Source organism: Paracoccus aminovorans (genome assembly GCF_001546115.1).
Taxonomy (GTDB): domain Bacteria; phylum Pseudomonadota; class Alphaproteobacteria; order Rhodobacterales; family Rhodobacteraceae; genus Paracoccus; species Paracoccus aminovorans_B.
The window spans coordinates 1987116-2041726 of record NZ_KQ955208.1; the positions used below are offsets into that span (position 1 = coordinate 1987116).

At 69.6% G+C, this 54611-nt stretch carries 58 protein-coding genes (2 of these 58 cut by a window edge); 26 read left to right on the plus strand and 32 right to left on the minus strand.

The window, feature by feature from the left end:
* Positions 1-1004, minus strand: partial view of a PP2C family protein-serine/threonine phosphatase gene (locus ASV56_RS10180; protein WP_062561863.1) — the 5' portion only. The gene continues 277 nt to the left of window position 1, outside the view; only the first 1004 of its 1281 coding nucleotides appear in the window; its start codon is at positions 1002-1004; its stop codon lies off the left edge, out of view.
* A gap of 117 nt (positions 1005-1121) precedes the next feature.
* Between ASV56_RS10180 and ASV56_RS10185 the strand changes: the two genes are divergently transcribed.
* The gene (locus tag ASV56_RS10185; protein WP_062561864.1) at positions 1122-1475 is read left to right on the plus strand and encodes a histidine kinase; all 354 of its coding nucleotides are present in this window, start codon (positions 1122-1124) and stop codon (positions 1473-1475) included.
* 21 nt (positions 1476-1496) lie between these two features.
* On the opposite strand, the gene ilvA is transcribed toward ASV56_RS10185, so the two are convergent.
* Together ilvA and ASV56_RS10195 are read right to left on the minus strand one after the other, a co-directional pair.
* Positions 1497-2738, minus strand: coding sequence for a threonine ammonia-lyase IlvA (gene ilvA / locus ASV56_RS10190; protein ID WP_062561865.1), 1242 nt, complete (start codon positions 2736-2738; stop codon positions 1497-1499).
* A 44-nt stretch (positions 2739-2782) separates the two neighbouring features.
* Positions 2783-3547 (minus strand): hypothetical protein, encoded by a 765-nt coding sequence (locus ASV56_RS10195; RefSeq protein WP_062561866.1) that lies wholly within the window; start codon positions 3545-3547, stop codon positions 2783-2785.
* 103 nt (positions 3548-3650) lie between these two features.
* Between ASV56_RS10195 and ASV56_RS10200 the strand changes: the two genes are divergently transcribed.
* The 3 genes from ASV56_RS10200 to mog all read left to right on the plus strand — a co-directional run bounded on the left by ASV56_RS10200 (position 3651) and on the right by mog (position 6033).
* Positions 3651-4877 (plus strand): argininosuccinate synthase, encoded by a 1227-nt coding sequence (locus ASV56_RS10200; protein WP_062561867.1) that lies wholly within the window; start codon positions 3651-3653, stop codon positions 4875-4877.
* Between the two features lie 95 nt (positions 4878-4972).
* Positions 4973-5452, plus strand: coding sequence for a VOC family protein (locus ASV56_RS10205; protein ID WP_062561868.1), 480 nt, complete (start codon positions 4973-4975; stop codon positions 5450-5452).
* Between the two features lie 41 nt (positions 5453-5493).
* On the plus strand, positions 5494-6033 hold the full coding sequence (mog, locus tag ASV56_RS10210; RefSeq protein ID WP_062561869.1) for a molybdopterin adenylyltransferase: 540 nt from the start codon (positions 5494-5496) through the stop codon (positions 6031-6033).
* Here the strand turns inward: mog and ASV56_RS10215 are convergent.
* The 4 genes from ASV56_RS10215 to ASV56_RS10230 all read right to left on the minus strand — a co-directional run bounded on the left by ASV56_RS10215 (position 6030) and on the right by ASV56_RS10230 (position 9647).
* Complete coding sequence (locus ASV56_RS10215) at positions 6030-6620, minus strand: AAA family ATPase (RefSeq protein ID WP_062561870.1); 591 nt, start codon at positions 6618-6620, stop codon at positions 6030-6032. The two genes, mog and ASV56_RS10215, sit on opposite strands and share 4 nt — an antisense overlap.
* Before the next feature lie 60 nt (positions 6621-6680).
* On the minus strand, positions 6681-7463 hold the full coding sequence (locus tag ASV56_RS10220; RefSeq protein ID WP_062561871.1) for an ATP-binding cassette domain-containing protein: 783 nt from the start codon (positions 7461-7463) through the stop codon (positions 6681-6683).
* Complete coding sequence (locus tag ASV56_RS10225; RefSeq protein ID WP_062561872.1) at positions 7460-8533, minus strand: ABC transporter permease; 1074 nt, start codon at positions 8531-8533, stop codon at positions 7460-7462. Before ASV56_RS10225 ends, ASV56_RS10220 begins: the two co-directional genes overlap by 4 nt.
* A 94-nt stretch (positions 8534-8627) precedes the next feature.
* Positions 8628-9647, minus strand: a complete 1020-nt coding sequence (locus ASV56_RS10230) for a sugar ABC transporter substrate-binding protein (RefSeq protein ID WP_062561873.1) — start codon at positions 9645-9647, stop codon at positions 8628-8630.
* A 120-nt stretch (positions 9648-9767) separates the two neighbouring features.
* Between ASV56_RS10230 and ASV56_RS10235 the strand changes: the two genes are divergently transcribed.
* The 3 genes from ASV56_RS10235 to ASV56_RS10245 are packed head-to-tail and all read left to right on the plus strand — an operon-like array spanning position 9768 to position 12235.
* Positions 9768-10961: an ROK family transcriptional regulator gene (locus ASV56_RS10235; protein ID WP_062561874.1), complete on the plus strand. Its 1194-nt coding sequence runs from the start codon at positions 9768-9770 to the stop codon at positions 10959-10961.
* 18 nt (positions 10962-10979) lie between these two features.
* Positions 10980-11888 (plus strand): DnaJ C-terminal domain-containing protein, encoded by a 909-nt coding sequence (locus ASV56_RS10240; RefSeq protein ID WP_062561875.1) that lies wholly within the window; start codon positions 10980-10982, stop codon positions 11886-11888.
* Positions 11885-12235 carry a hypothetical protein gene (locus ASV56_RS10245; protein WP_062561876.1) on the plus strand — a complete coding sequence of 117 codons (351 nt, stop codon included), beginning with the start codon at positions 11885-11887 and terminating at the stop codon, positions 12233-12235. Before ASV56_RS10240 ends, ASV56_RS10245 begins: the two co-directional genes overlap by 4 nt.
* Before the next feature lie 291 nt (positions 12236-12526).
* On the opposite strand, the gene ASV56_RS10250 is transcribed toward ASV56_RS10245, so the two are convergent.
* Genes ASV56_RS10250 through ccmI form a run of 3 tightly spaced genes read right to left on the minus strand, consistent with a single transcriptional unit; the run spans position 12527 to position 14399 of the window.
* Entirely contained in the window at positions 12527-12721 is a 195-nt protein-coding gene (locus tag ASV56_RS10250; RefSeq protein ID WP_062561877.1) for a DUF1289 domain-containing protein, read from the minus strand.
* Positions 12718-13185 (minus strand): Holliday junction resolvase RuvX, encoded by a 468-nt coding sequence (ruvX, locus tag ASV56_RS10255; protein ID WP_062561878.1) that lies wholly within the window; start codon positions 13183-13185, stop codon positions 12718-12720. The genes ASV56_RS10250 and ruvX overlap by 4 nt, the downstream gene beginning before the upstream one ends.
* Entirely contained in the window at positions 13182-14399 is a 1218-nt protein-coding gene (ccmI, locus tag ASV56_RS10260; protein ID WP_062561879.1) for a c-type cytochrome biogenesis protein CcmI, read from the minus strand. Before ccmI ends, ruvX begins: the two co-directional genes overlap by 4 nt.
* A 202-nt stretch (positions 14400-14601) precedes the next feature.
* Here ccmI and ASV56_RS10265 point away from each other — a divergent pair, with 202 nt between their 5' ends.
* From ASV56_RS10265 to der, 11 genes are all read left to right on the plus strand, one after another.
* A complete protein-coding gene (locus tag ASV56_RS10265; RefSeq protein WP_062561880.1) occupies positions 14602-15873 on the plus strand; it encodes a sarcosine oxidase subunit beta family protein in 1272 nt (423 codons plus the stop codon).
* A gap of 154 nt (positions 15874-16027) precedes the next feature.
* Positions 16028-16294: a hypothetical protein gene (locus ASV56_RS10270; RefSeq protein WP_062561881.1), complete on the plus strand. Its 267-nt coding sequence runs from the start codon at positions 16028-16030 to the stop codon at positions 16292-16294.
* Between the two features lie 300 nt (positions 16295-16594).
* Complete coding sequence (locus tag ASV56_RS10275) at positions 16595-16960, plus strand: sarcosine oxidase subunit delta (protein ID WP_062561882.1); 366 nt, start codon at positions 16595-16597, stop codon at positions 16958-16960.
* Complete coding sequence (locus tag ASV56_RS10280; RefSeq protein ID WP_062561883.1) at positions 16957-19887, plus strand: sarcosine oxidase subunit alpha family protein; 2931 nt, start codon at positions 16957-16959, stop codon at positions 19885-19887. Before ASV56_RS10275 ends, ASV56_RS10280 begins: the two co-directional genes overlap by 4 nt.
* Positions 19880-20398 (plus strand): sarcosine oxidase subunit gamma, encoded by a 519-nt coding sequence (locus ASV56_RS10285; RefSeq protein ID WP_062561884.1) that lies wholly within the window; start codon positions 19880-19882, stop codon positions 20396-20398. Before ASV56_RS10280 ends, ASV56_RS10285 begins: the two co-directional genes overlap by 8 nt.
* A 61-nt stretch (positions 20399-20459) precedes the next feature.
* The gene (locus ASV56_RS10290; protein WP_062561885.1) at positions 20460-20897 is read left to right on the plus strand and encodes a hypothetical protein; all 438 of its coding nucleotides are present in this window, start codon (positions 20460-20462) and stop codon (positions 20895-20897) included.
* A 108-nt stretch (positions 20898-21005) separates the two neighbouring features.
* Positions 21006-21605 carry a superoxide dismutase gene (locus ASV56_RS10295; RefSeq protein ID WP_062561886.1) on the plus strand — a complete coding sequence of 200 codons (600 nt, stop codon included), beginning with the start codon at positions 21006-21008 and terminating at the stop codon, positions 21603-21605.
* A 192-nt stretch (positions 21606-21797) separates the two neighbouring features.
* The gene (gene rarD, locus ASV56_RS10300) at positions 21798-22709 is read left to right on the plus strand and encodes an EamA family transporter RarD (RefSeq protein ID WP_062562317.1); all 912 of its coding nucleotides are present in this window, start codon (positions 21798-21800) and stop codon (positions 22707-22709) included.
* 41 nt (positions 22710-22750) lie between these two features.
* Positions 22751-23446: a tetratricopeptide repeat protein gene (locus ASV56_RS10305; protein ID WP_062561887.1), complete on the plus strand. Its 696-nt coding sequence runs from the start codon at positions 22751-22753 to the stop codon at positions 23444-23446.
* An 85-nt stretch (positions 23447-23531) separates the two neighbouring features.
* Positions 23532-24854: a PQQ-binding-like beta-propeller repeat protein gene (locus tag ASV56_RS10310; protein ID WP_062561888.1), complete on the plus strand. Its 1323-nt coding sequence runs from the start codon at positions 23532-23534 to the stop codon at positions 24852-24854.
* The gene (gene der / locus ASV56_RS10315) at positions 24851-26326 is read left to right on the plus strand and encodes a ribosome biogenesis GTPase Der (protein WP_062561889.1); all 1476 of its coding nucleotides are present in this window, start codon (positions 24851-24853) and stop codon (positions 26324-26326) included. Before ASV56_RS10310 ends, der begins: the two co-directional genes overlap by 4 nt.
* Before the next feature lie 13 nt (positions 26327-26339).
* Here der and ASV56_RS23545 read toward each other — a convergent pair.
* From ASV56_RS23545 to ASV56_RS10340, 4 genes are all read right to left on the minus strand, one after another.
* Positions 26340-27097, minus strand: a protein-coding gene (locus ASV56_RS23545) for an IS5 family transposase (protein ID WP_156429122.1) whose coding sequence is annotated in 2 segments (ribosomal slippage) — positions 26340-26773 and positions 26773-27097 — 759 coding nt in all. Because the reading frame shifts where the segments join, the coding sequence is not laid out codon by codon here.
* A 94-nt stretch (positions 27098-27191) separates the two neighbouring features.
* Entirely contained in the window at positions 27192-28037 is an 846-nt protein-coding gene (locus tag ASV56_RS10330; RefSeq protein WP_253879950.1) for a hypothetical protein, read from the minus strand.
* Positions 28038-28047: 10 nt separating this feature from the next.
* Positions 28048-29340, minus strand: coding sequence for a serine--tRNA ligase (gene serS, locus ASV56_RS10335; RefSeq protein ID WP_062561891.1), 1293 nt, complete (start codon positions 29338-29340; stop codon positions 28048-28050).
* A 69-nt stretch (positions 29341-29409) separates the two neighbouring features.
* The gene (locus ASV56_RS10340; protein ID WP_062561892.1) at positions 29410-29772 is read right to left on the minus strand and encodes a thioredoxin domain-containing protein; all 363 of its coding nucleotides are present in this window, start codon (positions 29770-29772) and stop codon (positions 29410-29412) included.
* Positions 29773-29896: 124 nt separating this feature from the next.
* On the opposite strand from ASV56_RS10340, the gene meaB reads away from it, so the two are divergent.
* The 3 genes from meaB (at position 29897) to rpmB (ending at position 31872) form a co-directional block, all read left to right on the plus strand.
* Entirely contained in the window at positions 29897-30886 is a 990-nt protein-coding gene (gene meaB, locus ASV56_RS10345; RefSeq protein ID WP_062561893.1) for a methylmalonyl Co-A mutase-associated GTPase MeaB, read from the plus strand.
* Positions 30870-31484, plus strand: a complete 615-nt coding sequence (locus ASV56_RS10350; RefSeq protein ID WP_062561894.1) for a methylated-DNA--[protein]-cysteine S-methyltransferase — start codon at positions 30870-30872, stop codon at positions 31482-31484. The genes meaB and ASV56_RS10350 overlap by 17 nt, the downstream gene beginning before the upstream one ends.
* A gap of 109 nt (positions 31485-31593) precedes the next feature.
* A complete protein-coding gene (rpmB, locus tag ASV56_RS10355; RefSeq protein WP_017999458.1) occupies positions 31594-31872 on the plus strand; it encodes a 50S ribosomal protein L28 in 279 nt (92 codons plus the stop codon).
* A 95-nt stretch (positions 31873-31967) separates the two neighbouring features.
* Here the strand turns inward: rpmB and ASV56_RS10360 are convergent, their stop codons facing one another.
* From ASV56_RS10360 to ASV56_RS10370, 3 genes are read right to left on the minus strand one after another with little or no spacing between them, the layout of a single operon-like run.
* Positions 31968-32624, minus strand: a complete 657-nt coding sequence (locus tag ASV56_RS10360) for an arylesterase (RefSeq protein WP_062561895.1) — start codon at positions 32622-32624, stop codon at positions 31968-31970.
* Complete coding sequence (locus tag ASV56_RS10365; protein ID WP_062561896.1) at positions 32621-35056, minus strand: heavy metal translocating P-type ATPase; 2436 nt, start codon at positions 35054-35056, stop codon at positions 32621-32623. Before ASV56_RS10365 ends, ASV56_RS10360 begins: the two co-directional genes overlap by 4 nt.
* 36 nt (positions 35057-35092) lie before the next feature.
* Entirely contained in the window at positions 35093-35335 is a 243-nt protein-coding gene (locus tag ASV56_RS10370; protein ID WP_062561897.1) for a hypothetical protein, read from the minus strand.
* A 134-nt stretch (positions 35336-35469) separates the two neighbouring features.
* Between ASV56_RS10370 and ASV56_RS10375 the strand changes: the two genes are divergently transcribed.
* Both ASV56_RS10375 and mnmH read left to right on the plus strand, forming a co-directional pair.
* The gene (locus tag ASV56_RS10375; RefSeq protein ID WP_017999462.1) at positions 35470-36054 is read left to right on the plus strand and encodes a L,D-transpeptidase; all 585 of its coding nucleotides are present in this window, start codon (positions 35470-35472) and stop codon (positions 36052-36054) included.
* Positions 36055-37104 (plus strand): tRNA 2-selenouridine(34) synthase MnmH, encoded by a 1050-nt coding sequence (gene mnmH, locus ASV56_RS10380; RefSeq protein ID WP_062561898.1) that lies wholly within the window; start codon positions 36055-36057, stop codon positions 37102-37104.
* A 61-nt stretch (positions 37105-37165) separates the two neighbouring features.
* On the opposite strand, the gene ASV56_RS10385 is transcribed toward mnmH, so the two are convergent.
* The 10 genes from ASV56_RS10385 to ASV56_RS10430 all read right to left on the minus strand — a co-directional run bounded on the left by ASV56_RS10385 (position 37166) and on the right by ASV56_RS10430 (position 45365).
* Entirely contained in the window at positions 37166-37963 is a 798-nt protein-coding gene (locus tag ASV56_RS10385) for a purine-nucleoside phosphorylase (RefSeq protein WP_062561899.1), read from the minus strand.
* The gene (locus tag ASV56_RS10390) at positions 37947-38912 is read right to left on the minus strand and encodes an ABC transporter permease (RefSeq protein WP_062561900.1); all 966 of its coding nucleotides are present in this window, start codon (positions 38910-38912) and stop codon (positions 37947-37949) included. The genes ASV56_RS10385 and ASV56_RS10390 overlap by 17 nt, the downstream gene beginning before the upstream one ends.
* Positions 38912-40003, minus strand: coding sequence for an ABC transporter permease (locus tag ASV56_RS10395; RefSeq protein ID WP_062561901.1), 1092 nt, complete (start codon positions 40001-40003; stop codon positions 38912-38914). The genes ASV56_RS10390 and ASV56_RS10395 overlap by 1 nt, the downstream gene beginning before the upstream one ends.
* A gap of 67 nt (positions 40004-40070) precedes the next feature.
* Positions 40071-41621: an ABC transporter ATP-binding protein gene (locus ASV56_RS10400; protein WP_062561902.1), complete on the minus strand. Its 1551-nt coding sequence runs from the start codon at positions 41619-41621 to the stop codon at positions 40071-40073.
* Entirely contained in the window at positions 41621-42607 is a 987-nt protein-coding gene (locus ASV56_RS10405; RefSeq protein ID WP_062561903.1) for a BMP family lipoprotein, read from the minus strand. Before ASV56_RS10405 ends, ASV56_RS10400 begins: the two co-directional genes overlap by 1 nt.
* A 79-nt stretch (positions 42608-42686) precedes the next feature.
* Complete coding sequence (locus tag ASV56_RS10410; protein WP_082724816.1) at positions 42687-43100, minus strand: GNAT family N-acetyltransferase; 414 nt, start codon at positions 43098-43100, stop codon at positions 42687-42689.
* 17 nt (positions 43101-43117) lie between these two features.
* Positions 43118-43711 (minus strand): tRNA (adenosine(37)-N6)-threonylcarbamoyltransferase complex dimerization subunit type 1 TsaB, encoded by a 594-nt coding sequence (tsaB, locus tag ASV56_RS10415; protein ID WP_062561905.1) that lies wholly within the window; start codon positions 43709-43711, stop codon positions 43118-43120.
* On the minus strand, positions 43704-44258 hold the full coding sequence (locus ASV56_RS10420) for a NifU family protein (RefSeq protein WP_062561906.1): 555 nt from the start codon (positions 44256-44258) through the stop codon (positions 43704-43706). Before ASV56_RS10420 ends, tsaB begins: the two co-directional genes overlap by 8 nt.
* 52 nt (positions 44259-44310) lie before the next feature.
* Complete coding sequence (locus ASV56_RS10425; protein ID WP_062561907.1) at positions 44311-44910, minus strand: CPBP family glutamic-type intramembrane protease; 600 nt, start codon at positions 44908-44910, stop codon at positions 44311-44313.
* Positions 44907-45365 (minus strand): universal stress protein, encoded by a 459-nt coding sequence (locus ASV56_RS10430; RefSeq protein WP_062561908.1) that lies wholly within the window; start codon positions 45363-45365, stop codon positions 44907-44909. The genes ASV56_RS10425 and ASV56_RS10430 overlap by 4 nt, the downstream gene beginning before the upstream one ends.
* A gap of 155 nt (positions 45366-45520) precedes the next feature.
* On the opposite strand from ASV56_RS10430, the gene ASV56_RS10435 reads away from it, so the two are divergent.
* On the plus strand, positions 45521-46270 hold the full coding sequence (locus ASV56_RS10435) for a sugar transferase (RefSeq protein ID WP_082724784.1): 750 nt from the start codon (positions 45521-45523) through the stop codon (positions 46268-46270).
* A 112-nt stretch (positions 46271-46382) separates the two neighbouring features.
* A complete protein-coding gene (locus ASV56_RS10440; protein ID WP_253879951.1) occupies positions 46383-47309 on the plus strand; it encodes an NAD-dependent epimerase/dehydratase family protein in 927 nt (308 codons plus the stop codon).
* Here the strand turns inward: ASV56_RS10440 and truA are convergent.
* The 5 genes from truA to ASV56_RS10465 all read right to left on the minus strand — a co-directional run bounded on the left by truA (position 47282) and on the right by ASV56_RS10465 (position 53075).
* Positions 47282-48061: a tRNA pseudouridine(38-40) synthase TruA gene (gene truA, locus ASV56_RS10445; RefSeq protein ID WP_062561910.1), complete on the minus strand. Its 780-nt coding sequence runs from the start codon at positions 48059-48061 to the stop codon at positions 47282-47284. The genes ASV56_RS10440 and truA overlap by 28 nt on opposite strands.
* Positions 48061-49020, minus strand: a complete 960-nt coding sequence (locus tag ASV56_RS10450; protein WP_062561911.1) for a 5-bromo-4-chloroindolyl phosphate hydrolysis family protein — start codon at positions 49018-49020, stop codon at positions 48061-48063. Before ASV56_RS10450 ends, truA begins: the two co-directional genes overlap by 1 nt.
* Before the next feature lie 308 nt (positions 49021-49328).
* Positions 49329-51647, minus strand: a complete 2319-nt coding sequence (glyS, locus tag ASV56_RS10455; RefSeq protein WP_062561912.1) for a glycine--tRNA ligase subunit beta — start codon at positions 51645-51647, stop codon at positions 49329-49331.
* The gene (locus ASV56_RS10460) at positions 51647-52108 is read right to left on the minus strand and encodes a DUF6446 family protein (RefSeq protein WP_062561913.1); all 462 of its coding nucleotides are present in this window, start codon (positions 52106-52108) and stop codon (positions 51647-51649) included. The genes glyS and ASV56_RS10460 overlap by 1 nt, the downstream gene beginning before the upstream one ends.
* A gap of 4 nt (positions 52109-52112) precedes the next feature.
* Complete coding sequence (locus tag ASV56_RS10465) at positions 52113-53075, minus strand: glycine--tRNA ligase subunit alpha (protein WP_062561914.1); 963 nt, start codon at positions 53073-53075, stop codon at positions 52113-52115.
* A gap of 86 nt (positions 53076-53161) precedes the next feature.
* On the opposite strand from ASV56_RS10465, the gene ASV56_RS10470 reads away from it, so the two are divergent.
* Positions 53162-54611, plus strand: partial view of a peptidoglycan-binding domain-containing protein gene (locus ASV56_RS10470; protein WP_062561915.1) — the 5' portion only. Its footprint extends 29 nt past the window's final position; 1450 of the gene's 1479 nt are visible here — the first part of the coding sequence; the start codon lies at positions 53162-53164; its stop codon lies off the right edge, out of view.

Consider the following 54611-nt stretch of genomic DNA (forward strand, 5'->3'; position numbering starts at 1 on the left):
TCGGCATGGTCGAAGACGCCGACCGGCAGCCCGCCGCCGCCGATCCGCTCCATGCTGCCATCGGCGCGTTGCAGGACCGGATGGGGATGGCCGGCCTGCACCAGCCGCAGCCGACCGCTGAGGAAATCCAGGTCGGCATAGACCATGGTGAAATAGGAATCGGTGCGCAATTCCTGGATCATCAGCGTGTTGAGCAGGCGCAGGATCTCGGCCGGGGGATGGGCGTCATAGAGGCCGAGCTCGGTGATGCGCAGCGCGACATTGTGGTCGGTGGCGCCCGAAAGCAGCGCCGCCAGCCGGGCACTGAGCAGCGCCGCCGCCACGCCATGGCCGGCCACGTCCAGCGCGAACATGCCGACGCGCCGGGCATTGATCGGGAAGAAGCCGACCAGGTCGCCGCCGATCTGGCCGGCCGGGCGCATCAGCAGCGACAGTTCGAAATCGCCGAAATGGCCGTGCCTTTCGCGCACCAGCCCCTGCTGCAGGCGCCGCGCCTCGCGCAGGTCGCGGTCGATGGCGGCCTGGGTCTCGCGCAGCTGGTCCAGCGTGTCGCGCAACTGGGCATTGGTGCTGCGCAGGCTCTCCTCCATGCGCAGGATGCGCTCGCTGGCGGAAAGCCGGGCCAGCAGTTCCGCGCCCGATACCGGCTTGGTCATGAATTCGTCGGCCCCGGCGCGCAGCCCTTCGGCAATGTCCTTCTTGTCGTTGCGCGAGGTCAGCAGGATGAAATAGCCGTAGCGGTCGGATTGCATGTCCCTGAACTGGCGGCAGAATTCCAGCCCGGTCTGCCCCGGCATCATCCAGTCCGAGATCACGATGTCCGGCCGGCGGTCCAGGCAGATCCGCATCGCCTCTTCGCCGCTGGCGGCCTCGACCACGTGATAGCCGGCGCGGATCAGCTGCACCGCCAGCGTGCGCCGTTGCGCCCGGCTGTCGTCGACAAGCAGGACCAGCCGCGAATTATGCGGAATCGACTTCACGGCCTGGCTGTCGAGGATCATCATGCCCCCGGTCTAACCCGCCGAGCTGAAGACTCCGTTAATCCTGACAATTTTCGCGATTAACACGCCAGAGATGAAATTGCTGCTAAGCTGGCGGCATGATTCTTGCAAAGGTTGTCCATGCTGGATTGGGACCGCATCAACGAACTGCGCGCCGAGGTCGGGGACGACGAGTTCCAGCTGATCCTCGAGCTGTTTCTCGACGAGGTCGAGGGCGTGCTCATGCGCCTGTCGCGGCGCAATGCCCTGCGGCTGGAGACCAACCTGCATTTCCTGAAGGGTTGTGCCTGGAACCTGGGCTTTTCCGACTTCGGCAATCTCTGCGACCAGGGTGAACGCATCGCGGCGGGTGGGCGGCCGATGCAGGTCGACACCCCCGGCCTGCTGCAAAGCTATTCCGAATCGAAGCGGGCGCTGATGCGCGGGCTGGAGGCCGATGCCTGCCCCGTCCGGACCAGCATGCGCCGCGCCTGAAGGGGGAGGGTCGGGCCAAGATCAGATCAGGAATTCCGCCAGCACAGGGTCGCGGGTGATGTCGCGATAGCCGATGCCCGCCGCCTCCAGCCGGGCGCGCAGGCTGTCCAGGTTCTCGGGCCGGGTGGTCTCGATGCCGATCAGGATCGAGCCGAAGTTGCGCGCCGATTTCTTCAGGTATTCGAACCGGGCGATGTCATCCTCGGGGCCGAGCAATTGCAGGAAATCACGCAGCGCGCCGGGGCGTTGCGGCATGCGCAGGATGAAATAACGCTTCAGCCCCGAGAAACGCTGCGCGCGTTCCTTGACCTCGGGCAGGCGCTCGAAGTCGAAATTGCCGCCCGAGCAGAGGCAGACCACGCGCTTGCCGGCGAGGTCGGGCATGTCGCGCAGCACGTCCACCGCCAGCGCGCCGGCGGGTTCCAGCACGATGCCCTCGATATTGAGCATGTCGAGCATGGTGGCGCAGATGCGATCCTCGGGCGCGGGATGGACCTGCGCGGCCGAGAAGCGTTTCAGCGCCGCGAAGGGCAGGTCGCCGATCCGCGCCACGGCGGCGCCGTCGACGAAATTGTCCACCGCCGGCAGGGTGACCTGGGCGCCGGTCAGCAGCGCCTCGCGCAGGCTGGCGCCGCCCTCGGGTTCGGCAAAGGCGATTTCGGTGCGGGGGGCGAGCTCGGCCAGAAGGCTGGTCACGCCGGCCGCCAAACCGCCGCCGCCGACCGGCAGCACGACCAGGTCGGGCGCCCGGCCCAGCTGGTCCAGCAGCTCCAGCCCGACGGTCGCCTGGCCCTCGATGATGTCGGCGTCATCGAAGGGCGACAGGAAGGTGGCCCTGTCCCGGCGCGCGAATTCCTGCGCGGCGGTGAGGGTCTGGTCGAAATAATCGCCGGTCAGCACGATCTCGACGGCGGCGCCGCCAAAGATCCGGGTCTTGGCGATCTTCTGCTGCGGCGTGGTCACCGGCATGAAGATGGTGCCGCGCGCACCGAAATGCCGGCAGGCGAAGGCCATGCCCTGGGCGTGGTTTCCAGCGCTGGCGCAGACGAAATGGCTGGCCCCGCCCCGCGCCACGATCTTGCGCATGGCGTTGAAGGCGCCGCGCAGCTTGTAGCTGCGCACCGGCGTCAAGTCTTCGCGTTTCAGCCAGATCTCGGCGCCATAGCGGGCCGAGAGGTGGTCGTTCTTCTGAAGCGGGGTCGGCTCGAAGAGGTCGCGCAGCGCGATCCCTGCCTGGCGGACAGAGGCGGCAAAGTTTTCCATGCGCGGGCAATGGCGCGAAAGTCGTGTCTTGACAAGAGGGAAGGTCAGATCGCCGGGCGGTCGCGATGGCTGGCGTAGATCGCCGTCAGCAGGCTGATGCCAAGGATCGCCGCGAATCCTCGGACCAGCAGCAAGAGCGCCAGCAGGGCCGAACTGCCCAGGGTCAGGTCGATACCGGCAAGAAAGGACAGCAGGCCGGGTTCCAGCAGCACCCAGATCAGATGCGCCAGTTCGGACAGCGCCACGATCAGCAGCGCCAGGGCGATCATCAGCGGCTGCGTGCCCTGTTGCTGGCCGAACCCCTCGCCGTAGCTGCGGCCGATGGCCAGGCCGGGCAGCGGGCCGGCCAGCCGCAGCGCCATCGCATAGACCACGGCGGCGGGCAGGACCCGGGCCAGGAACAGGACGCGCCCGGGGTGGGTCGACTGGCCCGCCAGCTGCACGAGGACCAGCATGAACGGGATCAGGATCGCCAGGCAGAGCAGGACGATCAGCAGCAATCCCAACGCGTAGCGCGCCGTTTCGCGCAGGTGCAGCCGCGGCAGGACGCCGAAGCGTTCGCCCAGCAGGACGTGGCGGTGGAAGTTGACGGCCGCCCAGCTCGCCAGCAGAAGCTGCTGCAACCCCGTCAGCCCCAGCAGGACGGCGATCACCATAGGGCTGGAAAGACCCGCCTGCGCCGTCAGGACCATGGACAGGACCAGCGACAGGATGCCGATCAGCGTCGGCAGGCCCAGTATGCGCAGGGTCTGGCCGGGACGGCGCAGCACCTGCTGCAGGGTCGCTGCGGGAATGCGCAGGATCTTCATCGAATTTCCTTGTCCAATGCGGGGATGATTAGGTGGGCCTTCCCCTTGTGACAAGGCGGGAAACGTCCTATTCCCCTCCGAAATTCCACGAAGGGTTAACCGCATGTCCGACGCGCCGAAGAAAGTCGTCCTTGCCTATTCGGGCGGGCTCGACACCTCGATCATCCTGAAATGGCTGCAGACCGAATATGGCTGCGAGGTCATCACCTTCACTGCCGACCTCGGCCAGGGCGAAGAGCTGGACCCGGCGCGCAAGAAGGCCGAGCTTCTGGGCATCCGCCCCGAAAACATCCACATCGAGGACCTGCGCGAGGAATTCGTGCGCGACTTCGTCTTCCCGATGTTCCGCGCCAATGCGGTCTATGAGGGGCTCTATCTGCTCGGCACCTCGATCGCGCGGCCGCTGATCTCGAAGCGGCTGGTCGAACTCGCGCATCAGCATGGCGCCGATGCCGTGGCCCATGGCGCCACCGGCAAGGGCAACGACCAGGTGCGCTTCGAACTCAGCGCCTATGCGCTGGACCCGGCGATCAAGGTAATCGCGCCCTGGCGGATCTGGGACCTGACCTCGCGCACCAAGCTGATCGAATTCGCCGAGGCGAACCAGATCCCGATCGCCAAGGACAAGCGCGGCGAGGCGCCCTTCAGCGTCGACGCGAACCTGCTGCACACCTCGTCCGAGGGCAAGGCGCTGGAAAACCCGGCCGAGGAAGCCCCCGACTATGTCTATCAGCGCACCGTCAACCCCGAGGATGCGCCGGACACGCCGGAATATATCGAGATCACCTTCGAGCAGGGCGATGCGGTCGCGATCAACGGCCAGGCGCTGTCGCCGGCGACGATCCTGACCGACCTGAACGAATACGGCCGCAAGCACGGCATCGGCCGGCTCGACTTCGTGGAAAACCGCTTCGTCGGCATGAAGTCGCGCGGCATCTACGAAACCCCCGGCGGCACCATCCTGCTGGAGGCGCATCGCGGCATCGAGCAGATCACCCTGGACAGCGGCGCGGGCCATCTCAAGGACTCGATCATGCCGCGCTATGCCGAGCTGATCTACAACGGCTTCTGGTTCAGCCCCGAGCGCGAGATGCTGCAGGCCCTGATCGACAAGTCGCAAGAGCATGTCAGCGGCACGGTGCGGCTGAAGCTCTACAAGGGCTCGGTCGCCTGCGTCGGCCGCTGGTCGGATCATTCGCTCTACAGCGAAAAGCACGTGACCTTCGAGGAGGACGCCGGCGCCTATGACCAGAAGGACGCGGCGGGCTTCATCAAGCTGAACGCGCTGCGGCTGAAGCTGGTGGCGAACCGCAACGCCCGCTTCAAGTAGGCGACGATCAGGCCGTGGCCCCGTGCCGCGGCCTTTTTCCTGCCGGAACGCGCGGCCGTCCCGCTGCGTTGCCCCCGCAAACGGAGGGCAAAGCCATGACAATTCCGAAAAACACCATCTGCCTGTGGTATGACAAGGATGCCGAGGCGGCGGCGCGGTTCTATGCCGAGACCTTTCCCGACAGCGCGGTGACGGCGGTGCGCCATGCGCCGGGCGACTATCCCTCGGGCAAGGCGGGCGACGTGCTGACCGTCGAATTCACCGTGCTGGGCATCCCCTGCGTCGGGCTGAACGGCGGCCCGGTCTTCAAGCACAACGAGGCGTTTTCATTCCAGGTCGCGACCGCGGACCAGGAAGAGACCGACCGCTACTGGAACGCCATCGTCGGCAATGGCGGACGGGAAAGCGACTGCGGCTGGTGCAAGGACCGCTGGGGCATCTCGTGGCAGATCACGCCGCGCACGCTGCTCGAGGCGATGGCAGCGGGCGGCGACGAGGCGAAGCGCGCCTTCGACGCGATGATGACGATGCAAAAGATCGACGTGGCGACCATCGACGCGGCCCGGCGCGGCTGAAGGCGCTTTTCTTTGCGGGCCGGCCGCGTCAGGATGCGGCCATGACCCAGACGCCCCGCCCCGCCCGCATCGCCATCGTCACCGTCTCGGACCGCGCGAGCCGCTGCGAATATCAGGACAAGGGCGGCCCGGGCGCCGAGGACTGGCTGCGCGCCACCGTGACCACGCCGATGCAGATCAGCCGGACCATCATCCCCGACGGCCGCGAGAGCGTGGCCGCCACCCTGCGTATGCTGTGCGACCAGGGCACCGACCTGATCCTGATCACCGGCGGCACCGGGCCGGCGCCGCGCGACCAGACGCCCGAGGCCATGGCCGATGTCATGGAAAAGGAACTGCCCGGCTTTGGCGAGGAGATGCGCCGCGCCAGCCTGCGCGAGGTGCCGACCGCGATCCTGTCGCGCCAGACCGCCGGCATCCGCGGCGCCACGCTGATGATCACCATCCCCGGCAAGCCCTCGGCCATCGCCACCTGCCTCGACGCGGTCTTTGCCGCGGTGCCCTATTGCCTTGACCTGATCGGCGCCGGCTTCATCGACACCGACCCGGCCCGGATCAAGGCCTTTCGCCCCAAGGCCTAGGCATTCGCCAGACGCAGATCGGCGGGCAGCGAGTGATCCGCCACCGTCTCGGCATTGGCCAGGTCGTTCTCCAGATGCGCCAGCACCTCGGCCGGCGACTGGCCCAGGCCCTGCCAGCGCGCCGTCAGCCGGCGGCGCAGCTCTTCGGCGGGCACGTCCAGCATGACCGACAGATCCCAAAGCCCGGCCAGCTCACGCCAAGGCGCGCGGTCCAAGAGCAGGTAATTGCCCTCGACCACCACCAGCCTCGCCTGCTCCTCGACGCGCCCGGCGCCGGCGACGGCTAGGTCGCGGTCGCGGTCGAAGACCGGATAGACCACCGCGCCGCCCTGCTTCAGGCGGCGGATCAGGGCGACGAAACCCTCGGCGTCGAAGGTTTCGGGCGCCCCCTTGCGCGCCCGCAGCCCGTCTTGGTCCAGCAGCCGGTTGTCCAGGTGAAACCCGTCCATCGGCACCAGCACCGCCCCCGGCACGGCGGCGACGAGCCCCTCGGCCAGGGTGGATTTCCCCGACCCCGGCGCCCCCACGATGGCCACCAGCCGCCTGCCCGCGCCCAGCCGCGCCACCTGATCGAGTATTTCTTTCATGCACAAATATCCCGGGGGGAGTCCGCAGGACGGGGGGCAGCGCCCCCCATCCCTCGAGGCTCAGGCGGCCTCGGCCACTTCGTCCGGGACTTTCGCCCCGGTCATGAAGGCCACCGCATCCGACATGGAATAATCCTGCGGCCGGATCACGCAGAGCCGCCGACCCAGGCGATGGATATGGATGCGATCCGCCACCTCGAACACATGCGGCATGTTATGGCTGATCAGGATGATCGGGATGCCGCGCGAGCGCACGTCGCGGATCAGCTCCAGCACCCGCCGGCTTTCCTTGACCCCCAGCGCCGCGGTCGGCTCGTCCAGGATCACCACCTTGGAGCCGAAGGCCGCGGCGCGGGCCACGGCGACGCCCTGGCGCTGGCCGCCCGACAGCGTCTCGACCGCCTGGTTGATGTTCTGGATGGTCATCAGCCCCAGCTCGGTCAGCTTCTCGCGGGCGAATTTCTCCATCGCCGGACGGTCGAGCTGGCGCAGCAGGCTGCCCATGATCCCGGGCTTGCGCAGCTCGCGGCCCATGAACATGTTGTCGGCGATCGACAGGGCGGGGGACATGGCCAGCGTCTGGTAGACGCATTCGATGCCGTGACCGCGTGCCTCCAAGGGGCTGGCGAAGCGCACCGGCTTGCCGTCCAGCATGATCTCGCCCTCGTCGGGCTGCACCGCGCCCGACAGCGCCTTGATGAGGCTGGATTTCCCCGCGCCGTTGTCGCCGATCACCGCCAGGATCTCGCCCGGCATCAGGTCGAAGTCGCAGTTGTTCAGCGCCGTCACCTTGCCATAGCGCTTGACCAGGCCGCGGGCCTTCAGAAGCGGTTCTTCAGTCATGCCGATGCCTTTCTGATCCATTGATCCACCGCCACGGCGAGGATGATGAGCATGCCAATCAGGAAAAAGGTCCATTGCGGGTCGGTGCCGACCATCTTCAGCCCCATCTCGAACACGCCGACGATCAGCGCGCCGAAGAACATGCCGACGATGGACCCGCGCCCGCCGAACAGGCTGATGCCGCCGATCACCACCGCGGTGATGGACTGGATATTGCCCAGCTGCCCGGTCGAGGCCGAGGGCGAGACCGAGCCGAAGCGGCCGATCATCACCCAGCCGGCGATGGCGCAGAACAGGCCGGCCAGCGCATAGACCTGGATCAGGATGCGCTTGGTCCGCACCCCCGCCAGCTCCGCCGCATCCGGGTCGTCGCCCACGGCATAGACATGGCGGCCCCAGGCGGTATGGCGCAGCACATAGGCCAGGATGGCGACCAGCGCGACCATCAGGAACACCGCGAAAAGCACCTTGACCCCGCCCGGCTGGATGGATTTACCCCAGAATTGCAGGGCCGGCGCCTCGGCGGCGATGGCTGACGAGCGGATGGTCTCGTTCGCGGAATAGATGTAGTTCGCCGCCAGGATGATCTGCCAGGTGCCCAGCGTCACGATGAAGGGCGGCAGCTTGACCTTGGCCACCAGCCAGCCGTTGGCAAAGCCCATGGCGGTGCCAAGCGCCAGGCCCGCGGCGATGGAAAGCGGCGCCGGGATGCCGTAGCGAAAGGTGAACTGCCCCATCAGCACCGAGGAGAACACCGCGATGGCGCCGACCGACAGGTCGATGCCGGCGGTCAGCACCACCAGCGATTGCGCGCAGCCCAGAATGCCGACGATGGCGATCTGCTGCAGGATGGTGGACAGCGTCACCGCCTTGAAGAAGTTCGGCGACAAGAGGCCGAAGATGACCAGCGCCACCACCAGCACGATCATCGGCACTGCCGACGGCGTCATGTGCAGCCAATGCTGCAGGCGCTTCAGCGCGCTTTTCTGTTCCTGGAACTCGGCAACCGTTTCCGAGGCGCCCGCCAGGCCCTCCTCGTAGCTGGTGGCCGTCTTTGCATCCGATGACATGGACGGTCTTCCCCCCCTTGCGAGGCGCCAGCCGGCGCCGCTTGCCTGCTGTGAGTGGGACGCGCCGCGCCCCACCCGGCGATTCAGGTGGCGATCAGCCCCAGCACAGCTCGGCGCCCTTGGCGCTGTCGATCGACTCGACGCCCTCGGCCGGCTTGTCGGTGACCAGCGCCACGCCGGTGTCGGTGAAGTCCTTGCCCTCGGTCGCGGCCGGCTTGGTGCCGTCCTTGGCAAAGGCGGCGATGGCCTCGATGCCCTGGGCGGCCATGGCCAGCGGATATTGCTGCGAGGTGGCGCCGATCACGCCGTCCTTGACGTTCTGCACGCCCGGGCAGCCGCCATCGACCGACACGATCAGCACGTCCTTTTCGCGGCCGACGGCCTTCAGCGCCTCATAGGCGCCGGCGGCGGCGGGCTCGTTGATCGTATAGACCAGGTTGATGTCGGGATCCTTGGCCAGCAGCGATTCCATCGCCGTCAGCCCGCCTTCCTCGTTGCCCGAGGTGACCTCGTGGCCGACGATGCGCGGGTCGGTCTCGTCGCCCCATTTCGCCGGATCGCCCAGTTCGACGCCGAAGCCCTGCAGGAAGCCCTGGTCGCGCAGCACGTCGACCGAGGGCTGCGAGATGGCCAGGTCCAGCATGGCGATCCTGGCATCCGCCGCCTTGTCGCCCAGGGTCGCCTTGGCCCATTGCCCGATCAGCTCGCCCGCCTTGAAGTTGTCGGTGGCGAAGGTCGCATCGGCGGCGTCGATCGGGTCCAGCGGCGTATCCAGCGCGATGACCAGCAGGCCGGCGTCGCGTGCAGCCTTGACCGCATCGACGATGGCCTTGGTGTCCGAGGCGGTGATCAGGATGCCCTTGGCGCCATCGGCCACGCAGGCCTCGACCGCCGCCACCTGGCCCTCGTGGTCGCCGTCGATCTTGCCGGCATAGGCCTTCAGCTCCAGCCCCAGTTCCTGGGCCTTGGCCGCGGCGCCTTCCTTCATCTTCACGAAGAAGGGGTTGGTGTCGGTCTTGGTGATCAGGCAGGCGCTGTCGGCCTGTGCCATGCCGGCGATCATCGTCAGGGCCGAGCCCGCCAGCACCGCGCGCAGCAGTTTCGTCTTGCTCATCTGGTCTTTCCTCCTCTGGGCGGGTTTCCCGTCCGCTCCTCCGTCTAAAAGCTGCCTTATCGGATGGGGGCTTGTCAATAAATCAATTTCGTTGATTTATATACGGGGGAGGATGTGACCATGACGAATGCCATGCCTGCGGCGGCGGTGCCGCAACGGTTGCGCAGCCATAACGAGCGGCTGATCCTGTGGCTGATTCGCCGCAACGGGCCGATGCCGCGCGCGGCCCTGGCTCAGGCCACCGGGCTTTCCGCCCAGGCCGTGACCAATATCACCCGCGAACTGATCGCCGACGGGTTGCTGGACGCGGGGGGCGAGCGGCAGCGCGGCAAGGTCGGCCAGCCGCTGCTGCCGCTGGCGCTGGCGCCGGACGGGGCGCTGTTTCTGGGCCTCAAGGTCGGGCGCCGGGTGGCCGAGCTGGTGCTGGTCGATTTCGCCGGCCAGATCAGGCAGATGCGCGCGCTGCCCCATGCCTTTCCACAGCCCGATGCGATCCGGGACTTCGCGGTCTCGGCCAGTGCCGAGCTGCTGGCCGGGCTGACCGAAGCGCAGCGCGCGCGGCTGTCGGGCATGGGCATCGCCAGCCCGTTCTACCTGTGGGACTGGGCGCGCGAGATGGCGCCCTGGCGCGGCCGCGACCTGCGCCAGGAACTGGCCCAGGCGCTGGACCTGCCGGTCTGGCTGGAAAACGACGGCTCCTGCGCCTGCGCTGCCGAGATGATGTTCGGCACCGAGGAGCTGCCCGAGGATTTCCTGTATTTCTACCTCGCGCATTTCGGCGGCGGCGGCGTGGTGCTGGACGGCCGGCTGCGGCTGGGGCCGTCGCGCAATGCCGGCGCCATGGGCTCGTTCCCGGTGCCGGGCGGCCAGCAATTGCTGGACGTGGCCTCGGTCTCGACGCTGGAATCGCGGCTGGGGCGCGAACTGCCGCTGGAGGACGAGGCTTGGGACCTGCCGCCGGCTACCCTACGGCAATGGCTGGACGAATCGGCGCGGGTGCTGTCCCATGCGGCGCTGGGAACGGTGGCCGCGCTGGACCTGCCGCTGGTGGTGATCGACGGCGCCATGCCCGCCGCCCTGCGCGACGCGCTGGTCGCGGCAACGGCAGAGGCGCTGGCCGGCACGCGGCACCACGGCGTCACCTTGCCCGAGGTGCGCGCCGGCACCCTGGGGCGGCGGGCCCGCACGCTGGGCGCGGCGGCGCTGCCGCTTGGCGCGGGCTTCATGCCCGGCGGCACCTTCGCGGCGCCGCGTCCGCCGCGGCTCGGGCAGGAAACCGAAGGGGCGCAACCGCGTTCCGGGGATGACAGGTGAAGAAAGGAAGCCGCGGCCATGGCCGACGATCCATACAAGGCGCTGGGCCTGGCAAGGACCGCCACGCAGGACGAAATCAAGAAGGCCTATCGCAAGATCGCCAAGACCGATCATCCGGACCTGAACCCCGACCCCGCCGCGCATGAACGCTTCAAGGCCGCTTCCTCGGCCTATGACCTGCTGAAGGATCCCGAGCAGCGCGCCCGCTTCGACAAGGGCGAGATCGACGCCCAGGGACAGGAGCGGCCGCAGCGGCATTACTACCGCGAATATGCCGAGCAGGGCGACAACCCCTATCGCCAGAGCCACGGCTTCGAGGACTTCTCGGACGTGTTTTCCGACCTGTTCGGCCAGCGGGCGCAGGCGCGGCGCGGCGGCGGGGCGAGGAGTTTCGACATGCGCGGCCCCGACCAGCGTTTCACGCTGGAGATCGACTTCATGACCGCCGCCCGCGGCGGCTCGACCCGGATCACCATGCCCGACGGCAGCGTGCTGGAGGTGAAGATCCCCGAGGGCGCCCATGACGGCCAGGTGATTCGCCTGCGCGGCAAGGGCGGCATGGGCATGGGCGAGGGCGAGCCGGGCGATGCGCTGCTGACGCTGATCGTGGCCGACGACCCCGATTGGCGCCGCGACGGCGACGACGTGGAAACCACGCTGCCGATCACCATCGACGAGGCGGTGCTGGGCGGCAAGGTCGAGGCCCAGACCATCGACGGACCCGTCATGCTGACCGTCCCGCGCGGCGCGAACTCGGGCCAGAAGCTGCGGCTGAAGGGGCGCGGCATCAAGGGCTCGGGCGGCAAGCGCGGCGACCAGCATGTCGTCCTGAAGATCGTCATGCCGCCGCATGTGGACGACGAACTGGCCGAGTTCATGCGCGGCTGGCGGGAAAACCACGCCTATGATCCCCGGAGGGGCAAATGACCCAGCGCCATTACACCCTGGCCGAAACCCTGAGCCTGATCGACGACCTGGGCGCCGAGCAGCTCGAGCGCTACATCCGCGCCGGCGTGGTGGCGCCGGTGCAATCCGCGCAGGGGCCGCTGTTTCGCGATCTCGACCTGGCGCGGCTCAGCCTGGTCGTGGACCTGGCCGAGGGCTATCACCTGGACGAAGAGGCGCTGGCCATGGTGCTGTCGCTGGTCGATCAGCTGCACGGCCTGCGCGGCGACATGCGGGCGATGCTGGATGCCGTGGCGCGCGAGCCGGTCGAGACCCGGCTGCGCCTCAAGGCCGCGATCCGCGAGGTGCGGGTGATCCGCCAAGGCTGATCGTCTCCCACAGGCCGGTCGTCCAAGGTCGCCGCATCGCGGGGCCGCGCAACGCCGGGATCGGCTTGAGGGAGCGGGGCGCGCGCCGCGACCGCATCAATCCGATCGGCAGGCGGCCAGCCGCCCGAGGGGTGAAGCCCGCGCCTTGGAAAGGTGTCGGGGGCGACAAGCGAGCTGAAGCGGCGCATCGGCCATGTGCAGGCCGACATGGCGATTGCGCCCGGCGGCACGGTCTGGACCGTCACCGACAACGACGGCGTGGACGATGCCCCGGGACGTTCCTGTGGCCTTTCACGCCGGGGACGCAGCCGGCCCGGAACCGAACCGCGCCTTGCGCGCAGCCAGGCTGGCCATCACGGCCAGCCTTTGCGTCTCGGTCATCCCGCCCCAGGCTGCGATCTCGTCCAGACTGCGCCAGCAGCCGATGCAGAGCCGGCTTTCGGCGTCGATCTGGCAGATCCTAATGCAGGGGCTGGAGACGCTCATGCCAGGTGCCGCAGCCGGTCCAGCGCGCCTTGCAGGATATAGCCGGCGGCGACCTGGTCGATGACCTCGGCGCGGCGCTTGCGCGAGGTGTCGGCCTCCAGCAGCGCGCGCTCGGCCGCGACGGTGGACAGGCGCTCGTCCCAGAAGCCGATGGGCAGCGGCGTCAGCCGCTCCAGGTTGCGGGCAAAGGCGCGGGTGGATTGCGCGCGCGGCCCTTCGCTGCCGTCCATGTTGCGCGGCAGGCCCAGCACCAGCCCGACCAGCCCGCGATCCGCCGCGATCTTCAGCAGCGCCTGCGCGTCGAGGGTGAATTTCTCGCGTCGGATCACCGTGATGGGCGAGGCGACCGAACGCAGACCGTCGCTGACCGCGACGCCGATGGTCTTGGTGCCCAGGTCCAGCCCGGCGATGGCGCCGGTGCGGGGCAGGGCGGCGGCAAAATCCTCGATGGCTTCGCAGATCATTCCAGCCCCGCCTGTTTCGCTGCCGCATTCACCGTGGCCAGCGCCTCGGGCGTGCTGGCGAAGCGGCTGCGCGCCTCGGCCAGGATGGCGCCGGCGCGGTCGCGGTCCTCGAGCACGGCCAGCGACCCGATCAGCCGCGCCCATTCCTCGGGCGTGCCGCCCTGGGTCGCCAGCCGGTTTTCCAGCCCCTGCACCATGCCCTGCACCATGGCGCGGCGCTGTTCGGGCGTCATGTCCTCGGCCGCCGCCAGGGCGTCGGCATCGGGGCCGGGCAGGGCGGTCTCGTCGGGCGGGACATAGTCGGGGCGGCCGGCGAACCAGGCCAGGTCGCCGATGCTGCTGCGCACGAAGGCATGCCAGGGCTCGGCGCGGTGTCCCTCGGCCAGAAGCGCGGCCCAGATCGGGAAGGCGCGGTCGGGCCGGCCGCTCTGGACCTGGAGATAGCCGGCCAGGAAGCGCGCCAGCGGATTCTTGGGGTCGAGCGTGCCGGCACGGTTGATCGCCGCCTCGGCCTCGGCGGTGATGATGCCGCCGGCGGCGCGGGCGGCCAGGTCGGCCAGCTCGGCGTAATCCTGCGCCGTGGCCCGCGCACCCTTCAGCGCCACCACGCGGCTCTGCGCCTGCTTCGCGGCGACGAGATTGCCCAGGGCCTGTTCATAGCGCGCCAGCAGCTCCTGGCCTTGCAGGTCGTCGGGACGCTGGCCGGCGGCCTGGCGCAGCCGCTCGATCAGCGCCATGTCCTCGGCCGAAAGCGCCGGTGCCGCGCGGTCGGGGGCCTTGGCCTCGGCCTGCTCTTGCGTCGGGCGGGCGTCATAGCGGGCCTGCGCCTCGGCGATGCGGCGGGCGATAGGCTGGTCGGGATGCTCGGGCTGGCCCAGCCGCTGGTAAAGCGCGAAGGTGCCGGCCAGCACCACCGCCAGCACCGCCAGCGCCGCGATGCCGCCGTTGACGCGCCGGGGGCCGCCCGAGGCTTGCAGCACGCGGTCGGCGGCCAGCACCTTGCGGCCGATCTCGACCCGCAGGCGCTCGGCATCGCCGGCGTCGATCACCCCGCGCTCCTGATCGCGGTCCACCTCGCGCAGCTGGTCGCGATAGACGCGCAGGTCATAGGCGGCGGCCGGCTCGTCCCCGGCGACACCGCGCCGGCGCAGCAGCGGCGCGGCGATGGCGATGGCGACCACGCCGGCCAGCGCGGCGCAGATGATCCAGAACATGGCTTCCCCTTCGTGGCTTTCCCGGTGATAGCGGCTTTGCGCGCCATGAGAAAGTCAAAGCCCTGCGACAAGGCGCGCCGGGCCAGCCGGGACATCTGCGCCCGCCCCTGACGCAATTCGACGGTCACGCCGTCGCAAGCGGGCTTGCCCGAAAAGCCCCCGAAAGACACTCTGCACGGGTCGAGTCGCAAGGGGTCCAACCATGTCCGCATCCGCAAGTTCCAGCACCGGCCGCTATTCGGTCTTTGCCATCGCCCGCGAGGCCATGCGGCTGCACAGCGGCTGGAAACGCGCCTGGCAAAGCCCGGAGCCGAAGAAGAAATACCAGGTCGTCATCGTCGGCGCCGGCGGCCACGGCCTCGCCACCGCCTATTACCTGGGCAAGAACTACGGCATCACCGATGTCGCCATCATCGAGAAGGGCTGGCTGGGCGGCGGCAACACCGGCCGCAACACCACCATCATCCGCTCGAACTACCTGCAGGATCCCTCGGCGGCGATCTATGACAAGGCGTTGAAACTCTACGAGAACCTGTCCCAGGACCTGAACTACAACATCATGTTCAGCCCGCGCGGCCTGCTGATGCTGGCCCAGACCGAACACGAGGTCCGCGGCTACAAGCGCACCGTCTACGCCAACCAGCTGCAGGGCGTATCGACCGAATACATCACCCCCCAGCGCATCAAGGAGATGCTGCCCATCATCAACATCGACGGGCCGCGCTACCCGGTGCTGGGCGCCCTCTATCAAGAGCGCGGCGGCACCGCGCGCCACGACGCCGTGGCCTGGGGCTATGCCCGGGCCTGCTCGGCCATGGGCATGCACATCATCCAGAACTGCGAAGTCACCGGCATCGAGACCGCGAACGGCCAAGTCCGCGCGGTCAACACCGGCAAGGGCCGCATCGAATGCGACAAGCTGGCGCTGGTCGTGGCCGGGCATTCCTCGGTCATGGCCGAGATGGCCGGCTTCCGCCTGCCCATCGAATCGCTGGCGCTGCAGGCGCTGGTCAGCGAGCCGATCAAGCCCTGCTGCGACCTGGTCATCATGGCCAACACCGTGCACGGCTACCTGTCGCAATCCGACAAGGGCGAGATGGTGATCGGCGGCGGCACCGACGGCTTCAACAACTACACCCAGCGCGGCTCGTGGCAGCATGTCGAGGAAACCGTCCGCGCGCTGATCGAGACCTTCCCGATGCTGTCGCGGCTGAAGATGCTGCGGCAATGGGGCGGCATCGTCGACATGACCGGCGACCGCTCGCCGATCCTGTCCACGACGCCGGTCGGCAATATCTTCGTCAACTGTGGCTGGGGCACCGGCGGCTTCAAGGCCATTCCCGGCTCGGGCTGGGCCATGGCCGAGCTGGTGGCCAAGGGCCAGCCCGGCCCGCTGGCCGCCGATTTCGGCCTGAACCGCTTCATCGAGGGCCGCTTCATCGACGAGAGCGTCGCCGCGGGGGTGGCGCACTGATGGCAGCACCGCGCGGCATCCTGCCTGCGCCCGGCCGCCAGCGGCCGGTTTCCGCCCAAATCCCCGGGGCGGAAGAAATCGCGCAACCCATGGGAAACTATCGCGGCTTTGGCGAATTGTCCTTGCACGTCACCATGACCAAGGAGTTTTCTTCATGGCCGAACCGAACAAGAGCAACACCTGGATCATCGCCGGCGTCATCGTCGTCGTGCTGGTCGTCATCTATTGGTTCATGTCCTCGGGCACCGAGCCCGCAGCGACCACCGAACCGGCGACGCCGCCTGCGGTCAGCACCGAGCCTGCGCCGGCCGATGACGGTGCCGTCTCGGTCGAACCCAGCACGCCTGCAACCCCGGCCACGCCTGAGCCCGCTACCCCGGCCCCGGCCGACCCTGCGGCCCCTGCCGCGCCGGCGAACTGAGGCGACCTTTCCGGCGCCTTCGGGCGCCCCGACTGCACGGGTCCGGGGGGCGCATCGCCCCTCGGCTTGCATTGTTTTCCTGGCGGCGCCTCGGCGCTGCCCTGGCCTTGAACGGGCGCTTGCCGCCGCTGGGCAGTCTTTGCCCGGCGGCCTGGCCCTGCCGCCTGTCGGCCTGAATACGGGCCGGCCTCTCGCCCGGCGCCACCTCCCCCAAGTCCCGCTTACCGACGCTGCCCCGCGCCCCCGGCCGACCGCCCGGGCGCTTGCGGCTGCGTGCGTCCTGCCGTCAAGGAGTGAACGATGCTGATCCTGACCTGCCCCTATTGCGGCATCAGTGCCGAGGAGACCGAACTCGCTCCGGGTGGCGAGGCGCATCTGAAGCGTTTCGGCCCCGGCTCGTCCGATGCGGATTTCGAATCCTACCTGTTTGCCCGCAAGAACCCCAAGGGCGTGCATTTCGAACGCTGGCGCCATGCCTATGGCTGCGGCAAGTGGTTCCTGGCCGCGCGCGACACCGCCACGCTGCAGGTCTTTGGCACCTACAAGGCCCAGACCCCGCATCCGACGCCCGAAATCGTCGCCGCCGTGCAGGCCGCCCGCCCGGGCTGGCAGCCGGACTGGATCGAAACCAACGCTGACACCTCCGCCGAAAGCCCGAAAGCATGACCCAGACCGGACCCTTCCGCCTGCCGCGCGGCGGACGCCTGATCGACCGCGCCTATCAACTGCCCTTCCGCTTCGACGGCCGCCAGATGCGCGGGGTCGTGGGCGACACGCTGGCCTCGGCGATCCTGGCGAACGGCCAGATCATGATGGGCCGCAGCTTCAAGTATCACCGCCCGCGCGGCCCCGTCGCCTCGGGCGCCGAGGAACCCAACGCGCTTTTGGGCCTGGGCGAGGGCGGCCGGTTCGAGCCGAACCAGCGCGCCACCACCACGGCCCTGGTCGGCGGCATGGTCACCGCGCCGCAGAACTGCTGGCCCAGCCTGAACGCCGACGTCGGCGCGATCAACAACTGGATGTATCGCTTCCTGCCGGCCGGCTTCTACTACAAGACCTTCATCCACCCGCGCCCGTTCTGGAAGCATGTGTTCGAGCCGATCATCCGCCGCTCGGCCGGCCTCGGCAAAGCCCCGACCGAGGCCGATCCGGACCGCTATGAACAGGCCTATGCCCATGTCGACGTGGTCGTGGTGGGCGGCGGCATCGCCGGCCTGACGGCGGCGCGCGATGCCGCGAAACAGGGCAAGTCGGTCTGGGTGATCGAGCAGACGCCGCAATTCGGCGGCCGCACCCCCACCGACCACGCGGACGGGCAGACGCGCATCGACGCGCTTCTGGCCGAACTGCGGGCGCTGCCGAATGCCACGCTGCGCCGCTCGACCATGGCGACCGGGCTTTACGACCACGGCTATCTGCTGGCGCGCGAGGCGATTGCCGATCACGACCCGAACGCCGGCCTGCCGCGCCAGCGGCTGTGGCGCATCCGCGCCGGCCATGTCGTGGTTGCCTCGGGCGCGCTGGAACGGCCGCTGAGCTTTGCCGGCAATGACGTGCCGGGCGTGATCCTGGCCTCGGCGGTGCGCGATTTCATTGACCTCTACGGCGTGGCCCCGGGCCGCAAGATCGTGGTGGTGACGAACAACGACGACGCCTATCGCACGGCGCTGGTGGCGCTGGACGCCGGCCTCCAGGTCGCGGCGGTGATCGACGCGCGCGCCTCGGCCACGGGCGCGCTGCCCGAGGCGGTGCGGGCGCGCGGCGTGCGCGTGCTGACCGGCAGCGCCATCGCCGGCATCAAGGGCGGCAAGGCGGTCGAGGGCGTCAAGCTGTGCGCCCATGCCGGCTCGGGCGATGTGACCGAGGTGATCGACGCCGATTGCGTCGCCATGTCCGGCGGCTGGTCCCCGGTCGTGCACCTGTGGAGCCATTGCGGCGGCAAGCTGAACTGGTCGGATGCGCAGGCGATGTTCGCCCCCGATCCGAACCGGCCGCCGACCGGCGCCGACGGCCGCGCGATGGCTTCGGCCGTGGGCGCGGCCGCGGGCGACCTGCTGGTCGCTGAAGCGACCGGCGCAGGCGCGGAGCAGGCCATCCTGCCGGTCTGGGTCATGCCAGCCAACGCCACCCGCAAGATGAAGTTCAAGATGTGGCTCGACTTCCAGAACGACGTGAAGGTGTCGGACGTGGAACTGGCCGCGCAAGAGGGCTACCAGTCGGTCGAGCACACCAAGCGCTATACCACGCTGGGCATGGCGACCGACCAGGGCAAGGTCAGCAACATCAACGGCCTCGCGGTGCTGTCGAACGCGCTGAAGCAGCCGATCCCGCAGACCGGCACCACGACCTTCCGCCCGCCCTATACGCCGCTGACCCTTGGCACCATCGCTGCCGAGGCGCGGGGCGAGGTGTTCCAGCCGCTGCGCAAGACCCCGATGCACGCCTGGCACGAAAGCCACGGCGCCTTCTTCGAGCCGGTCGGCCACTGGCGCCGCGCCTATTGCTACCCGAAACCCGGCGAAAGCCACGGCGACGCGGTGGCGCGGGAAATCCGCGCGGTGCGCGCCTCGGTGGGCACGCTCGACGCCTCGACGCTGGGCAAGATCATCGTCAAGGGCCCGGATGCCGGGAAATTCCTCGACATGATGTATACCGGCATGATGTCCAGCCTGCCGGTCGGCAAGTGCCGCTATGGCTTGATCTGCAACGAGAACGGCTTCCTCGTCGATGACGGCGTCGCCGCGCGCCTGTCCGAAGACACCTGGCTGGTCCACACCACCACCGGCGGCGCCGACCGCATGCACGCGCATATGGAAGACTGGCTGCAATGCGAATGGTGGGACTGGAAGGTCTATACCGCCAACGTGACCGAGCAATGGGCGCAGGTCGCCGTGGTCGGCCCCAAGGCCCGCGTGCTGCTGGAACGGCTGGGCGGCATGGACCTGTCGGCCGAGGCGCTGCCCTTCATGCAATGGGCCGAGGGCGAGATCGCCGGCATCCCGGCGCGCGTCTTCCGCATCAGCTTCTCGGGCGAATTGTCCTTCGAGGTGGCGGTGCCGGCGAACCGCGGCCTCGAGCTGTGGGAAAAGCTGCATGAGGCCGGGCGCGACCTGGACGTCACCCCCTATGGCACCGAGGCGATGCACGTCATGCGCGCCGAAAAGGGCTTCATCATGATCGGCGACGAGACCGACGGCACGGTGATCCCGCAGGACCTGGGCCTGGGCTGGGCGATCAGCAAGAAGAAGACCGACTACATCGGCAAGCGCGCCCAGGAACGCAGCCACATGACCGACCCGCGCCGCTGGAAGTTGGTGGGGCTCGAAAGCCTCGACGGCCGGGTGCTGCCCGACGGTGCGCTGGCGGTGGCCGAGGGCGTCAATCCCAACGGCCAGCGCAAGACCCAGGGCCGGGTGACCTCGACCTATATGTCGCCGACGCTGTCGAAGCCGATCGCCATGGGCATCGTGCTGAACGGCCCCGACCGCATGGGCGAGGTGCTGGAATTCCCGGTCGCGGGGCAGGAAACCTACAAGGCGCGGATCGTCGATCCGGTGTTCTATGACAAGGAAGGGAGCCGGGCGAATGGCTGAGGCACTGGCGAAGATCTCTCAGGTGCAGGATCGCGGCATGATCCAGATCCGCGCCGACCTGGACCGCGCGGGCGATGCCATCGCCGGCGCGGCGGGGCTGGCGCTGCCGGGCCAGGGCCGCACCACCACCGACGGCAGCCGCCTCTTGGGCTGGATGTCCCCCGACGAGCTGCTGCTGGTCCTGCCGCGCGCCGAGACGGCCGAGGCGCTCTCGGCGCTGACCGAGGCGCTGGCCGGCGAGCACGCGCTGGTGCTGGACGTCAGCGACATGCGGGCCATGTTCCGCATCGACGGGCCGAAGGCCGCGCAGGTGCTGATGAAGCTCTGCCCGACCGACCTGGCGGCGATGCCCCCGGACGGGCTGCGCCGCACCCGCGCCGCCCAGGTCGCCTGCGGCATCTGGCGCGACCAGGCCGGCTATGTCCTGGTCGGCTTCCGCTCGGTCGCGGATTACCTGCGCGGCATCCTGACCGGCGCCGCGGCGCCCGGCACGCATCTGGAGCCGCGCTAATTCCCTTGCCTGGGCGCCGGTGGGGCGTATGCATGGGGGTCACGCTCAAGGGGTTGATTCCATGCGTCCCATCCTGCGCCCGACGGCGCTTTGCCTGTCCACCCTGCTGCCCGCGCCGCTGCTGGCGCAAGAGCCGCCGCGGGTGATGATGTGCCAGATCGCCGACGAAAGCGGCACCGGCTGGGTGCCCGACTTCATCATGCTGACCCGGCAGGTCTCCGGCCCGCAGCAGGGCCGGATTGAGGTCTTCGACCCGATCCTGAAAGATCAGGTCGGCCGGCCGATCCAGGCCCAGCTCGTCGCCGACGACGCCCGGGCGCGCAGCTATGGCTGGGCGCTGGCCGGGGTGCGGAACCAGTCCGGCCAGCGCACCGAGCGGCTGGATTTCCGCCTGACGGTGTCGAAGCGCGACGGCGCGGCCGAGGTCGTGGTCACGGCGCTGGGTTATGACAATGTCATGATCGGGCGCGGCGTCTGCGGCGCGCCGCCCGACCGCTAATCCCGGAACCCGCGGCGCATTGAAGACGTTTAGCGGCCGACAGGGCTTTTCCCCGTCTGGCAGACATGCCAGAACATCCTCCGGAACCCTTGGAAAAGGAAATCGAAAATGGCCTTCACCCTTCCCGACCTTCCCTATGCCCATGACGCGCTTGCCGCTGGCGGCATGTCGAAAGAGACGCTGGAATACCACCACGACAAGCACCACAAGGCCTATGTCGACAAGCTGAACGAGCTGGTGGCCGGCACCGAATGGGAAGGCAAGAGCCTCGAGGACATCGTCACCGGCACCTATCAGTCGGGCGCCGTGGCCCAGAACGGCATCTTCAACAACGCCAGCCAGCACTGGAACCACAGCCAGTTCTGGGAAATGATGGGTCCGAATGCCGGCGCCATCCCGGGCGAGCTGGAAAAGGCCATCACCGAATCCTTCGGCTCGGTCGACGACTTCAAGAAGAAGTTCTCGGAAGCCGGCGTCGGCCAGTTCGGCTCGGGCTGGGCCTGGCTCGTCAAGGACAAGGACGGCTCGCTGAAGATCACCAAGACCGAGAACGGCGTGAACCCGCTCTGCTTCGGCCAGACCGCGCTTCTGGGCTGCGACGTGTGGGAGCACAGCTATTACATCGACTTCCGCAATGCGCGGCCGAAATACCTGGAAAACTTCCTGGGTAACCTAGTGAACTGGGAAAACGTGGCCTCGCGCCTCTGAGCCGCTCGCCAGAACGAACCGCAAGGCCCGCCCTCACCCGGCGGGCCTTGTTTCTTTCTTGCCGAAATATCCCGGGGGAACGCCCTTGGACCTCCATCGAGGAGGTCCAAGGGCGTGGGGGCAGAGCCCCCGGCCCGGCTTGCCACCGCCGCGATTCCGGCGCATCTGGTCGGCGGCGAAAGGGGCGAGGGCATGAGCGAAGGCACCAAGGGCTTCTGGGCGATCATCCTGGTCTGCGTCACCTGGGGGCTGTCGCCGATCTTCTACCGCCAGCTTTCGAGTGTGCCGGTGGTCGAGGTGCTGGCGCATCGCACGCTCTGGTCGCTCGGCTTCTTCCTGCTGCTGCTGGCCGGGCAGGGCCGGCTGCGAGAACTGTGGCAGGCGATGACCGGCCCGCATGCGCTGCGCGCGGCGGCGGCGGCGCTGCTGGTCTCGTCGAACTGGGGCCTGTTCATCTGGGCGATCCAGGCCGGCCTTGTCGTGCAAAGCTCGCTCGGCTATTACATCTTCCCGCTGGTCACCGTCGCCCTGGGCCTGCTGTTCTTCGGCGAGCATCTCGGCCCCGCGCAATGGCTCGCCGTCGCCATCGCGCTTTTGGCGGTGGTGATCCTGACCCTGGGCCTGGGCGTCACGCCCTGGATCAGCCTGGGCCTGGCGCTGAGCATGGGGCTTTACGGCGTGGTCAAGAAATCCCTGCCGCTGGGCCCGGTCATGTCGGTCGCGGTCGAGGTCGCGCTGCTGACGCCGCTGGCGCTGGCCTGGCTTGCCCTGCAGGCCCTGGGCTGGCTGCCCGCCGCCTGGCTGCATCCGCTGGCCTTTGGCGGCTCGGCCTGGGTAACGGCGCTGCTGGTCCTGTCGGGCCTCATCACCGCGGTGCCGCTGGTGCTCTTCGCCTATGCCGCGCGGCGGGTGGCGCTGATCACCGTCGGGCTGATGTTCTATCTGAACCCGACGCTGCAATTCCTCTGCGCGGTCCTGCTCTTCGGCGAGCCCTTCACCCGCTGGCACATGATCGCCTTCGCGATGATCTGGACGGCGCTGGCGATCTATTCCGGCGCGGCCTGGCGGCAGGCGCGGCGCGCGGCGCCATTGGCAAACGGGTGAAACCGCGTATAGAACAGCGCGACAGAACCACCGGGGGCGACATGGCCAATCAGAACGACAGCTTCATCGACGAGGTCACCGAGGATCTGCGGCGCGACCGGCTGTTCATGCTGTTCCGTCGCTTCGGCTGGATCGCGCTGCTGGTCATCCTGGGCATCGTCGCGGGCGCCGCCTGGCGCGAATATGCGCGCAGCCAGAACGAGACCCGGGCCGAGGCCTGGGGCGATGCCGTGCTGGCCGCGCAACAGGCGTCCGACCCGGTCGCGGCGCTGGCCGCGGTCGATCCGCAGGGCGGGCAGGGCCGCAAGGCGCTGGCCGAGATGCTGGCCGCCGGCGCCGAGGCCGAGGCCGGCCTGGACCAGAAGGCCGCAGAGCGGCTCAAGGCCGCGGCCGCGGCGGTCAAGGACGACCCGGTGCTTCATGACCTGGCGCTGCTCAAGGCGGTGATGGCGGCGGGCCCGTCCATGGACGCGGCGGAACGCGACCGCATCCTGGCCGATCTGTCGAAACCCGGCGCCCCCTTCGAGCTGCTGGCGCTGGAGCAGAAGGCCGTGGCGCTGATCGGCGCCGGCCGGACCGAGGACGCGGTGACGCTGATCACCCAGATCCAGCAGAAGGACGGGCTTTCGCAGCCCTTGCGCCGCCGCCTGTCCGAGATGAAGATCACCCTGGGCGCCGAGCCCGAGCAACCGCAGGGCCCCGGCCCGCAACCCATGCCGGCCCCGGCCGCGAACTGAACCGGCGCCGCCCGCGCCGGCACGACAAGAACGGATCCCGCGGCCCGCGCCCCATCCCGCGCCGGCCCGGACAGAGGAGAGAGCGATGACGAGGCTGCCCCTGATCGCCGCTTTGGCCGGGCTGACCGCCCTTTCGGCCTGCCAGCAGCGCGACCCCATCCTGCCCGGAGAGCGGCTGGACCCGCGCGCGGTGCTGTCGCCCGACGGGCCGGTGACCGAGGGAGCGCCTGCGCCGACCACAGCCGCCCTGTCGCTGCCGCCGGTGCGCGGCAACAGCGACTGGCCGCAGCGCGCCGGCAGCGCCAGCCACGCCTCGGGCAATATGGCGATCGGCGCCGGCACCAGCCGGGTCTTTGCGGTGGCGATCGGCCAGGCCTCGGACAAGCGCCATCGCATCACCGCCGATCCGGTGGTGGCGGCGGGGCTGGTCTTCACCCTGGACAGCCAGTCCAGCGTCACCGCCACCACCACGGGCGGCGGCCGGGTCTGGAGCGTGGACCTGCGCCCGGCCGGCGAAGGCGACCGCAGCGTCTCGGGCGGCGGGCTGGCCTTCGAGGGCAACCGGGTCTTTGCCACCACCGGCTATGGCGAGCTGGTGGCGCTGGACGCGCGCACCGGCGGCATCGCCTGGCGCCAGCGGGTCGAGGCGCCGATCGGCGGCTCGCCCACGGTGCAGAACGGCGTGGTCTATGTCGGCGGCCGCGACGCCACCAGCTGGGCGGTGCGCGCCAATGACGGCAAGGTGCTGTGGCGCGCCTTCGGCAATGACGGCATGGCCGGGGTGATGGGCGTCTCGGCTCCGGCGGTCGCAGGCTCGACCGTGGTCTTCCCCTATGCCACGGGCGAGATCATGGGCGTTGACACGAACACCGGCAACCAGCTGTGGACCGCCAATGTCGCCGGCCAGCGCCTGGGCCGCGCGGTCGGCTATTTCCGCGACGTCACCGGCGATCCGGTGATCGCGGGCAATACGGTCTATGCCGGCACCAGTTCCGGCCGGGTCGCCGCCTTCGACCTCGCCACCGGCGCGATGAAATGGGAGGCGCGCGAGGGTGCCTCCAGCCCGGTGCTGGCGGTCGGCAATTCGGTGTTCCTGGTCAACGACCAGGCGCAGCTGATCCGGCTGGATGCCGCGAACGGCGGCCGGGTCTGGGCGCAGAAGCTGCCCTATTTCACCGAAGCCGTGATCCGCAAGCAGCAGAAGGTCTGGAACCACTATGGGCCGGTGCTGGCGGGGAACAAGCTTTACCTTGCCGGCTCGGACGGCTATCTGCGCGTCTTCGATCCCGCCTCGGGCGCGCTGATCGGCAATGCCCAGATCCCGGGCGGCGCCGCGGCGGCGCCGGCCGTGGCGGGCCAGACCCTTTACGTCGTCACCCATGACGGCCAGTTGATCGCGTATAGATGAGCTTCACCCTCGCCATCGTCGGGCGGCCGAATGTCGGCAAGTCCACCCTGTTCAACCGCCTGGTCGGCAAGCGCCTGGCGCTGGTCGACGACCAGCCCGGCGTGACCCGCGACCTGCGCGAAGGGCAGGGCCGCCTGGGCGACCTGCGCTTCATCGTGGTCGATTCGGCCGGTCTGGAAATGGCCGAGGACGACAGCCTGCAAGGCCGCATGCGCCGGTTGACCGAGCGCGCGGTCGATGAGGCCGACGTCTGCCTGTTCGTCATCGACGCCCGCGCCGGCGTGACCGCGGCCGACGAATATTTCGCCGACATCCTGCGCAAGCGGGCGAAACACATCATCCTGGCCGCCAACAAGGCCGAGGGCCGGGCCGGCGAATCCGGCGCGCTGGAGGCCTATGCCTTGGGCCTGGGCGAGCCGCTGCGGCTTTCGGCCGAGCATGGCGAGGGCATGGACGACCTCTATCGCGCCCTCCTGCCGCTGGCCGAGCAGTTCGAGGCCGCCAATGTCCAGCAGGCGCCCGAAACCGACATCGACCTGCCCGAGGACGGCGACGAGGAGGACGACGAAAGCTGGCGCCCCTCCGCCGCGAAGCCCTTGCAGATCGCGGTGATCGGCCGCCCGAACGCCGGCAAGTCGACCCTCATCAACAAGATCCTGGGCGAGGACCGGCTGCTGACCGGCCCCGAGGCCGGCATCACCCGCGATTCGATCAGCGTCAGCGCCGATTTCATGGGCACGCCGGTCCGCATCTTCGACACCGCCGGGATGCGGAAAAAGGCCCGCGTCACCGACAAGGTGGAAAAGCTTTCCGTCGCCGACGGGTTGCGCGCCGTGCGCTTTGCCGAGGTGGTGGTGGTGCTTCTGGACGTCGGCATCCCCTTCGAGCAGCAGGACCTGCGCATCGCCGATTTCGCCGAGACCGAGGGCCGCGCCGTGGTCATCGCCGCGAACAAGTGGGACCTGGAAGAGGACAAGCCGCAGAAGCTGAACGAGTTGCGCGAGGCCTTCGAGCGGCTCTTGCCGCAGCTGAAGGGGGCGCCCTTGGTGACGGTCTCGGCCCGCACCGGCAAGGGGCTGGACCGGCTGCACAATGCGATCCTGAAAGCGCATGAGGTCTGGAACCGCCGCATTCCGACCGCGCGGCTGAACCAGTGGCTGGGCGCCATGACCGAGGCGCATCCGCCGCCGGCGCCGGGCGGCCGGCGCATCCGGCTGCGCTACATGACCCAGGTGAAAACCCGGCCGCCGGCCTTCGTGGTCATGGCGACGCATGTCGACAAGCTGCCCGACAGCTATCAGCGTTATCTGGTCAATGGCTTGCGGGCGGATTTCGACATGCCCGGCACGCCGATCCGGCTGACCTTCCGCGACCAGGGCACGAAGAACCCCTACCGGGACAAGGCGAACAAGATCAACCAGTCGGGCGCGCTGTCCAAGCACAAGACCCGGCAGAAACCCAAGAGCGCCTAGGGGGCGTCTTCATTTAGGCGATCCACGCCATTGCGCAGGCGAGGTCGATGAAGGCTTTGAACGATGCGACAGTTTTCTCGCATCTCAGGGCGATACGGCGGAAGCGTTTGATCTGGTTGAAGAAGCACTCGACGAGGTGACGTTCCTTGTAGAGCGCCCGATCCAGAGGACGGCTCCCCGCACGGCTGCGGTTGCGCCTGATCTGGGCAGTGGCGTGCAGGTCATCGGCGATGAAGCGGCGCAGTGCCTCGGTGTCGTATCCGGCGTCGGCAACGACATGGCCGACGCCCGCGAGGCCCGCGATCAGCCCCTCGGCCTGCGGGCTGTCGGCCCAATGGCCCGGTGTGATCGCGAACCGGACCGGCAGGCCGAGCGCGTCCACCGCGGCATGGATCTTGGTCGTCAGCCCGCCGCGGGACCGGCCGATGGCGTGAGCCTCAAGCCCCCCTTTTGTGAGGTCGCATCGGCATGGACCTTCGATATGGTCGCGTCGATCAGCACGTATTCGAAATCGGGATCGGTGCTCAACTCCTTGAAAAGACGCTCCCATACCCCCGAGCGGGACCAGCGCCGGAACCGGGTGTAGACGCTCTTCCAGTGCCCCAGCTCCGGAGGAAGATCGCGCCAGGGCGAGGCACCCCGCGCCAGCCACAGCACCGCGTCGATGAGCAGTCGGTTGTCGGCGCCGCTGCGGCCCCGATCACCGGCCTTCCCGGGCAGCAGTGGCCCGATCCGATCCCATTGTACGCCCGTCAAGCTTCGCCTGCTCAAGATCGCCTCCGTTTTCGATCTTGAATCAGAACTTCCGCAACAGGGGAATTCCCAAATGAAGACGTCCTCTAGGTCGTCGCCCGAGGAGGGCGCTCTAGGTCGTCGCCCGCACCAGCGCCACGGCGATGATGGCGATGGCGACCACGGTCGCGGTGGCGATGGTGGCGTCGGTGCTGACCGTGCTGGCGGCGATGCCGATCAGCCCCCAGATCAGCGCCACGCTGAAGCCGGTGCGGCGCGGCATGCGCAGCTGCACGCTGACCGCCGCCACGGCACCGATCAGCGTGGCAAGCCCGACCGCCAGCTTCTGCGGCACCCCCAGCCGCTGCTCCAGCAGTCCGGCAAAGACCGTCAGGCAAACCAGCAGCGCCCAGCCGGCGATGAAGCCCAGCGTTGAGCTGCGCTTGACCACGGCGCCCTGCCGGATGCCGCGCAGCGCGGCGGCCAAGGCGCCGGCCAGCGTCACCGCCGACAGCAAAAAGGCCATGACCGGGGTCTGCGCCAGCAGCCAGGGCCAGACCGCGCCGACCAGCAGCGCCAGGATCAGCGGCGCATGTTCGGGCAGGCTCATGTCGCGGTCGTGCTGGCGCAGCAGGTCCTCGGGCACCGGCGGGCCGGCCAGCTGCGCCGGTGGCCGGCCGGCGCGGGCGATGCGGCGGATCTCCAGCCACAGCCGCAGCAGGTGATAACCCAGCGCCGCCCAGACCGTGGCCAGCAGCGCCAGCATGCCCGGGTCGCGCGGACGCAGGAACAGCCAGGCCAGGTCCACGCCCGGCGCCTCCGAGGGCGGGCCCGCTGCCGGCCGGCCCGGCATCAGCGCATAGGCCATGGTGCTGGCGATGAAGGCCAGCACCGCCACGGTCAGCAGCTGGGCGCCCATGCGAGACATGCGCAGGAAACGCAGCCCGGCGGGACCGGGTTTCGCGGCACGGGAATTCACGCGCCGCGCTTCAGGCCAGCACGCCGTCCGCGCCCAGCCGGGTCTTGCCGCCCAGATAGGGATGCAGCGCCTCGGGCAGCACCACCGAGCCGTCGGCCTGCTGGCCGTTCTCCAGCACCGCGATCAGCGTGCGCCCGACGGCCAGGCCCGAGCCGTTCAGCGTATGCACGAACTCGGGCTTGCCGCCGCCGTCCGGGCGATAGCGCGCGTTCATGCGCCGGGCCTGGAAATCGCCGCAATAGCTGACGCTGGAAATCTCGCGATAACGATCCTGCCCGGGCAGCCAGACCTCCAGGTCATGGGTGATGCGGGCGCCGAAGCCCATGTCGCCGCCGCACAGCACGATGGTGCGATAGGGCAGGCCCAGCCGCTCCAGCACCGCCTCGGCGCATTTCGTCATCCGGGCATGTTCCGCGACCCCCGAGGCGGCATCGGTGATCGAGACCATCTCGACCTTCTCGAACTGATGCTGGCGCAGCATGCCCGAGGTGTCGCGCCCGGCGCTGCCGGCTTCCGAGCGGAAGCACTGGCTATGCGCCACCATGCGGCGCGGCAGGCTGGCATGATCGACCAGCGCGCCGTTCACGGTATTGGTCAGCGTCACCTCCGAGGTCGGGATCAGCCACCAGCCCTCTCGGGTCTGATAGCTGTCCTCGCCGAATTTCGGCAATTGCCCGGTGCCCTCCATCATCTCCGAGAGCACCAGCACCGGGGTCCAGGTCTCTTCCAGCCCATGTTCGCTGCTGTGCAGGTCCAGCATGAACTGCGCCAGCGCCCGCTGCACCCGGGCGACGCCGCCCTTCAGCACCACGAAGCGCGAGCCGGAGAGCTTGGCGGCGGTCTCGAAATCCATGCCGGGCTTGACGCCCGCGATCTCGAAATGCTCGCGCGGGGGGAAATCGAAGCTGCGCGGCGCGCCCCAGCGGCGGATCTCGACATTGTCCTCCTCGTCCTTGCCGGGCGGTACGCTGTCCAGCGGCAGGTTCGGGATCGTCAGCAGCAGCTCACGCAGCTGCCCGTCCAGCGCCGAGGCCTCGGCCTGCATGGCGGCGATTTCGTCCTTCTTGGCGCCGACCAGGGCGCGCAGCCGCTCGAACTCGGCCTCGTCGCCGCGGCCCTTGGCGCTGCCTGCCTCCTTGCTGGCCTTGTTCTGTTCGGCCTGCGCGGTCTCGGCGGCCGCGATGCGGGCGCGACGCTCGGCATCCAGCGACAGGATCTGCGGCGACACCGGGGCCAGGTTGCGCAAGCCCAGGGCGGCGTCGAAAGCGGCGGGGTTTTCGCGGATGGCGCGGATGTCGTGCATAGCTGGACCCGTGTAAAGTAAGTGCTTACTACACGCTCGGATAACTCAAAGCGGCCTGGGGCGAAAGCCTTAGCCCTCCGCTTTTGCCAGCATGTCCCGCAACACCGGAAAGAACCTCTCGGCGCCGGGATAGCCTTCGAAGCGCGCCACCTCGGCGCCGCCACTCAGCAGGATGAAGGTCGGCGTCAGCCAGGGCCGCCGGGCCAGCGCCAGCCCGTCGGGATAGGGCCCGTCGCGATCGACCACCATCAGCGGCGCGGCCCTGCCCTCGGGGTGGGCGGCATAGACCGGCGCGATCTCGCGGTCCCACTGCGCGCAATAGACGCAGCCCTTGCGCCGCACCATCAAGAGCCGCAAGGGCGGCGCGGCCAGGGCCGGCCCCGCCGCGAAAACCGCCATCCCGGCCAGCATGATCCGTCGCGTCAGCATCATGGCGGCACGCTAGGCGCGCCTCTCCGGCGGGACAAGCGCGTTTACAGTTCTTTCTTGTGCAAATATCCACGGGGGTGCGGGGGCGGTAGGCCCCCGCCAGCGACAGCCGGGGAGGGGCGAGAGCATGGACGAGTTGACGGAACCGCTGGTGCAGGGCAATCGCCGCGCCTTGTCGCGTGCGATCACGCTGATCGAAAGCACCCGCCCGGAACACCGCGCCCGCGCCGTGCAGCTGCTGTCGGAGCTGCCGCCGCGCCAGGCGCTGCGCATCGGGCTTTCGGGCACGCCGGGCGTCGGCAAGTCCACCTTCATCGAGGCTTTCGGCAAGATGCTGACCGCGCAGGGGCTGAAGGTCGCGGTGCTGGCGGTCGATCCCAGCTCGGCGCGCTCGGGCGGCTCGATCCTGGGCGACAAGACCCGGATGGAGACGCTGAGCCGCGATCCGCTGGCCTTCATCCGCCCCTCGCCGTCCCGCGCCGAACTGGGCGGCGTCGCCCGCCGCACGCGCGAGACGGTGCGGCTGTGCGAAGGCGCGGGCTTCGACGTGGTGCTGATCGAGACGGTGGGCGTCGGGCAATCCGAGACCCTGGTCGCGGAAATGTCCGACCTGTTCATCCTGCTGCTTGCCCCGGCCGGCGGCGACGAGCTCCAGGGCGTCAAGCGCGGCATCATGGAGATTGCCGACATCATCTTGGTCAACAAGGCCGATGGCGAGCTGCGCGACACCGCGATGCGGACCGTCGCCGATTACGCCGGCGCCCTGCGACTGCTGCGCAAGCGCCCCTATGATCCGCCGGGCTTCCCCCGCGCCCTGCCGGTCTCGGCCTATTCCGGCGAGGGGCTGGAGCGCGCCTGGGCCGACATGACCGAGCTGGCCGACTGGCGCCGGGAACACGGCCATTTCGCCGCCCGCCGGGCCGAGCAGGCGCGGCACTGGTTCCTGTCCGAACTGCGCGCGGGCCTGCTGGCGCGGCTCGACCGCCCCGAGGTGCGCGGCCGGCTGCGGCGCATCGGCGACGCCGTGGCGCGGGGCGACAACGATCCCGACCGGGCGGCGGCGCAGATGCTCGACTGGCTGGCGACCGCGGGCGATTCGCATGGCCATCCCGGCTGATCCGGCGGCCGAACTGGCCCGGCTCATCGGCCCGCCGCCCGGGACGGCCCGGCTTGCGGCGCATTGGTTCGCCACGCCGCTGGGGGCGATGGTCGCGGTTGCCGACGGCGGCGCCTTGCACCTGCTGGAATTCGCCGACCGCCCGGAACTCGCGGCCGAGCTGCGGCGCCTCGCCGCCGAGGCGGGCGGCATCGCCCCCGGCCGCACCCCGGTCACCGACCTGACGGCGGCCCAGCTCGCCGCCTGGTTCGACGGCGCCCGCAGGGATTTCGACCTGCCGCTGGCCGCCTGGGGCACGCCCTTCCAGCGCCGGGTCTGGCAGGAGCTCTGCCGCATTCCCGCCGGCACCGTCCTCAGCTATGGCGCGCTGGCCCGGCGCATCGGCCAGCCCCGGGCGGTGCGGGCGGTGGCGCGGGCCAATGGGGCGAACCGGCTGGCGCTGGTGATTCCCTGCCATCGCATCCTGGGCGCCGACGGGGCCCTGACCGGCTATGGCGGCGGGCTGTGGCGCAAGCAGGCGCTGCTGCGGCATGAAAGCGGCGGTTCGCTGCTGCCGCAGCCGGCTTTCGCCGGGGATTTCCCGGCCGAAAAGGCTTGACGCGCGGCGAGACTGGCCTTATTCCCGCGCAGACGAAATTCCGGGCGCTGCCTCGCGGCGCCCTTTCATATTGCGGGCAACCGCTCAAACGAATCGAAGGAACAAGATCATGTCGCGCGTTTGCGAACTGACCGGCAAGGGCCCGATGAGCGGCAACAACGTCTCCCACGCCAACAACAAGACCCGTCGCCGCTTCCTGCCGAACCTGAACGAGGTTTCGCTGCTGTCCGAAAAGCTGGGCCGCAGCTACCAGCTGCGCATCTCGGCCGCGGCGCTGCGCTCGGTCGATCACCGTGGCGGCCTGGACGCCTTCCTGGCGAAAGCCAAGGACGCCGAGCTGTCGGACCGCGCGCTGAAGATCAAGCGCGAGCTGGCGAAAGAAGCCTGAGCCCGAAATCCCGCCGGGCCTGTCGATTCGAGGCCCGGTCGCGGATGCGATGCGCCCCGCCCATGGCGGGGCTTTTGCATGTCTGGCCCCTGGCTTCAGTTCCGGGCCTGCTGCTCGGCCGCGGTGCGGGCGATCAGCTCCTCGACCTTCGGGCCCAGCGATTCGACGATCAGCGCCACGCCCTTGGCCGAGGCATGCATGCCGTCCTGTTGCAGCAGCGACATATAGGCCTCGCCCGGCTGGTCGTAGAGCGGCTGATACAGGTTCGGAAACACCAGCGCGTCGTGGCGCGCGCCCAGCCGCGGCCAGATCGCGGCCCAGTCGTCGCGCAGCGGCTCGTCCTGCTGCGGCAGGGCGATGCCGACCAGCAGCAGCGGCTTGTCGCCCGTCCCGGCCTGGGTCAGGATGGAATCGAGGTTCTTCTCGGCCATGCCGGGGGTGAAGCCCATCAAGAGATCGTTGCCGCCCAGCTGGACGATGACCGCGTCGGGCTTGTGGCGGGCCAGCGAATAGCCGATCCGCACCCGCCCGCCGGCGGTGGTATCGCCCGAAAGCCCGCCGTTCAGCAGCACCACGTCATGGCCGCGCGCCTTGAGCCAGGCTTGCAGCTGCGGCACCAGCCCCTTGCCCTTCGGCAGGCCCAGCCCCTCGGTCAGGCTGTCGCCGAAGGCGAGGATGCGCAGCGGCGCCGCGGCCAGCGGCCCGGCCGCCAAGGCCAGCATCAGGGTGAACAGCAGGGCCTTCAGTTTCATCCCGCTCTCCTTAAGCGCAACGCATTACTGACCACGAAGACCGAGGACAGCGCCATGGCGCCCGCCCCCAGCATGGGCGACATCTGCGGCCCGCCAAAGGGCACCAGCGCCCCCATGGCGACCGGAATCAGCGCCGCATTATAGCCGAAGGCCCAGAAAAGGTTCTGCCGGATATTGCGCATCACGTCGCGCGACAGCCGGATGGCGCGGGGCACGCCCAAGGGATCGCCGCCGACCAGCACCACCTCGGCCGATTCGATGGCGACATCGGTGCCGGTGCCGATGGCGATGCCGGTCTCGGCCGCCGCCAGCGCCGGGGCGTCGTTGATGCCGTCGCCGACGAAGACCGTGCCGCGGCCGCCGTCATGCCCCATGTCGCGGATCGCGGCCAGCTTGCCCTCGGGCAGGACGCCGGCGGTGACGTCGTCGATGCCCAGCCTGCCGCCGACCGCCTGGGCCGTGGCCGGCACGTCGCCCGAGATCATCGCCGTGCGCAGCCCCATCTCGTGCAGCGCGGCGATGGCCTCGGCCGCCTCGGGGCGGACGGGATCGGCCATGGCCATGGCGGCGACGTGGCGCCCGTCCAGCGCCAGATGCACCGGCGTCGCGCCATCCGCGGCCCAGCCTTCGGCGCGGCCCAGCAGACTGGGCGCGGCGGCAACGCCGGCCTCGGCCAGCGCGGCGGCATTGCCGATCAGCAGGGCATGGCCCTCGACCTCGGCCGTCAGCCCGCGCCCGGCGCTGGCGGTCACGGCGCTGGCCGGGGCCAGCGTCACGCCCTCGCGCCGCGCGGCGGCCAGGATCGCGGTGGCCAGCGGATGCTCCGAGCGCGCCTCGGCGCTGGCGGCCAGCCGCAGCGCCTCGGCGCGGTCGATGCCCTCCACCGCCATCTCGGTCAGGGCAGGGGCGCCTTGCGTCAGCGTGCCGGTCTTGTCGAAGGCGACCACGCGCGCCTCGGCCAGCCGTTGCAGCGCGTCGCCGCGCCGGAACAGCACGCCCAGCTCGGCGCCGCGCCCGGTGCCGACCATGATCGAGACCGGCACCGCCAGCCCCATGGCGCAGGGGCAGGCGATGATCAGGACCGAGATCGCCGCCACCAGCGCCGGCCCCAGCGTGCCCGCGAAGACCATCCACAGCACGAAGGTCAGCGCGGCAAGGCCCATCACCACCGGGACGAAGACCGCGGTGATGCGGTCGACCAGCGCCTGCACCGGCAGCTTGGCGGCCTGCGCGTCCTCGACCATGCGGATGATGCGCGCGAGCACCGTGTCGGCGCCGGTGGCGGTGACGCGGAAGCTGAGCGCCGCGCCGGTGTTGACCGTGCCGCCCGTCACCCGGTCGCCCGGGGTCTTGAGCACCGGCAGCGGCTCGCCGGTCAGCATGGATTCGTCGATATGGCCGCTGCCCTCGGTCAGCACGCCGTCCACCGCAACGCGCTCGCCGGGGCGCAGGTGGACGATGTCGCCGGGGCGCAGTTCGGCCACCGGCAGTTCGCGCGCCGCGCCGTCACGCTGGACCAGCGCCGTATCGGGGGCCAGCTCGACCAGCCGGCGGATGGCGTCGCCGGCCTGGCCCTTGGCCCGCGCCTCCAGCCAGCGGCCCAGCAGGATCAGCGTGACGATGACCGCGGCGGCCTCGAAATACACATGCCGCGAATCCTCGGGCAGCAGGCCGGGGGCAAAGGTCGCCACGGTCGAGTAAAGCCACGCCGCCGAGGCGCCGAGCGCGACCAGGCTGTTCATCTCGGGCGCGCGGCGGGCGAGCGCGGGAAAGCCGATGCGGAAGAACATCCGCCCCGGCCCGGCCAGCACCGCCGTGGTCAGCAGGAATTCCAGCACCCACAGCAGCTGCTGGCCGATCGCCATATGCAGCCAGTGGTGGAAACCGGGGAAGGCATGGCCGCCCATCTCGGCCACGAAGACCGGCAGGGTCAGCGCCAGCGCGACCAGGAAATGGCGCTTCAGCGTCGCGGCGTCGGTGCCGTGGTCGTGCATGTGAGGGCCGGCCTCGGCCTGCACCTCGGCCGGATAGCCCTTGGCGGTCACCGCTTCGGCCAGCGCCTGCGGCGTGACAGCGGGCGAATGCAGCACCGTGGCGCTGCCGGTCGCCAGGTTCACCTGCGCCGAGCTCAAGCCCGGCAGGGCCGAGAGCGCCTTTTCCACCCGGCCCGAGCACGAGGCGCAGGTCATGCCCTCGACATTCAGGCGGGTCTGCAGCGGTTCGGCCGGATAGCCGGCGCCCTGCAGCGCGGCGACGGCGCCGCTCAGCGCCTCGGGCGTGGCGACGCGGAAATGCGCCCGGCCGGTCGCCAGGTTCACCTGCGGGTCGGAAAGGCCGGGCACGGCGCGCAGCGCCTTTTCCACGCGCCCCACGCAAGAGGCGCAGCTCATGCCGGTGACGGTCAGCTCGGCATCGGTCGGATGTTTGGTCATGGGTCCTGTCCTGTCAGAATGGCGGTTCGTCGCGATTCAGACGGGACAGGGCGGGGCCTGCGGGCGTTGCGGCGGGTCGTGCAGGACCCGCATCACCGGCGGCGGATCCTCGGGCGCAGGGCGCCAGCGCAGCGGGTGGCCGTTGCCGGCCAGCACCGGACGGGCCAGCCGCCGGCGCGCGCCGGCATGGCAGCGGCAGCCGCGTCCGCCCCGGCCCCGGCACAGATGCGCGGGGCGAGGCGTGGCTTTGCGGGGCTGGGGGCGCGTGGCGCAGCACATCGGCAGGCTCCTTCCCGATGCAAGCTAGGCACGTTTGCCGCGCGATTCAACCGCGTCACGGCGCTTTGAGTTGATCCCGCGCGCGTGAGCGGTTAGGCGGATGGGCAAGGATTGCAAGGATTCAGGACGCAGAGATGAACCGCAGACAGATGCTGATGGCCGCGCTGCCGCTGGTGGCCGCGCCCACGCTGCTTTTCGCGCAGGAAAAGGCGCAGCCCGCCGCCGCCAAGGCCCAGGCCGAGCCGAAGCGCGACCCCTATGCCCCGACCGAAGTGGCGATCCGCAACGATTTCGAGGTCGGCAGCATCGTCGTGGTCTCGAAGGACTTCTTCCTGTATCACGTCGTGGCACCGGGCCGGGCGATCCGCTATGGCGTCGCCGTCGGCAAGGACGAGCTGGTCTGGAAGGGCCGCGCCACCGTCGGCCGCAAGACCGAATGGCCGAGCTGGCGCCCGACGCCGGCGATGATCAAGCGCAAGCCGGCGCAATACGGCAAATGGGCCGATGGCATGCCGGGCGGCCCGACCAACCCGCTGGGGGCCCGCGCGCTTTACATGTATGATGCCAAGGGCAACGACACCTCGATCCGCATCCACGGCACGACTGAGCCGAATTCGATCGGCCGCGCCGTCTCGAACGGCTGCATCCGCATGCGCAACGAGGCGGTGATGGACCTTTACGAGCAGGTCCCGGTCGGCACCCCGGTCTATGTCTACTGATTGGACATCCGCCTGACATCCCTGTCGGATCCGGCGCTGGCCGGGTTCGACGCCGTGATCGACACGCGCTCGCCCTCGGAATTCGCCGAGGACCACCTGCCGGGCGCGATCAACCTGCCGGTGCTGTCGGACGAGGAGCGCGCGCAGGTCGGCACGATCTACAAGCAGGTTTCCCCGTTCGATGCCCGCAAGCTGGGCGGCGCCCTGGTCGCCGCCAATGCCGCGCGCCATATCGCCGGGCCGCTGGCGGGGTTCGGCGGCGGCTGGCGGCCCTTGGTCTATTGCTGGCGCGGCGGGCAGCGCTCGGGCGCCTTTGCCACCATTCTGGGCCAGATCGGCTGGCGCGTCGGTCGCATCGAGGGCGGCTACAAGGCCTGGCGGTCGCTGGTGGTGGCGCGGGTGACGGCCGATGTCGCGGCGCCGGTCGTGGTGCTGGACGGCAACACCGGCAGCGCCAAGACCGAGATCCTGCATCGCCTGGCCGCGCGCGGGCATCAGGTGCTGGACCTGGAGGGGCTCGCCAACCATCGCGGCAGCCTGTTCGGCGCCCTGCCGGGCGGGCAGCCGTCGCAGAAGCTGTTCGAAAGCCGGCTCGCCATGGCGCTGGAGGCGCTGGACCCCGCGCGCCCGCTGCTGGTCGAGGCCGAAAGCTCGCGCATCGGCGAGGTGAACCTGCCGCGCGGCATCTGGCAGGCGATCATCGCCGCGCCTCGGCTGCGGCTGGCGGTGCCGGTCGAGGCCCGCGCCGCCTATACCGCCCAAAGCTATGGCGATGCCTGCGCCGAGCCGGCGCGGGTGGCGCGCATCGTCGAAAGCCTGCGCCCGCTGCATCCGGCCGAGCGCATCGCGGATTGGCTGCGCCTGGTTCAGGCGCGGGACTGGACCGGCCTGGCGCTGGGGCTGATGCGCGACCATTACGACCCGCGCTATGACAAGCACCGCGCCCGGCATGACGGCGGTCGCGGCCGGGTGGTGGCGTTGGAGCGGCTGGACGACCTGGACGCGGCGACGACCCGGGTCGAGGCGGCGCTGGCGGGGCTCAATCGGTGAGGGCATTGCCCGCCTTCGCGGTCAGCGGCCTCCGGCGGGGATATTTGCACAAGAAAGAAGCTCAGGCGCCGAGGAAGCGGCGCAGGATGCGTTCCAGCTTGGCGGCGCCCAGCGGCGCCATGGCCTTGGTATGGTCATGGCTGATCGCTTCGTCCGAGAGCCCGGCGCCCATGTTGGTGATGACCGAGATGGCGGCGCAGTCGAGGCCGAGGAAGCGTGCCAGGATGATTTCCGGCACGGTGGACATGCCGACGGCATCGGCGCCCAGGGCTCGGGCGGCGCGGATCTCGGCCGGGGTTTCGAAGCTGGGGCCCGAGAACCAGCAATAGACGCCTTCGGGCAGGGGGAGCCCCTCGGCGGCCGCGGCGGCTTGCAGGGCGGCGCGCAGGCCGGGGTCGTGGGCGGCGGTCATGGGGACGAAACGGGCGTCGCTCGGCTCGCCGATCAGCGGGTTGGTGCCGGAGAAGTTGATATGGTCCGAGAGCAGCATCAGCGCGCCGGGCGGCAGGTCGGGGCGCAGCGAGCCCGCGGCATTGGTCAGGATCAGGCGCCGGCAGCCGAGCGCCCGCAGCACCTCGAGCGGCAGCCGCATGGCGTCGGCGCGGCCGGATTCGTAGTAATGCGCCCGGCCGCCGAAGACCGCGACGCGCCGCCCCTCCAGCCGGCCGATCACCAGTTGCGGCACATGGCCCGAGACCCCGGCATGGGGAAAGCCCGGCAGGTCGGAATAAGGGATCGCCGTGCCCTGAACCGCTGCCGCCAGATGGCCCAGGCCCGATCCCAGCACCAGCCCGTATTCCGGCGGCTCCGCGCCGGCACGGGCGCGGATCAGTTGGGCAAGCTCAGCGCTCTTTGACATAGGGCTCTCCGCCCGCGCGCGGCGGGATGGCGCGGCCGACGAAACCGGCCAGGATGATGACGGTCAGGATATAGGGCAGGGCGTTCATGAACATCGACGGCACCGTGACCGGCCCCAGGTCGAGGTTCGGATAGCGGTTCGCCACCGCCTCCATCAGGCCGAAGAGGAAGCAGGCGCCGAGCGCCGGCCAGGGCCGCCATTTGGCGAAGATCAGCGCCGCCAGCGCGATGAAGCCGCGGCCGGCCGTCATCTCCTTGACGAAGCCGGCCGAGATCGCCGTGGCGAGATAGGCCCCGGCGATGCCGCACAGCACGCCGCAGATCAGCACGGCGCCGTAGCGCAGCCGCGTGACCGAGACGCCGGCGGTGTCGACCGAGGCCGGATTCTCGCCCACCGCGCGCAGCCGCAGGCCGAAGCGGGTGCGATACAGCACCCACCAGGTCAGCGGCACCATGGCGAAGGCGAGGTAGACCAGCACCGAATGGCCCGAGATCAGCTCGGCATAGAGGCGCCCGATCACCGGCACCGGCCGCAGGGCCTCGGCAAAGGGCAGGGTGATCTCGGTAAAGCGCGCGGCGCCCTGCAGCGATGGCGTGCGGCCGCCAAGCGCAAAGATCTTCTGCCCCAGGAGCACCGTCAGCCCGGAGGCGAGGAAGTTGATCGCCACGCCCGAAATCAGCTGGTTGCCGCGGAAGATGATCGAGGCCAGCCCATGCAGCGCCGCCAGCGCCAGCGCGCCGCCGATCCCGGCCAGCAGCCCCAGCCAGGCGCTGCCGGTCGCAAAGGCCAGCGCGCCGGCGCAAAAGGCCGCCATCAGCATCTTGCCCTCCAGCCCGATGTCGAAGACCCCGGCGCGTTCCGAATAAAGCCCGGCCAGGCAGGCCAGCAGCAGCGGCACCATCAGCCGCACGGCGGAATCGAGGATCTGGATCAGCGTCGCGAAATCCATCACGCCCCCCTGCGGCCGCGCGCGAACAGCCGCTCGAGCGGCAGGCGCACCATATTGTCCAGCGCGCCGGTGAACAGGATCACCAGCGCCTGGATCACCACGATCAACTCGCGCGGGATCGTGGTCCACAGCGCCAGCTCGCCCCCGCCCTGATACAGGAACCCGAAGAGCAGTGCGGCCAGCAGGATGCCGAAGGGATGGTTGCGGCCCATCAGCGCCACGGCGATGCCGATGAAACCGGCGCCCTCGACCGCGTTCAGGACCAGCCGCTCGGCCTCGCCCATGACGTTGTTGACCGCCATCAGCCCCGCCAGCGCGCCCGAGATCAGCATGGCCAGCACGGTGATCCGCACGGGCGAGATCCCGGCATAAAGCGCCGCCGGCTCGGACTTGCCGAAGGCGCGGATCTCATAGCCCAGCCGCGTGCGCCAGATCAGCAGCCAGACCAGCAGGCAGGCGGCGATGGCGATGAAGAAGGTGACGTTGGCCGGAGTGTTCTCGCCCCAGCCCAGTCCCAGCGCCGCCGCCATGTCCGACAGTTTCGGCAGATGCGTCGCCGGCGCGAAATTGGCCGAGGCCGGGTCCATGCTGCCGACCGGGCGCAGCACGTTGACCAGCACATAATTCAGCAGCGCCGCGGCGATAAAGTTGAACATGATGGTGGTGATGACGACATGGCTGCCGCGCCGGGCCTGCAACCAGGCCGGTACCAGCGCCCAGAGCGCGCCGAAACCCGCCGCCCCGATCATCGCCGCCGGCAGCGCCAGCGCCCAATGCGGCCAGGGCACCGACAGCAGCACCAGCGCGACCCCCAGGCCCCCCAGGGCGGCCTGGCCCTCGCCACCGATGTTGAACAGCCCGGCGTGATAGGCGACCATGACCGCCAGCCCGGTGAAGATGAAATTCGTGGCATAATACAGCGTGAAGCCCCAGCCATAGCTGGACCCCAGCGCGCCCTCGACCATGACCTTCAGCGCCTCGGCCGGGCTTTCGCCGATGGCCAGGATCACCAGGGCCGAGATCGCGAAGGCCAGCGCCAGCGAGATCAGCGGCGTCAGGACCACATCCGCCCATTTCGGCATTCGCTGCATCAGCCCGCCTCCCCCGGCTTTCTCTGTTGTCCAAATACCCCCGCCGGAGGCCAGCCGCCGCGCATCACTAGGCTCCCTCGGGGCTGGGCTCGACCCCGGCCATCAGGCAGCCCAGGTCGCCGGTCGTGGTCGCTTCGGGCCGCCGTTCGCCCATCACCCGGCCGTCGAACATCACCGCGATGCGGTCCGACAGCGCCATGATCTCGTCGAGCTCGACCGAGACCAGCAGCACCGCGCGGCCGGCGTCGCGCAGCGCCACGAGGCGCTTGTGGATGAACTCGATGGCGCCGATGTCGACGCCGCGCGTCGGCTGGCCGACCAGCAGCAGGTCCGGATTGCGCTCGACCTCGCGCGCGACGACGATCTTCTGCTGGTTCCCGCCCGAGAAGCTCTTGGCCGGCAGGTCGGGATCGGGCGGGCGCACGTCGAAACGCTGGATCTTGCCCTGCGCATCGGCGCGGATCGCGGCCTGGTCCATCAGCCAGCCGCGGTTGAACCCGGGCGCGTCGTGATAGCCGAAGGCCACGTTCTCCCAGGCGGAGAAATCCATGATCAGGCCCTCGGCCTGCCGGTCCTCGGGGACATGGCCGATGCCGGCCCGGCGGCGGGCGCGGCCGTTCGAGCCCGACAGCGGCAGCACCTTGCCGTTCAGCCGGATCTCGCCGGAAAGCTGGCTGCCGGGCTCGGGGAAACCGCCGAGGATCTCCAGCAGCTGCGTCTGGCCGTTGCCGGCGACGCCGGCGATGCCCAGGATCTCGCCGGCGCGGATCTCCAGGTCGATGCCGCGCAGCCGCTCGACGCCCTGGGCATCGACCATGCGCAGGCCGCGCAGCTCCAGCACCGGCGCGCCGGGCTGCGCCGGGCCCTTTTCCACGCGCAGCAGCACCTTGCGGCCGACCATCAGCTCGGCCAGCGCGGCCGGGCTGGTCTCGGCGGTCCTGACCGAGGCCACCATCTCGCCCCGCCGCATCACCGAGACATTGTCGGTGATCTCCATGATCTCGCGCAGCTTGTGGGTGATCAGGATGATGGTCTTGCCCTCGTCGCGCAGCCCGCGCAGGATGCGGAACAGGTGGTCGGCCTCGGCCGGGGTCAAGACGCCCGTGGGCTCGTCCAGGATCAGGATATCGGCCTGGCGATACAGCGCCTTCAGGATCTCGACCCGCTGCTGGTGGCCCACGGACAGATCCTCGACCAGCGCGTCGGGATCGACCTGCAATTCGTATTCCCGCGCCAGCCGCTGCAATTCGCCGCGCGCCCGCGCCAGCGAGGGGCGCAGAAGGCCGCCGTCCTCGGCCCCGAGGATGACGTTTTCCAGCACGGTGAAGTTCCGCACCAGTTTGAAATGCTGGAACACCATGCCGATGCCGGCGCGGATCGCCGCCTGGCTGTCGGCGATGGCGATGGGCCGGCCGCCGACCAGGATCTCGCCGGCATCGGGACGATAGAAGCCGTAGAGGATCGACATCAGCGTCGATTTCCCGGCGCCGTTCTCGCCGATGATGCCGTGGATGGTGCCGCGCGGCACCACCAGGTCGATGTCCCTGTTGGCCTGCACCGGCCCGAAGGCCTTGCAGATCCCCCGCAATTCGATCGCGGGGGCGCCGGCCGATGCCATCACTTCACCGGGCAGGTATTGTCGGTCATGTAGTCATGCACCTTGACCGAGCCATCCTGGATGCCCTTGCTCGCGGCCTCGACGGCGGCGGCCATCTCGGGGGTGACCAGCGGCTTGTTGTCGTCGTCGATGGCCACCGAAACGCCGCCCGACTTCAGGTCCATGACCTTGACGCCCGGTTGCAGGTCGGCCCCGGCCTTGAAGGCCTCGTAGACCGAATTGTCCACGCCCTTGACCATCGAGGTCAGCACCTTGCCCGGGTGCAGGTGGTTCTGGTTGCTGTCGACGCCGATCGACAGGATCCCGGCGTCGGCCGCCGCCTGCAGGACGCCGATGCCGGTGCCGCCCGCCGCGGCATAGATCACGTCCGCGCCCTGGCTGACCTGGGCCTTGACCAGTTCGCCGCCCTTGACCGGGTCGTTCCAGGCCGCGGGCGTGGTGCCGGTATAGTTGATGATGATCTTGCCATCGGGCTTTGCTGCCTTGAAGCCCTGGGCATAGCCGCATTCGAACTTGTGGATCAGCGGGATGTCCATGCCGCCGATGAAGCCCACGGTGCCCGATTTCGAGGCCTGCGCCGCCATCACGCCCGCCAGATACGAACCCTGTTCCTCGGTGAAGACCACGGATTGCACGTTCGGCTGCTCGACCACCATGTCGATGATGGCGAATTTGGTGTCGGGATAGTCGGGGGCGACCTTGTTCAGCACCTCGCCGAAGGCGAAGCCGGTCATGACGATGGGATTGGCGCCCGATTGCGCCAGCCGGCGCAGCGCCTGTTCGCGCATCGCCTCGGACTGCATCTCGAGTTCCTTGTAGCTGCCGCCGGTTTCGGACTTCCAGCGCTCGGCGCCCTGATAGGCGGCCTCGTTGAAGGATTTGTCGAACTTTCCGCCCAGGTCGAAGATCAGCGCCGGATCGGCCAGCGCGGCCAGCGGCAGCAGGCCAAGGCTGGCGCCGGCCAGCAGGATTTTCATCAGGGACATGTTCGAACCTCAAGCTGTTGCGGGCGATTCAGCCCGGGAATAGCCGGATTAGGGCGCAAGGGCCGGACTCCGTCAACAGTTAGTCGCAGGCGGTGAAGCGGCGGCGCATCAGGATCGCGTCGATGCTGGGGGCATAGTAATTCCGCCGCCGGCCGGCGCTTTCCCAGCCGCGCCCGGCGTAAAGCGCGATGGCGCCGGCATTGCCCTCGGCCACCTCGAGAAAGGCCTCGGCCGCGCCGCGCGCTTGTGACGCAACGGCAAAATCGCGCAGCAGGGCCGAGCCCACCCCCTGCCGCCGCGCCTCGGGGGCGACGGCCAGGGTCAGAAGCTCGGCCTCGCCGGCCACGGCGCGGCCCAGCAGGAAGCCCTGCGGCCGGGTCAGCAGGAAATTCAGCGGGCTGTTCAGCAGGTCCTCGAACTCGGGTGCCGACCAGGGCCGGGGATGGGCAAAGAAGCAGCGCAGATGCAGCGCCGCCAGATCGTCCGAGTCCATCACCGCGCCCATCACGGTCAGGCCAGCATGACCGGGCCGCGGTCGCGCGCCGGCGCGGCCTCGGCGGGGCGCAGATAGATCGGCGCCGGGCGCGGCAGGCCGGGCGTATCGCGGCGCTCAAGCGCGATGCGGGCGATGGCCTCGGCCAGCGGCATCAGCGGGGTCAGCACCGGCGGGCCGGGCGGCAGGTCTTCGGGCGCGGATTGCCGGGGCTGGCTGTCGGCGCCCGGGCCGAAATCCTGCCAGATCACCTCATCGCCGCGCGCGGGCAGGAGGATGCGGCAGGGAAGGGGCAGGCCGTGTGCCGCAGCCTCGGCCAGGCCCACGCCCACGGCGGGGATGCCGAGCGACAGCGCCAGCCCGCGCGCCGCCGCGACCGCGATGCGGATGCCGGTGAAATTCCCCGGCCCGGTGCCGCAGCCGATCACCGACAGGTCGCGCCAGGTCGCGCCGGCCCCGGCCAGCAGGTCCTGCAGCAGCGGCATCAGCCGTTCGGCCTGGCCGCGCGCCATCTCCTCGCGGGTCTCGGCCAGCAGTCGGTCGCCTTGCAGCAAAGCGGCCGCGCAATGCGCGGCCGATGTGTCGAAGCCCAGCGACAGCGGCTCAGCCAACGGGTCGGACCTCGGTCACTTCGGGGATATAGTGGCGCAGCAGGTTCTCGATGCCCATCTTCAGCGTCAGCGTGGACGAGGGGCAGCCGGCGCAGGCGCCCTGCATGTGCAGATAGACCACGCCGCGGTCGAAGCCGTGGAAGGTGATGTCGCCGCCGTCCTGCGCCACCGCCGGGCGGACGCGGGTGTCGAGCAGTTCCTTGATCTGGTTGACGATCTCGGCGTCGGGGCCGTCCTGGTCGTTATGGGCGCTGGCGGCCGCGCCTTCGATCGCCGGGGCGCCGGACTGGTAATGCTCCATGATCGCGCCCAGGACCGAGGGCTTCAGATGGTCCCAGACCGCCTCGTCCGCCTTGGTCACGGTGACGAAATCCGAACCCAGGAACACGCCCGCCACCCCCGGAACCGCGAAGATGCGGCTGGCCAGCGGGCTGGTGGCGGCGGCGCCGGCTTCGGGGAAATCGGCGGTGCCATTGCCCAGCACGGTCTCGCCGGGCAGGAACTTCAGCGTGGCGGGATTCGGGGTGGTCTCGGTCTGGATGAACATGGCGGGGCTCCTTTGCCCGGGGATATGGGGATCGAAGGGGGCGCAAGTCAAGCTAGAGCGGGTGGCCATTCGCCGCCGCCAGCGCCGAAAAGACCCAGAAATTCACCAGCGCATGCGCCAGCGCCCCGGTGCCGGCCGTGCCCGACGACAGCCGTGCCGCCGTCATCACCGGCGCGATCAGCGCCGCACCGGCCAGAAGCCTGGCCGCGTCCTGTCCCGAAAGCGCCGCGCCGGCGGCGGGGGCAAGATGCCAGGCCACGAACAGCGCTCCGGCCGCCAAGGCCGCACCGCGCCCGGGCCGGGGCAGCAGGGCGCCGCGCCAGAACGCTTCTTCCAGCGCGCCATTCGCGGCCGCGGCCAGTGCCGCCACCACCAGCACGCCGGGCGACAGCTGCGCGGGCGCCGTCCCCCAGCGCAGCGCCGCGGCCAGCACCAGCGCCGCCAGCGCCAGCGTCGCCGCGGCCGAGGGCCGGCGCAGGCGCAGCGACCATCCGCCGCAGCGGGCCAGCGCCAGCGCGAGCAGCGCCCAATAGGTGGCGAGCCCGGCCAGATGCGCGTCCAGCGGGCGCAGCCCGGACCGGCCCAGCAGGTGAAACAGCGCCGCCAGTGCCGGGATCGCCGCCAGCACGGCCAGCGCCAGGGCGCGGTTCATTTCGTGATCTGTTCCAGCCGCTCGCGCGAGATGTCGCCGGGGACGATGGTGATCGGGCAGGGCAACGTAGCCATTTCGCGCATAAGCCGCGTGACCAGCGGCCCGGGTCCGGCGCTTTCGGTCGAGGCGGCCAGCACGACCACGCCGATCTCGGGGTCCGCGCCGATCTGGGCCAGAAGCTCGGTCCCCGGCTCGCCCTCGCGCACGACCAGCTCGGGCTCGACCCCGGGACGGTCGCGCATCCATTTGGCGAAGACCTCGAAATGCGCCTCGATGCGCTCATAGGCCTCGGCGCGCATGACGTCGGCGACGCCCATGCCATGCTGGATGGTATTGGCCGGGATCACCGCCAGGACCTGCACGCCGCCGCCGGTGCTGGCGGCGCGCAGGGCGGCATAGCGGATGGCGTTCAGGCATTCGCGCGACTCGTCCAGAACCACCAGAAATTTCCGCATCTTTCCCCTGCCGGCTGCCGCGCCATGGGCAAAGACTGGCCGAAAGGACACGGTCGCGCAAGTCTTGTGCGCTTTCCCCCTTGCGTCGGTTTGCAATCCGGGTGCGCTATGTTAGGCGATAAAGTCAGTCAAATTGCCGAACACGGGACGCAACTGTGACAATCCACCAGGACTGGGAAAAGGCCGATCTTGCGCGGCTGGCCACCTTGCCCCAACCCGCGATGTCGTGGTTCAAGGGCGACGGCGACGCGGCGCAGGTCTCGGCGATGCCGGTCTCGAAGCGGCTGTTCGACATCGTGCTGGCGCTGGTGCTGCTGGTGCCCCTGTCCTTCGTCATCGCGGTGTTCGCGCTGATCCTGCTGGTCGTGCAGGGCCGGCCGATCTTTTACGCCGCGCCGCGCATGGTATCGCCGACGCGCAGCTTCACGCATCTGAAGTTCCGCACCATGCTGCGCCAAGACGGCGATTTCGGCGTCACCGGCGCGCACAAGGCCTGGCGTATCACGCCCTTGGGCCATTTCATGCGCCGCACCCGCATCGACGAATTGCCGCAGCTGTTCAACATCCTGAAAGGCGACATGAGCTTCGTCGGCCCGCGCCCGACGATCCGCGAATATGTCGACCGCTATCCGGTGGTCTATGGCCAGGTGCTGAAAAGCCGGCCCGGCGTCACCGGCTTGGCGACGCTGGTCTATCACCGGCACGAGGACAAGATCCTGCGCCGCTGCAAGAGCGCCGAGGCGACCGAGGCCGCCTATGCCGGCCGCTGCCTGCCGACCAAGCTGAAGATCGACCTGATCTATCAGAAGAACCGCACCCTGGGGCTGGACCTGTGGATCCTGTGGCGCACGATCCTGGTCGTGGTCTACAAGGACGAACGCCCGCGCCGGCGCGGGCGCAACTGATCCCCCGACGGCCGCCCTCGGGACGGCATTTCGTCCTCTGGCGCGCCGCCGCTTTCTGCCCTAGTTTCGCCGGCACGAAGACGGGGACACAAGTTTGCAGCAAAGAATCCTGGTGACGGGAGGGGCCGGGTTCATCGGCAGCCACCTGGTCGAGCGCCTGCTGGCCGAGGGGCATGACGTCACCGTCCTGGACGACCTGTCCAGCGGGTGCCGCGCCAACCTGCCGCCGGGCGCGCGGCTGATCGCGGGCGATGTGCTGGACGAGGAACTGCTGCCGCAGGTGCTTGCGGGGGTCGAGCGGGTGTTCCATCTCGCGGCGCGGGTTTCGGTTCAGCTCTGCATCTCGGACTGGATGGCGGCGCATCGGGTGAACCTGGGCGGCACCATGGCCGTGCTGCAAGCCGCGCAGCGGGCGGGCAACGTGCCGGTGGTCTATGCCTCCTCCGCCGCGGTCTATGGCAACCGCTCCGGCACCGCCTGCGCCGAGGATGACCTGCCGCTGCCGATCTCGCCCTATGGCGCCGACAAGCTCGGCTCCGAGCATCAGGCCCGCGCGATGGCCGAGGTGCATGGCCTGGCCTCTGTGGGCCTGCGCTTTTTCAATGTCTACGGGCCTCGGCAGGACGCGGCCTCGCCCTATGCCGGGGTGATCTCGAAATTCTGCGCCAACCGGCGGGCCGACCGGCCGCATGTGATCTTTGGCGACGGCGGCCAGAGCCGCGACTTCGTCTATGTCGCCGACGTGGTCGAGGCGCTGCTGCGTGCCGGCGCGGCGGCGGCCCGGGGCGGCGGCGCGCAGGTCTTCAACATCTGCACCGGTGCCGGGACGACGCTGCTGGAGCTGGTGGCGCAGCTCGACCGCCTGGCCGGACGCGGCGCGAGCCCGGTCGAACATGCCGCCCCGCGCAGCGGCGACATCCGCGAGTCGCTGGGCTGCCCCCTGGCCGCGCGCGAAGGCCTGGGCTTCACCGCCCGGACCGGCATTGCCGAAGGGCTGCGGGCGCTGTGGGATCAGCCGGGGAACGGCGCCGGGTCGTAGCCCACGCCGGTCAGGTACAGCCCCTGCGGCGGGCAGACCGGGCCACAGGCGGCACGGTCGCGGGCGGCCAGCGCCTCGGCCACGCGGTCGGCAGGCCAGGCCCCGGCGCCGACCCGCTCCAGCGTGCCGACGATCGAGCGCACCTGGTTGTGCAGGAAGGACCGCGCCCGCAGGTGAAAGCGGTATTCGCGGCCCTGCGGGATGGCGATCTCCTCGATGCGGATCTCGTCCAGCGTCTTCACCGGGCTCTTCGACTGGCACATGGTCGAGCGGAAGGTGGTGAAGTCGTGCAGGCCCAGCAGATGCGCGGCCCCGGCCCGCATGGCGTCGAGATCCAGCGGGTTCTGCACCTGCCAGACCCGGCCGCGGTCATGCGTGACCGGCGCACGCCGGGCGACCAGCCGGAAGGTATAGCGCCGCTCATGCGCCGAAAAACGGGCGTGGAAATCGTCGCCGACCCGCGCGGCCGACAGGATGGCGACCGGCGCGGGCTTCAGGTGCCAGTTCAGCGCCTCGGACAGCCGGAACGGGTCCCAGTCGCGGAGCAGATCCCCATGGGCCACCTGGCCGGTGGCATGGACGCCGGCATCGGTGCGGCCGGCTGCCGCGATCCGGGCACCCTGCGCAAAGCCGGGGTCGAGCCGGGCCAGCGCCGCCTCGATGGCGCCTTGCACGCTGGGCTGATCGGCCTGGGCCTGCCAGCCGGCGAAGGGCGTGCCGTCATATTCGATCAGCAGGGCAAAACGGGGCATCAGCGGCGCTGCTTCTCGCCTGTCCGCGGAATCAGCAAGTCGTCCATGGTCATCGGGCGCTCGGGCCCGGGCATGGCGGGGCGCAGCCCTTCGCGGGACAGCCGCTCGCGCAGCACGCTGATCTCGATGTCGAGATCGCTGCGGCCGCCTTCCAGCAGCCGGGCGCTGCGGGCGGCGAATTCGGTTTCCAGGTCGTCGAGCAGCGTCTCGTAATCCTGCCGGGCGCGCGGGTCGCGGGTCTGGGCATAGAGGTCGGCGAACTTCACCGTCGCGTCGCGGGCGCCTTGCAGATAGACGCCCAGGTAGCGGCGCAGCGCGGCGATATGGTCGGGGTCGTCCTCGATATGGCCGAACAGCTCGCGCGCGGTGGCGGCGAACATGCCGACGCGCGCCTCCAGCCGGCGGTCGCCGGTGCGCAGGATGGCATCCTGCATCGCCTTCAGATGCGCCTCGCCCTCGGTGACGATGCGCTGGGCGCGGTCCTGCTGGAAGGCGTCGACGCCCTCCATGCCCTTGTCGCGCATCGGGTCGGTGCCGAAGGCCAGCCAGTGCAGCACGGCGCCGGCAACGCCGATCACGCCCGCGCCGGCCTCGGCGCCGGGGACCCAGGCGCCGATGGCAAGGCCGAGCCCGGTCAGGATACCGCCGAACAGCTTGCGCGGAATCGCCGGGCGGCGGGCGACGCGGCGGGCGTCATAGGCGGCCTCGGCCTGCAGCCCCTCGCGCGTCATCCACATGCCCGAGGCGATGGCGCCGAAGGCGACCAGCTGCAGCGCCAGCCCGGTCGGATCCTGCCAGAAGGCGCTGAGCAGGAGGGGGATCGCCATGATCGTGACCCAGCGGGTGCGCGATTCCAGCGGGTGGCGGATTTCCCCCGGCGCCGGGCGGGCCGGCGGGCGGGGATCGGTGCCGTCAAGGCGCGGCTGCGGCGAGAAGCGGCCGCCAAAGCGTCTGGCCATGGCTTCAGCCCGCGCCCATGGTGGCGGCATAGAGCGTCAGCCCCATCAGCAGGAAGAAGGACAGGCGCTGCATCGCTTTCTGGGACATCGGCTTCCTTTCGGCGCGTCTTCGCGGATTGCCCGCAGGATATAGGACGCGGCGGCGGCGAAAGGAAGGGCGGCGGCCGGGGGGCTTTGCCCCCCAGCGTTTCGCGCATCCGTGGAGTGCAGGACGGGGGCTTCGCCCCGTTCGTCGCTGAAAAAGGTCCACCGGACCTTTTTCCGGGCGCTCCTCACCCCCCAGGATATTTATCCAAGAAAGAAGCCGGTCAGCCCTCGATCCTGCCGAAATCCGCGATCAGCCGGCCGGCCTCGCGGATGCGCGAGAGCAGGTTCAGCCGGTTGCGCCGGACGATCTGGTTGTCGGTGTTGATCTGCACCGTGTCGAAGAAGGCGTCGATGGGCCTGCGCAGTGTGGCGATGCCCTGGGTCGCGGCCTGGAAATCCTCGAGCCGCACAGCCTCGCGGATCGCGGGCTCGGCCTTGTCGAGGGCGGCGAAGAGGGCGCGTTCGGCATCGGTTTCGGCGAATTTCGGGTCGGCGCCGAAGCTGTATTCGACGCCATCCTTTTCCTCGGCCTGGGCGAGGATATTGCCGGCGCGCTTCAGCCCTTGCAGCAGGTTGGTGCCGTCCTCGGTTTTCAAGACGTCGTTCAGGGCGGTGGCGCGGTTGACCAGCAGCACGAGGTCGTCGTTGCCGGGCATGGCGATGACGGCGTCGATGATGTCGTGGCGGATGCCCTGGTCTTTGAGGAAAACTTTGAGGCGGTCGTGGAAGAAGGCGAGGAGGTCGGTAGACAGCGAGGTTAGCCGTTTATCTCCGGAAAGCAGTCGCTCCTCCCCCAGCTTCGGCTCAGCCTCTTCATCCTCAAACCATACCAACATCAAATCCGTCACGCGATCGGCAGAAAGCGCGGTATAGAAATCTTCGATTGAAGCATTGAAACTCACGTCATCCGGGTCGTCAGGATGGGCGCTGGAAACGCGCAGCCAGTTTTTCGCTTCAGCAGTCTTTCCAGCAGGAAGAAACGCCAGTTCGCTAGAAAACCGGACATTGTGCCAAAGCGACGAGGCAGCCACCTCGGCAAGCTGACGAAGAGAAATTCGCACCCCATTCCCAAGAACCAGCCGGATCACCCCCAGCGCCGCCCGCCGCAGGGCAAACGGGTCTTTCGACCCCGTCGGCTTCTCATCAATCGCCCAGAAGCCGGTCAGCGTGTCCAACTTGTCAGCCAGCGCCACGGCCACCGAAACCGGCGCCGAGGGCACCGCGTCAGAAGGGCCAAGCGGAGAATAGTGATCGCGGGCGGCGTCGGCGACCTCGGGGGTCTTGCCGGCCTCCAGCGCGTAATAGCGACCCATGGTGCCTTGCAGCTCGGGGAACTCGCCGACCATGGCCGAGCGCAGGTCGAGTTTCGCGATCCTGGCGGCGTCCTCGGCCTGGTCCGCATCCGCGCCGACCAGCGGCGCGATCTCGCGCGCCAGGGCGGCGATGCGGGCGATGCGATCCGCCTGGCTGCCGAGCTTGCTCTGGAAGGTGACGTGAGCCAGCCCCTCGGCCCAGTCAGCCATGCCCGACCGCGCCTCGCGCAGGTCGTTCTCCCAGAAGAAGGCCGCGTCCGAGAGGCGCGCGGCCAGCACGCGCTGGTTGCCCTTCAGGATCGTCTCGCCATGGTCCGGGGTCTCGATATTCGCCACGGTGACGAAGCCCTCGATGCGGCCGGTCTTGGGATTGCGGGCCGAGAAGAACTTCTGGTGCTCTTTCATCGAGGTTTGCAGCACCTCGGGCGGCAGGGACAGGAAGCGGTCCTCGATGGCGCCCATCAGGGGGACGGGCCATTCGACGAGGCCGGCAACCTCGGTCAGCAGTCCATCGTCGGGCATGATCTCCCAGCCGCGGGCAAAGGCGAGGTTCGCGGCCTCTTGCCGGATCGCGGCCTCGCGTTCGGCGGGGTCCAGCATGACCTTGGCGCGGCGCAGCTTGGCGGCGTAGTCCTCGAAGCCCGAGACGGCGAAGGCGTCGGGGGCCATGAAGCGGTGGCCGCGGGTGCTGTTGCCCGCCGTGATGCCCTCGATCTCCAGCGGCACCACCGCGGCGCCGGATTCGTCCGAGAGCAGGCAGATGATGGAATGCAGCGGGCGCACCCAGCGCAGCGCGCCCGCGCCCCAGCGCATGGATTTCGGCCAAGGGAAGTTGCGGATGGTGGTTTCGAGCACCTCGGCCACGATCTCGGACGCCGGGCGGCCGGGCTTCTGGATCACGGCGAACCAGACCTGGCCCTTCTTGTCGTCGCGCGCCTCGAGCTGGTCCCTGGTCAGCCCGGTCGAGCGCAGGAAGCCTTGCAGCGCCGCGTCGGGGGCGTCGGTGCGCGGGCCCTTGCGTTCCTCGCGCGTGGTCGGGCTGTGGGCGGTCAGGCCCTCGATGGTCAGGACCAGGCGGCGCGGGGTCGAAAGGCTGCCTGCCGAGGCATAAGTCAGCCCGGCCTCGACCAGGCCGTCGGTGACGAGTTTCCTCAGGTCCTCGCGGGCGCGGGCCTGCATCCGGGCCGGGATTTCTTCCGAAAAGAGTTCGATCAGCAGGTCGGGCATCAGTCGATGGTCCTTTTCTCTTCGGCTTCTTCGTTCAGTTGGCGCCATGCGTAGGCGCGCCCGTCGGGATAGACGGCGATGACATTGTCGATCTTGGGCGCCACGTCGTGCTGGGCCAGATAGGCGGTGGCGCGGCCGGCGGCCAGATCCTCGGTCAGCGCGGCCGGGTCGAAGCAGCGAAACCAGCGCGGCGGGATCAGCGGCGTCGGCGTGGCATAGACCTGCGCGCCAGTCGCCGCCGCCGGGTCGGTGGTGAAGCAGGCGCGGTCGGCCAGCGGCGAGCTGACCGAATAGATGCCGCGATAGTCATGGACCGGCAGCACCGGCCCGCCGGCCAGCGCGATGTCTTGCGGCGGGTCGGTCACTTCGCGGTAATAGTAATAGACCTGCAGGTAATACATGCCGGCGCCGGCGACCAGCACCAGCAGGGCGAAGAAGATCGCGATGACCTTGCCGCTCACCGTCTCAGGCTCCGGCGGGGAAGGCGGGCAGGGCCTCGCCCGTGGCCGCGGAGGTGGTCACGAACAGGTCGGCGCAGCGCTTCGCCAGCGCGCGGACGCGGCCGATATAGGCCTGGCGCTCGGTGACCGAGATCACGCCGCGCGCGTCCAGGAGGTTGAAGAGATGGCTGGCCTTGATCGCCTGGTCATAGGCCGGATGCGCCATCGGGATCGCGCGGCCCGCCGCGTCGGTTTCCGGGGCCGAGAGGATGCGGTCGCATTCCGCCTCGGCGTCCTTGAAATGTTGCAGCAGCGTGTCGGTATCGGCCTGGTCGAAGTTCCAGCGCGAATATTCCCGCTCGGCCTGGCGGAAGATGTCGCCATAGCGCAGCGGGATCGGGCTGTCGGGGTGGTTGAAGGGCATGTCCATGACATGCTCGACCCCCAGCACATACATCGCCAGCCGTTCCAGCCCATAGGTCAGCTCGCCCGAGACGGGCCGGCAGTCGTGGCCGCCGACCTGCTGGAAATAGGTGAACTGGCTGACCTCCATGCCGTCGCACCAGACCTCCCAGCCCAGGCCCCAGGCGCCCAGCGTCGGGGATTCCCAGTCGTCCTCGACGAAGCGCACGTCATGGATCATCGGGTCGAGGCCGATGGCCTTGAGGCTGCCCAGATACAGCTCCTGCAGGTTCGGGGGCGAGGGTTTGATGATGACCTGGTATTGGTAATAGTGCTGCAGCCGGTTCGGGTTCTCGCCATAGCGGCCATCCGTGGGCCGGCGCGAGGGCTGGACATAGGCCGCGGCCCAGGGCCGGGCGCCAAGCGAGCGCAGCGTCGTGGCCGGGTGGAAGGTGCCGGCGCCGACCTCCATGTCATAGGGTTGCAGCACGGCACAGCCCTGCGCGGCCCAATAGGACTGCAACCGCAGGATCACGTCCTGAAAGCAGACGGGTTTCGCCGTCTGATTGTCCTTTGGGCTGGTCATCGCGGCTTCCTTCGGCATAACTGGCAGGAAATGTCTGCCGCCTTCTAGGCAGAGGGCGGCGCAGGGTCAATGAGAGGGACGGGTTCATGCGGCGCTTTGCGTGGGTCATCGGTGCGGCGCTGCCGCTTGTCTGGACAGCGCCGGTGCTGGCCGAGGATGTGGTGATCCGCATCGAGGCCAAGCGCGGCGCCGAGGCCGCCGCCCAGACCGCCGCCGCCTGGGGCGCACAATTCCCCGACGTGGTGACCTTCCCGGCCGGCAGCGACTGGGTGGCGATCGCGCTGGGCCCGATGCCGCGCGAAGCGGCCGCCGTCCGGCTGGAGCAGCTGAAGGCCGAGAATAAGGTGCCGGGCGACAGCTTCCTGTCGCCGGCCGAGGGCCGCGAGCTCACCCGCATCGGCGCTGCCGATTCCCCGGCCGCGCCGGCGGATGCGGCACCGGCGGCGGGCAGCGCCTCGACTTTTCCCCAAGACGCCGAGACGGCGGCGCCCGAGCCGGCGGTTGGCGATCTGGCCGGCGAGGATGCCCCCGCGCCCGAGCCGGCCGCTGCGCCTGCTGTCGAGCCGGCCGCCGAGCCCGCCCCCGAGCCGGTCGCGGAACCGGCGCCGGCGCAATTCTTCCTGCGCCTCGATTCCAGCCCCGACCGTGCCAAGGCCGAGGAACTGCTGGAAACCTGGCGCCAGACCCTGCCCGAGGCCGGGCTGTGGACGCTGCCGAACGGCCGCTCGGCGGTGGCCTTCGGCCCGATGGACGAGGTGACGGGCAAGGCCTGGCTGCGCGCCCTGCGCAATGCCGGCGCCGTGCCGAAGGATGCCTTCCTGTCCCCCGGCGAAGACATGGGCGAGATCGCGATCATCGGCGCCAAGCCCGATCTCGGCGCGCCCCCGGCCGAGGATGCCGCGCCAGTGCCGATGCCGCCCTTGGAGCAGATCCAGCGGGCGCTGCGCTGGGCCGGGCATTACCAGGGCGCCATCGACGGCAAGGACGGGCCGATGACGCAAAAGGCCATCGCTGAGGAGATCGTGCGCCTGCGCGCCTCGCCCGACACCGCCACCGCCATGGCCGAACTGATCCGCCGGCGCGAGGCATGGCGGGCCGAGATGGGGCTGACGCCGTTGCAGGACGCCCATACCGGGCTGATGCTGCCGGCGCCGATGGACAGGCTGCAATTCGACCGCGCGGAACGGGCGCTGTCGATCTATGGCCCCAAGGACGGCTCGGGCGCGGCGCTGATCCTGTTCTCGCAGCCCGGCGGCCAGCAGGAGATGCTGGACATCGCCGGGCTCGTCACCGCGCTGGGTTGGGTGCCGGCGCCGGAGCGCAAGGTCGAACGGGGCAGCGTCATGCTGGACGGCCGCAACCAGACCCATATCGGCCATGCCGAGGGCCGGGTGGTGGATGGCCGGGTGCAGGGCTTCGTGTTGATCTGGCCGATCTCGGACCCCGAGGACCAGGTGCGGCTGGCGGCCGAGATCTCGGACAACCTCTCGCGTTTCGCCCCCGGCGCGGGCGAAGCGCAGCCGGAGGTCCCCGCTA

Coding starts and splice junctions, on each gene's coding strand:
- ASV56_RS10215 (WP_062561870.1), bottom strand. CDS start 6,620: ATGAAAGAAATACTCGATCAGGTGGCGCGGCTGGGCGCGGGCAGGCGG.
- ASV56_RS10185 (WP_062561864.1), top strand. CDS start 1,122: ATGCTGGATTGGGACCGCATCAACGAACTGCGCGCCGAGGTCGGGGAC.
- ASV56_RS10390 (WP_062561900.1), bottom strand. CDS start 38,912: ATGGATTTCGCGACGCTGATCCAGATCCTCGATTCCGCCGTGCGGCTG.
- ASV56_RS10340 (WP_062561892.1), bottom strand. CDS start 29,772: ATGATGCTGACGCGACGGATCATGCTGGCCGGGATGGCGGTTTTCGCG.
- ASV56_RS10395 (WP_062561901.1), bottom strand. CDS start 40,003: ATGCAGCGAATGCCGAAATGGGCGGATGTGGTCCTGACGCCGCTGATC.
- der (WP_062561889.1), top strand. CDS start 24,851: ATGAGCTTCACCCTCGCCATCGTCGGGCGGCCGAATGTCGGCAAGTCC.
- rpmB (WP_017999458.1), top strand. CDS start 31,594: ATGTCGCGCGTTTGCGAACTGACCGGCAAGGGCCCGATGAGCGGCAAC.
- ASV56_RS10265 (WP_062561880.1), top strand. CDS start 14,602: ATGTCCGCATCCGCAAGTTCCAGCACCGGCCGCTATTCGGTCTTTGCC.
- ASV56_RS10235 (WP_062561874.1), top strand. CDS start 9,768: ATGACGAATGCCATGCCTGCGGCGGCGGTGCCGCAACGGTTGCGCAGC.
- ASV56_RS10285 (WP_062561884.1), top strand. CDS start 19,880: ATGGCTGAGGCACTGGCGAAGATCTCTCAGGTGCAGGATCGCGGCATG.
- ASV56_RS10250 (WP_062561877.1), bottom strand. CDS start 12,721: ATGAGCGTCTCCAGCCCCTGCATTAGGATCTGCCAGATCGACGCCGAA.
- ASV56_RS10410 (WP_082724816.1), bottom strand. CDS start 43,100: ATGGACTCGGACGATCTGGCGGCGCTGCATCTGCGCTGCTTCTTTGCC.
- ASV56_RS10405 (WP_062561903.1), bottom strand. CDS start 42,607: ATGTCCCTGATGAAAATCCTGCTGGCCGGCGCCAGCCTTGGCCTGCTG.
- glyS (WP_062561912.1), bottom strand. CDS start 51,647: ATGCCCGACCTGCTGATCGAACTCTTTTCGGAAGAAATCCCGGCCCGG.
- ASV56_RS10240 (WP_062561875.1), top strand. CDS start 10,980: ATGGCCGACGATCCATACAAGGCGCTGGGCCTGGCAAGGACCGCCACG.
- ASV56_RS10430 (WP_062561908.1), bottom strand. CDS start 45,365: ATGCGGAAATTTCTGGTGGTTCTGGACGAGTCGCGCGAATGCCTGAAC.
- ASV56_RS10290 (WP_062561885.1), top strand. CDS start 20,460: ATGCGTCCCATCCTGCGCCCGACGGCGCTTTGCCTGTCCACCCTGCTG.
- ilvA (WP_062561865.1), bottom strand. CDS start 2,738: ATGGAAAACTTTGCCGCCTCTGTCCGCCAGGCAGGGATCGCGCTGCGC.
- ruvX (WP_062561878.1), bottom strand. CDS start 13,185: ATGATCTGCGAAGCCATCGAGGATTTTGCCGCCGCCCTGCCCCGCACC.
- ASV56_RS10230 (WP_062561873.1), bottom strand. CDS start 9,647: ATGAGCAAGACGAAACTGCTGCGCGCGGTGCTGGCGGGCTCGGCCCTG.
- ASV56_RS10360 (WP_062561895.1), bottom strand. CDS start 32,624: ATGAAACTGAAGGCCCTGCTGTTCACCCTGATGCTGGCCTTGGCGGCC.
- ASV56_RS10200 (WP_062561867.1), top strand. CDS start 3,651: ATGTCCGACGCGCCGAAGAAAGTCGTCCTTGCCTATTCGGGCGGGCTC.
- ASV56_RS10195 (WP_062561866.1), bottom strand. CDS start 3,547: ATGAAGATCCTGCGCATTCCCGCAGCGACCCTGCAGCAGGTGCTGCGC.
- ASV56_RS10225 (WP_062561872.1), bottom strand. CDS start 8,533: ATGTCATCGGATGCAAAGACGGCCACCAGCTACGAGGAGGGCCTGGCG.
- ASV56_RS10350 (WP_062561894.1), top strand. CDS start 30,870: ATGGCCATCCCGGCTGATCCGGCGGCCGAACTGGCCCGGCTCATCGGC.
- ASV56_RS10270 (WP_062561881.1), top strand. CDS start 16,028: ATGGCCGAACCGAACAAGAGCAACACCTGGATCATCGCCGGCGTCATC.
- ASV56_RS10275 (WP_062561882.1), top strand. CDS start 16,595: ATGCTGATCCTGACCTGCCCCTATTGCGGCATCAGTGCCGAGGAGACC.
- ASV56_RS10205 (WP_062561868.1), top strand. CDS start 4,973: ATGACAATTCCGAAAAACACCATCTGCCTGTGGTATGACAAGGATGCC.
- ASV56_RS10310 (WP_062561888.1), top strand. CDS start 23,532: ATGACGAGGCTGCCCCTGATCGCCGCTTTGGCCGGGCTGACCGCCCTT.
- meaB (WP_062561893.1), top strand. CDS start 29,897: ATGGACGAGTTGACGGAACCGCTGGTGCAGGGCAATCGCCGCGCCTTG.
- ASV56_RS10220 (WP_062561871.1), bottom strand. CDS start 7,463: ATGACTGAAGAACCGCTTCTGAAGGCCCGCGGCCTGGTCAAGCGCTAT.
- ASV56_RS10400 (WP_062561902.1), bottom strand. CDS start 41,621: ATGGCATCGGCCGGCGCCCCCGCGATCGAATTGCGGGGGATCTGCAAG.
- ASV56_RS10385 (WP_062561899.1), bottom strand. CDS start 37,963: ATGTCAAAGAGCGCTGAGCTTGCCCAACTGATCCGCGCCCGTGCCGGC.
- ASV56_RS10280 (WP_062561883.1), top strand. CDS start 16,957: ATGACCCAGACCGGACCCTTCCGCCTGCCGCGCGGCGGACGCCTGATC.
- ASV56_RS10245 (WP_062561876.1), top strand. CDS start 11,885: ATGACCCAGCGCCATTACACCCTGGCCGAAACCCTGAGCCTGATCGAC.
- ASV56_RS10295 (WP_062561886.1), top strand. CDS start 21,006: ATGGCCTTCACCCTTCCCGACCTTCCCTATGCCCATGACGCGCTTGCC.
- ASV56_RS10375 (WP_017999462.1), top strand. CDS start 35,470: ATGAACCGCAGACAGATGCTGATGGCCGCGCTGCCGCTGGTGGCCGCG.
- ASV56_RS10465 (WP_062561914.1), bottom strand. CDS start 53,075: ATGACCAGCCCAAAGGACAATCAGACGGCGAAACCCGTCTGCTTTCAG.
- mog (WP_062561869.1), top strand. CDS start 5,494: ATGACCCAGACGCCCCGCCCCGCCCGCATCGCCATCGTCACCGTCTCG.
- ASV56_RS10305 (WP_062561887.1), top strand. CDS start 22,751: ATGGCCAATCAGAACGACAGCTTCATCGACGAGGTCACCGAGGATCTG.
- ASV56_RS10450 (WP_062561911.1), bottom strand. CDS start 49,020: ATGGCCAGACGCTTTGGCGGCCGCTTCTCGCCGCAGCCGCGCCTTGAC.
- rarD (WP_062562317.1), top strand. CDS start 21,798: ATGAGCGAAGGCACCAAGGGCTTCTGGGCGATCATCCTGGTCTGCGTC.
- ASV56_RS10365 (WP_062561896.1), bottom strand. CDS start 35,056: ATGACCAAACATCCGACCGATGCCGAGCTGACCGTCACCGGCATGAGC.
- ASV56_RS10425 (WP_062561907.1), bottom strand. CDS start 44,910: ATGAACCGCGCCCTGGCGCTGGCCGTGCTGGCGGCGATCCCGGCACTG.
- truA (WP_062561910.1), bottom strand. CDS start 48,061: ATGCCCCGTTTTGCCCTGCTGATCGAATATGACGGCACGCCCTTCGCC.
- serS (WP_062561891.1), bottom strand. CDS start 29,340: ATGCACGACATCCGCGCCATCCGCGAAAACCCCGCCGCTTTCGACGCC.
- ASV56_RS10370 (WP_062561897.1), bottom strand. CDS start 35,335: ATGTGCTGCGCCACGCGCCCCCAGCCCCGCAAAGCCACGCCTCGCCCC.
- ccmI (WP_062561879.1), bottom strand. CDS start 14,399: ATGTTCTGGATCATCTGCGCCGCGCTGGCCGGCGTGGTCGCCATCGCC.
- ASV56_RS10420 (WP_062561906.1), bottom strand. CDS start 44,258: ATGTTCATCCAGACCGAGACCACCCCGAATCCCGCCACGCTGAAGTTC.